We start from the raw sequence: 57671 nt of genomic DNA, 5'->3' as shown, positions 1-57671 counted from the left end.
TGTTTGTGACTTTAGAGCCTTGCGTTATGTGTGCAGGAGCTATAATACAAAGCAGAATATCAAAGCTCCATATAGGAACATTTGATCCAAATGGAGGGGCTTGTGGTTCTATTATAAATCTGACTCAAAATACAAATCTAAGTTTTTTTGTACAGGTTAATTGGTGCTATGATGAGAGATGTAGTTTAATAATTAGCGATTTTTTCAAGGAGAGAAGGAAAAAATGACCTAGATAAATAGAGGATTAGCATTTACTCTATTTATCTAGGACATTTAATGTTGATTATTTATATTTATCATTTCGAATTATATTATTAAGCTTATCTACAGTAATAATTATATCTTCTAATGTATTAAGATAGTTAAAGCTTAATCTAAGAAGACCATTTGGAAAAGTATTTACTAATTTATTATAAGAAGAGTTGGAAAATAGTCCTACTCCAGTATAAATCCCATCTTCTAAAAGTTTTTCGTGAACAGTAATAGGACTTAGAGAATTAAGTTTTAATGATACTATGCAGCTTCTATCGATGTTATTAGGTCTTCCTATAATTTGTAGATCCTGTATATTTAATAATTCATTTATAAGTAAGGAAGTTAATTCATCGGTTTTAAATTTAATATTATCTATACCTATATTGAGTAAAAATTTTAATGCAAGGTTTAATCCATATATACCAATATAGTTCAAAGTTCCCAGTTCAAGCTTTTCATTAATAGAACCAATACTATTAGGTGAAATTTGACTATTGATGTTACTAGCTGAAGACATATTATCAATAAGTTTATCGCTACCGACAAAGCCACCTATGCCTTCTGGACCAAGTAAATACTTATTTCCGCTAAAAATTATTGCATCTGCATGAATTTCTTCATTATCTATGCTAATGGTTCCAACACTTTGGGATGCATCAACTATAAAAAAAAGGTTGTATTTAGCGCAAATATCGCCAATTTGTTTTAATGGTAGGATTGTCCCAGATACATTGGAAACATGAGATAGGACAACTGCTTTTGTGTGTCTATTAATTAATCTAGGAATTATTGTGGTATCTAGTTCACCTGATTCGGTGCAAGGAATTTTTGAAATATCTAAACCGTTATATATCATAGAATTTATGGGTTTCATAATAACATCATTTTCAACAGATGGAACAATAACATGATCATTTTTATTGAGTATGCCCTTAAGGATCATATTAATTGCAAGTGTGGAATTTGAGGTAAATACTACATTGCCATCCTTCTTGAAGTTTACCAATCTACATAAAAGGCCTCTTGTCTCTTCTATCATGGACTTTATTTCTTCTACATATCCTATAAAGTTTCTATTTGATTCTAGCATTTCGAAGTATTTAAAGATATTTTCATATAGATTAGGTATTTTTGGGTAAGAAGCGAAGGCATTATTTAAATAAATCGTTCTCATTTCATACCTCCAAACTTTATAAAGCTACTTTCATATTAAATATATTATTGGTTGTGAAGTTTTATGAGATATATTGGTAAACAACTTTAAATTTTGAAGATTAAATTATTGATTAGGTGGCAAAATATGTAATATTAATTGAAATGAAATATAAAGTGTACAAACTATATGTATATAAGTGGTATAATATAAGCAGTACCAATTCAATCAGAAGACTATTTTTTATATAAATTGATACTTGTTCATTGAGGATATATGGAGGGAGAAGAGAAATGGAAAAGGTAGAAATGTTAGTAGGTTACGATATGAACCTATTTGCTCAAAGATTTGAAGAGAATTCAAATAAAGTTTCTGGATTTATGTACAATTATTTTAAATCTACGTTAGGTGATAAGATAGCTGGGATGAATTTAGAAGAAAATGTTCTTTTTGCATGGTCATATTATTTTGTTCAAATCGCCAACGAGAATTCTGAGGTTGGAGAAAAGGTAATGCAGGGGATGCTGGCTCATTTCGATTATTTAATTAATTCAAAAGATGAAGTTGAGATAAGAAGCGCAGATGGAAATAGACCAGATGAAAACAAGCCTAAATATCTTCTTTTGGATGAAAGCTTTTGTTCAATTTGGTTTAAGTCTAGTGTATGTTCAATGTTATCATATATATATGGACAAGATAACTTTGAAAAAGCACATAAGTTTTTGGAAGAGAATTATTACAGTAAAAATGAGAGATATAGAAGTATGATGCTAAAAACTGAAGACGAAGCATAATTTAATAAAATATTTAGTGATAAAAAGCTGCTATACTGAGTTCAAGTGTAGTAGCTTTAATTTTAGTCTCTAAGCGCAATAAGCAAAAATTGTATAACTAAACATTATTATAAGAAATAACAAAAAAGTAATCCGTGCAAATATAAAATGTTCATATTATAGTGATTTTAATAATATAAATGTAGAGTTGTGAGTTTAAGATGTGCTTATTTAATCTGAAAAACATTTTCTGAACGCATCAAGTTTATTAGTGAAATTGATAATATAAATTTAATTATGAAGTGGTTCATGTATATATAAATGACATTTCATTAAAAGTAATAAAATGTAAATTTATATTGAATAAATTAATAGTTCGGTGATATAATTTAAATTGGTTTGAAGTTGAATGTAAAATGTGAAGCTTTTGCTAGGATTGAAGCATAATAATAATTTTCAAAATTGGTAACAATATAAAATGTACGAGAGTATATTGTATATAGATAAAATATTGAAGGATAATAACAATTATCCTGGGACGAATGAGCCCGTTAAATTTGGGACGAAAGAGCCCGTGAAGAAAGGCACCTGCCAAGGTGCCTTTTGTTATTTAGTGTAAGGGAAAGTATAAAATTTTTATGTGCATTAAACCTAGATAGTTCAATGGCTTTAGAAGTTTTTATAGTAGTCTATATACCAAAATTTTTTCTCAAAGCATAATGAACTATAAATTTCTCTGAAAAATTAGGGTTTGATGAACCCCCATCTCCATAACACCATGTTATCTTGTACTTAGGTTTTTTGATATTTCTGCTTATATTCTTTGTATTACCTAGAACACCGAACTTATATAAAAAATTCAAACAATTGTCTATGCTGGTTATGTTTGGGTAATTGGTGATATTCTTATTATAGAAATTTTTTATGGTAGCATAGTCAAAGGTCTGATATTTAAGGTCTCTTATTATATTTAGAGATTCTTGGACTACTTTAGGATTATTATGAATAGATAGTTCATTCTCCAATTCATTTAAAAATTTACTTGAATAGGTTGCTTTACAACTAGTAAAAAGTTGAGAACCAAAGTATTTTGCATTGGGATAGGTATTCTTTATAATGTTTAAATAATTTATGATATCCCTTGGTCGTCCAAAGCTATAATCCATAAGATAATCAGATGCCTCTTGATGATTTATTTTTTCAGGAAAGAGCCTTCTATAAATACATTCCTTGCTCATGTTAGAAAAATCTTTTACAGAAACAGAAATCTTAGATAAAACCATATCCATTAATGGATTGTCCCAAGGTTCCTTATAGTTAGTCTTTGGCCAATTCAGATTCACTTCTGAGTCAACAATAAGTCTATTAAGATTAGCTGAATATAAATGAAGCATATTTAAAATATCATCTCGAAGTAATATGAGTATACGACTATTTGAAGAGTTAGTGTTTACAAGTTTTAAGTTTATGTCATTACTTACAGCAATCAATGAAAGTAATAGATCTATATATGAAAAATCATCTTGCATATTTCGTTGAAATTCATCTAAATCATCATATATCAATATTAGATTATAATTTGGTAAACACTTGTTTAGTAAACAATCTAGTTTATTAAGAAGATTATAATACTTATTTTTTTGAAAGTTTTTAGTTATGTTATAAGCTATTTCTGCTGAAGTGTTTATTTCATTTAGGGCAGTAGGGATTTTTACTATTCCACCAAGTTTATTATTGCTGCTTTTACTATAAGAGTTTACAGTAAAAATACTATCTGAATAAAGATTGCAATAAAATCGTTTTAACCTATTATGATAAAAAGCTGTTTTCATATTATGTGGATTTGGTTTACCTGATAATATTAACTTACATATCTCTAGAAGGATTGTCCATTTCCAAAATACTGAAAGTTCACTTTTGGGAAGTACTGTTTCATTTAGATCAATTAAGCTTTGCAGATTGAAATCACTTATTTTTCTAGTGGTGCATAGATATCCATTGTTTGAATAATTCTTTTCGATATATTTAGCTAGTATTGTTTTTCCAGTACCTTTGCGTCCTGAAATTATGAATTTATTTTTGTTTGAGATTATTTCGTCATAATTGCTATTTATATAAAATAAGTCCAAAAAATTTTTTTCAGTGGATTCACTTTCACCATTAGCGTAACCGATAAATATATCTTTAAGCTTAATATTATCATTAAAAAGATCAATATTCTTAGACAATAAAATCACCCACTAAGTTTTAATATAAACATTAATAATATTATAATACAATTTCAAAAAAATTCCAATGAATTGTTACTTATAGAAAAATATATTGTTACTATACTTTAATATATATATAAAACAAGAAAAACATTCTAATAAATACACAAATATTTAATGTAATTTCATTTATACATATATGAAAATATTACTATAAGAAAAAATGAATAAATAGCTTGACCAACTTGCATTTTGTAAATATAATATTATTATGTTAAGTAAACAATAATAATATATTATGAAGAACAATGGCGTTCTTTGAGGGGTATTCTATACCCTTTGAAGGGCGTCTTTTAAATTATGGAGGGGGAAATAATAATGTTAAAAAAAGCATTAGCACTGCTTACAGCAGTTACTATTTTAGGGGCTACTTTTGTTGGATGTTCAAAGAAAGATGAAGGAACAAGTAAGAAATATGTCATAGCGACAGATGCTACATTTGCACCATTTGAATATGAAAAGGACGGAAAATACATAGGGATAGATATGGAATTACTTGAGGCTATATCAAAAAGCGAAAACTTTCAATATGAATTAAAGCCGATGAACTTTAAGGGTATAATTCCTGGTATGACTTCAAATCAAATAGATGCTGCAATAGCTGCTATGAGTATAACTGATGAAAGAAAGAAATCATTAGATTTTTCAGATCCATATTTTGATGCAGGTATTTCAATAGTAGTAAAAGCTGATAATGATAAGATAAAATCAGCAGATGATTTAAAAGGAAAAATATTTGCTGTTAAAAAAGGCACAGCTGGTGCTAAATTTGCAGAAGATAATAAAGATAAATATGGTGCTACTATAAGATACTTTGATGATTCTCCATCAATGTTCCAAGAAGTTATAAACGGAAACTCAGACGTTACTTTTGAAGATTATCCAGTTATAGCATATAAGATTTCAACTGATTCTACACCTACTTTAAAAGTTGTTGGTGATAGATTAACTAAAGATCAATATGGATTTGCAGTAGTTAAGGGAAAGAACAAGGAATTACTTGATAAATTCAATGCTGGCTTAAAGAAGCTTAAAGAAAATGGCGAATATGATAAAATACTTGCAAAATATATCAAAAAGTAGTAGGAGGTTCTAAATGGATAGTTTTTCTATAATTAAAGATAGCCTCCCAAGTTTATTAAGTGGATTAACGGTAACTATTAAGCTTACCGTTATCTCATTATTTTTCGCATCTATACTTGGAATAGTATTTGGTCTTTTTAATATATCTAAGAATAAGGTGCTAAAGTCTATAGCAGTCATTTATATTTACATAATAAGAGGTACACCTCTTATTGTACAAGCTTTCTTTATTTACTTTGTTATTCCTAGTGTTTTGGATATAAAAATTGGAGCTGAGTTTGCTGGATGTTTGGCACTAAGCTTAAATGCCGGAGCTTATATGGCAGAAATCTTCAGAGCAGGTATACAGTCATTGGATAAAGGTCAGATGGAAGCTGCAAGAAGCTTAGGACTTCCATATTCTAAAGCTATGGCTAAGGTAATTTTACCTCAAGCTATAAAGAGAATGACTCCTGCGATAATAAATCAATTTATAATATCCCTAAAAGATACTTCAATATTATCAGTAATTGGAATAAGAGAGCTTACACAAAGTGGTGAAATAATAATTGCAGCTAACTTTAAGCCAACTGAGACATGGGGTACAGTAGCAGTGATGTATTTCGTAATTATAACATTGCTTTCTATCATCTCTAAGAGAATGGAAAGGAGCATGTAAAATGATAAAGGTTAATGGATTGAAGAAACATTTTGGAAAGTTAGAAGTATTGAAGGGTATTGATTTACATGTAAGTCAAGGCGAGGTGCTTTGTCTTATAGGTCCATCTGGATCAGGCAAAAGTACGCTACTTAGATGTTTAAACAGGCTAGAAGATATAGATGGCGGAAGTGTATTGATAGACGGAGAAGCTATTAGTGATTTAAAAATTGATATAAATAAGATAAGGGAAAAGATAGGAATGGTTTTTCAATCATTTAATTTATTTCCTCATTTAGATGTAATTGATAATATTACATTGGCACCAGTTGAACTAAAGAAGATGAATAAGGCAGAAGCAAAGAAGAAAGCTTTAGAGCTTTTAGAAAAGGTAGGGCTTGCTAGTAAAGCTAATGAGTATCCTGACAATTTATCTGGTGGGCAGAAGCAAAGAGTTGCTATAGCGAGAGCTTTAGCTATGAATCCAGAGATAATGCTTTTTGATGAGCCTACATCTGCTCTAGATCCAGAAATGGTTGGAGAAGTATTGCAGGTTATGAAAGAACTAGCTAATGAAGGAATGACTATGGTAGTAGTGACTCATGAGATGGGGTTTGCTAGAGAAGTTGCTGATAGGGTGATTTTCATGGATGGTGGATACATTGTTGAACAAGGTGATCCTAAAGATATTTTCTCTAATCCTAAAAATGCTAGAACTAAAGATTTCTTAAATAAAGTTTTATAGAATAAAGTTAAGATTTATAATCTTGGTTATGCTTAAGAATATTGTTGTAATTAGTTGGTTATACAGGAGACGCTATATGAGAGAGCTAATAGAATTAAATGATTTTTTCAGATGGAATGGCGTTAAGAAACTGTACTGTTCGACGTAGTGAGTTTACAGTTTTAGCCATGGAATATGATAAAATCATATTAATTCTTTGCGTAAGCTCATTAAAGCGTCGGATGATTAACCAATTAATTTCAACACGGTGCTTTAGTAGCACCTATATTAAAAGTGATTTAATACTGAAGTTAATTTCAGTGTTAAATCACTTTTTTTGTTTATATAAAAGATTTAGTTTTTATGATAGCTAAAAATAGTCATTTTAATTATTTTGATAGTTTTTTTAAGTATATAATAAAAAGTGTCGATTTGACAGTATCTTTTTATGTACCTTCATAAAAGGTAGATTCAGAAAAATATATGAGTAAAACATAGTAAAAAGTAAGTAAAAAAGTATTGAAGTTTTACTAAAAAAGATATACAATTTAAATATGATAACCTTTTCGGTTAGTATTTAGAAAACAAAACTGATGTGAATTTATATATTTTTAAATTATTATGGGAGGAATTTATAATGGTAGAAAGTTTAAGACATGACTTTAAAGCTATTTTTGAAACTGAGGAAGACGGAGTATACTTTGCGCCAGGAAGAGTGAATCTTATTGGAGAGCATACTGATTACAACGGAGGTAACGTATTTCCTTGTGCATTAACTTTTGGTACTTATGCTGTTGCAAAGAAAAGAGCCGATAAGAAAGTAAGAATGTACTCCAAAAACTTTGATGACCTAGGAATTATAGAATTTGAAATAGATGAATTAACTTATAAAAAAGAGCATGATTGGGTTAACTATCCAAAGGGTGTTTTATGGGCATTTAGGGATAATGGGTATAAGCTAGATAGTGGATTAGATGTGCTTTTTTATGGAAATATACCTAATGGTGCAGGTCTATCTTCATCAGCATCAATTGAACTTGCTACTGCTGTAATATTAAAAGATTTATTTGCTTTTAATTTAGACATGATAGAGATGGTAAAGCTCGGCAAACAGGCTGAGAATAGCTTCATAGGTGTAAATTGTGGTATAATGGACCAATTTGCTATAGGAATGGGTAAAGAGGGATGTGCTATTCTATTAGATACCAATACTTTAAAGTATGATTATGCTAAGTTAGATATAGAGGGTTCATCTATTGTAATTGCAAATACAAATAAGAGAAGAGGCTTAGCTGATTCAAAATACAACGAGAGAAGAAGCCAGTGTGAAGAAGCATTAAAAGACTTACAAGTGGAATTGAATATAAAATCCCTAGGTGAGCTTAAGGAAGAAGAGTTCGAAAAATATAAACACTTAATAAAAGATGAAGTTAATGTAAGAAGAGCTAAGCATGCAGTTTATGAAAATCAAAGGACTTTAAGAGCTGTAGAGGCTTTAAATAATAAAGACATAGAACTGTTTGGAAAGTTGATGAATGATTCACATATATCATTAAGAGATGATTATGAAGTTACTGGAATAGAGCTTGATACTTTAGTAGAGTTAGCATGGGAACAAGATGGAGTTATAGGATCAAGGATGACTGGAGCAGGCTTTGGTGGATGTACAGTAAGTATAGTAAATAATGAAGCAGTAGAAGAATTTATTAAAAATGTAGGTTCTAGTTATAAAGATAAGATAGGATATGAGGCAACCTTCTATGTAGCTCAAATAGGTGATGGAGCTAGAAAATTATAAAGACAACTGTTAAACTATTATAGAAGTAGTAAAAATTTAACTATAATATGTAGGAGATGATTGTTGTGAGTATTTTAGTATGTGGTGGAGCAGGTTATATAGGATCTCATTGTGTGTATGAGCTTATTGAAAGAGGAGAAGAAGTAGTTGTTGTTGATAATCTTCAAACTGGACATAAAGAAGCTTTACATCCGGAGGCTAAGTTCTATGAAGGGGATATAAGGGATTACGGTTTCCTTGATAAAGTTTTTAAGGATAACAAAATAGAGGGGGTAATTCACTTTGCAGCTAATTCACTTGTTGGTGAAAGCATGCAATTACCATTAAAATATTATAACAATAATGTTTATGGTACTGAGGTATTACTTGAAGCTATGATTGATAATAATGTTAAAAGAATAGTATTTTCATCTACTGCAGCAGTATATGGTGAGCCAGAAAGAGTTCCTATAACTGAGACTGATAAGACAGAACCTACTAACACTTATGGTGAAACAAAGCTTGCTATGGAAAAGATGATGAAGTGGGCTGATAAGGCACATGGCTTAAGATATATAGCTCTTAGATATTTTAATGTTGCAGGAGCTCATCCAAACGGATTAATAGGAGAAGCTCATAATCCTGAAACTCATTTAATTCCACTTATATTACAAGTTCCTTTAAATAAGAGAGAAAAGATAAGTATTTATGGAGAAGATTATGAGACTAAGGATGGAACATGTATAAGAGATTATATACATGTAAAAGATCTTATTGATGCACATATATTAGCTTTTAATAAGTTAAGAGATGGATGGCAAAGTGATGTTTTTAACTTAGGAAATGGCAGTGGTTTTACTGTTAAAGAAATGATAGATGCAGCTAGAAAGGTTACATCACATTCAATACCAGCAGAAGTATGTCCAAGAAGAGCTGGAGACCCAGCAGTTCTTATTGCATCAAGTGAAAAAGCTAAAAATATCTTAGGCTGGGAGCCTAAGTATAATAATGTTGAAGAGATAATAGCAGCTGCTTGGAAATTTCATGAGAGTCATGTAAATGGATTTGAGGAATAAAAAGCTACTTTAAATTATAGGGGATATGGAGAAATGGATATAAATATTTCAAAAGAGATAGAAAGACTATTAGAATATGCTATAAATAAAGAATTAATTAATCCACTAGATAGGATATATACCAGGAATAGATTGATGGAAGTGTTGCAGTTGCAAGAACTTGAGTGCATTGAAGCAGGCGAGGAATTTGAAGAATTAGAGCCTATATTAGATAGCATACTCACTTGGGCGTTGGACAATAATATTCTAAAGGATAGTGGGTTTGTTTCTAGAGATTTATTTGATACTAAAATTATGGGATGCCTGATAGGTAGACCTTCTGAAGTAATACAAAAATTCTACTCTTTATATGACTTAGATAAGAAAAGGTCTACTGAATTTTTTTATAAATTGAGTATAGATTCTAATTATGTAAGAATGGATAGAATCAAAAAGAATTTGAGTTGGAAGGTAAACACTGAATATGGAGATATAGATATAACCATAAATTTATCTAAGCCAGAGAAAGATCCCAAAGAAATAGCAAAAGCTAAAAGTATTCCATCAAGCTCATATCCCAAATGTCTTCTATGTAAGGAAAATGAAGGCTATGAAGGAACATTAAATCATCCAGCTAGACAAAATCATAGAATAATTCCCTTAGAGCTTAATAAAGAAACGTGGTATCTGCAATATTCACCTTATATTTATTATAATGAGCATTGTATTGTATTAAAAGATAAGCATGAAGAAATGAAGTTAACGAAAAGTACATTTTTAAGATTACTTCAATTTGTTGAAAAGTTTCCTCACTACTTTATAGGTTCTAATGCAGACTTACCAATAGTAGGGGGATCTATCTTAACTCATGATCATTTTCAGGGGGGAAACTATGAATTTGCAATGGCAGTAGCTCCTATTGAAAAAAGTTATACAGTTAAAGGCTTTGAGGAAATATCAATTGGAAGGGTAAAATGGCCTATGAGTGTTGTTAGGTTACAATCTAATAGCATAGAGAAATTAGTTGAGTTTTCTGATTATATCTTTACTAAGTGGAAAAGTTATTCTGATGAGTCGGTAGACATCAGTGCATTTACAGAAAATGCACCGCATAACACAATAACTCCTATAGCAAGAAGAAGAGGAGATTTATTTGAGATTGATTTAGTGCTTAGAAATAATAGGACTTCACAAGAGCATCCATTTGGAATCTTTCATCCACATGAAGAACTTCATCATATAAAGAAAGAAAATATAGGACTTATAGAAGTAATGGGTTTGGCAGTACTTCCACCTAGATTGAAAGATGAGTTGAAGGAATTAGAGGGATATTTAATAAATAAGGACAAAATACAAAGTATTAAAGAGGACTCTAATATATTTAAGCATAAAAAGTGGGCAGAAGATATAACTTGTAGATATAACAATATAGATGATGCTAATGTAGATAAAATAATTAAACAAGAAGTTGGACTAAAGTTTATAAAGGTTCTTGAGCATGCAGGTGTATTTAAGAGAGATGAAGCGGGTTTAAAAGCTTTTGATGACTTTATAATGAATTTATAGTTTTAATAAATAAGTTCAATTATAGGTGAATAAGTTTGGTTTTTTACTGTCCTAAAAGATAAATAGTAATTGAAATTGTTGGATTAGCTAGCACAAAAATTATATATTTTTGTATACAGCAAAAAAGAACTAGAGTAGCCCTCTAGTTCTTTTTTTGTTTATAATTTAAAATGTAGCCTTTAAATTATATTTAGTAGCAGTGCTATAAGCACTGTTATATCCAAATACTAACACATAGTAAGTTCCAGCTGCTGATGGAGTATAACTTATACTCTCAGAAGTTGTAGAACCATTAACTGATTTGGCAACTAAGGTACCGCTACTATTATATAGATATAAATCATAATCTTTTGGTAAGTTTGTTAAGCTTACACTTATAGCTTTTCCGGCAGTAGCACTTAACTTATAGTAATCTTTATCAGTTGATGTAGATATATATGAACTATAGGTTGTACCAGAAGTTATAGCATAAGCTTGGCTTGTAGAGTCATTTGGTTCATATGGATCGCTTACTGATGTAGCACCTATTCCAACGGTAGTAAATGCATTATTTACAGCTGTTACTTCTGCACTAGAAGCACCATATAAGTCTGTTGCAGCTTTCACTAGAGCATTTCTAGCACCAAGGAAGTCTGTTGATGCAGTCATATAGGTTGTTAATCCTCTGTAGTATATCTTAGAAGTTTTTTCACATCCAAGAGCTTGGGCTACAAGATATGCAGCTTTGTTGGTTATACCACTGTTAGTATGAACTCCGCCGTAATCGCTAGTAGTATGAACGTAATCGCTATAATTAGCTGGTTGTCCATACAATGTAGGGTTAGCTAGACTTCTTAATGCATCACCAGCGGTTCCAGGAGTGTAAACATCATCTCCAACTACCCAATCTGATGAATTAAACTGCCATGTTCCTCCGCCTTTAACATTATATCTATCATAGGTTTCTATTAATACACCCATTACATCAGACATTGACTCATTTAAAGCACCTGGTTCATCTTGATAGTCAAGATTAGCAGTATATTGAGTTACTCCATGAGTTAATTCATGTCCTATTACATCTAAATCACCACTAAGGTAGGTAAAGGTAGTACCATCACCATCGCCATAAACCATTTGGTTACCATCCCAATAAGCATTGTTAAAGGCAGTGTCATAGTGGGTTGTAGAAATTATTGACATGCCATTATTATCTATACTATTTCGTCCGAGAAGGTTTTTATAAAAGTCATAAACCACTCCTGCAAAATAGTGAGCGCTTACAGATGCCTTAAAAGCTGTTGTATTAAATGTTGAAGAACTATTGGCTACTAGAGTACCAGGTTCTACTTGTTTGTTATTTGCAGTATAAGTCTTTATTTGACCTGTCATTGGTTTAGTTGTATCTATCATTTGATATGATGATCCAGAAAGATATAAATTTAATGGTTTAGAGCTTCCATCTACTGCTGTTCCTGTTCCTGTAGCAGCTCCATCAAATCTTATCTTACTCTGTTTATCAATTACACTTCCTGAATTTGTATCGATAAATACATCCCAGTTAGCTATTTCTGGGTCTAAATAATAGATATTAACTTTGTAAGTTTCATAAGCTTTACCGTCTAATACAATTACTTGCTTTTCAACAGTAGGATCTTTACTCAAAGAATTAAATTTAAATTGCTTTTTCGCTATATCAATAGCTTGTTTATCTGTAATAGTGGAATTTACTAATGATTTTGGAGAATCTATATCATTAGCTACTGAACCAGAGACATTAGAAACAATACCATCTTTGTTAAATTGAACTAAGATTTCTGCACCTCTTACTGGTATACCATTCATCAATTGAGTAGCTTTTACATTAGTAAATCCTAAATCATCCTTATTGATTGATAAAACCTTAAAGTTATTAGAATCACCTTTTACACCAAACAAAGCTCTGTTGTCTTCAAGGAATGTTAAAGCGGACTTTTCATCAATGTTTTGCTTTTCTGAAAGTTTTCCTGAAACAAAAACGTGTAACTTTCCATCCTTTTCATTACTTTTATGAAGATCAGTTTTTAACTTTCCTCCACTTAATTTAGAAAGCTTGTCCACTATTTCTGCTTTTTTATCATTAGTATTGATACTTGGTTCTAATGCTTTAGCTTGTACCGCATATGTGGTAACTACTGATAAAGCTATTAGAGATGAAATAATTTTTTTCTTCATTTTAGTTCCCCCTTTTTATAGATTTGTTTATTACTCTAAATAAATGCCCCTTAAACCAGAATTATTGCCCCAAAATTCTTGGCCAGAGAATATTTAAACCACAGTAATACGATGGCTTAAGTTAACACATTAAAGAGTTTAATTTATATTATATCTTTCAAACAAATATATAAAGTTCCATTTTAATGAGAATTTGGTTAAAAAATCAAAATATCTTTGTGGATTTAATAAAAGCTTTAATTATCTTATATTTACAAAAATAAAATGAATATGTTAATAATTGAATGTGCGAATTTATAAAACAAAAACTGAATGATTATATTTAGGTTACATAATGTTGTTGTAAAAACTTTAGATTTAATAATATATGTAATTTAAAATCCATTAGATTAGTATAAATAATTATATAAGATGAATATAATTATTAAGGCAATAAAATGGGCATTTATAGATAAATGTAGGTTTTAAACTCAATTTGTATTTAAGCCTTCTATTTCCTAAGAAATATATAAGGGGGACATTATAAATGAAGATTGACATAATTTCAGGCTTCTTAGGGTCAGGTAAGACTACCTTGATAAAAAAACTTATTAGTGAACAGTTATATAAGGAAAGAGTAGTAGTTATAGAAAATGAATATGGGGAAGTTGGTATAGATGGATCTTTACTCCGCGAAAATGATGTAAAAGTAAAAGAGCTTGTATCTGGTTGTATATGCTGCAGTATAGCTAATGATTTTGTTAAAAGTATTGATGACATATTAAAAGATTACAACCCAGATAGATTAATCATAGAACCATCAGGTGTAGCAAAGTTATCAAAAGTAGTTTCACTTATTAGGACATGTGATACCATAGCTAATAAAAAAATAAACATCCAGGCTGTGGTAGTTGATATAAAAAACTTTGATATGTATATAACTAATTTCGGAGAGTTTTATACAAATCAAATAGTAAATGCGAGGACTGTAATACTTAGTAGAACTCAGAATACCAGTGATCAAGAATTTACTCATGTAGTAATGGCAATAAGAAAGATAAATCCAAGATGCTCTATAATAACAACGCCATGGGAAAGATTATCTTCTCAAAGAATATTAACTGTTTGCGAGCAAAGATTAGAAGATTTAATGAGAGACTCTAATCAGGCTAGAAAAACTTTAAATATTACTCATGTAATAAGGAATTCTAGAATATCTACGAATAGTGCTGCAAATGATGTATTTGAAGTTTGGTCTAAAGAAATTACCAATAGATTTACTGTAGAAGAGATTAAAAGCATACTAGAAAAATTGAAGGATGAGAGATCTGTTGGACTTGTTATAAGGGCTAAAGGAATTATTGAATTGATTGATGATAAGTGGATTCAATTTGATTACATTAATGATTATATAAATATAAATTATATAAAAGCTGAAGGTTCAAGACGAATTTCTGTAATAGGAATAGATTTAAATAGGGCAATGATAGAAGAACTATTTTCTTATCATCTATAAAATTGATTGTTCTAGGAGGTAATAATGCTAAAAAAAATTGAAGTAGAACTTATTACTGGCTTTTTGAGTGCTGGAAAAACATCGTTTCTCCAGTCCTTTATTGATATATCAAAAAAGGAAGGTACTGAAACACTCATAATACAATGTGAAAATGGCAAAGCTCAGCTATCAGAAGAATTTTTAAAAAAGAAAAAGCTTGTATTAAGGAAATATAAAAATAATCAAAATTTAGATTATAAAAGCTTTTTAAATAACATAAACTTCAATGATCCTAAAAGGATTGTAATTGAATGCAATGGAGTTTGTAATCTAGATGAATTTTTAAATTTCTTAAATTCAGATAGTTTAAGAAAAAGGATAAAGGTCATGGGAATAATTACAGTAGTTGATTGTGTGACAATGAATATGTTTTTAAAGAACATGTCATCTCTAATCCTTCCCAATCTAAGAGCTGCTGATTTAATAGTATTAAATAATTGTGATTCTGTAGGGGTAAAGAAAGCAGAAGAAATGGAACAAATATTAAAAGATATTAACCTTCATGCACATATATTAAGATGTCATAGTTCTATCAATCTTGATGAGGATGTAAAAAATTGTGATATAATTAAAAAATTTGTTTAAAGAGGATTAAAAATGAATAATGTTATTGGAATAGTTCAATATTTTTCACTTATTTTTGCTAGCATTTTTTTAGAGGCGTTGCCATTCATAATAATTGGTGCACTAGTATCAGCCTTTATACAAACATTCTTAGATGAGCAACTTATAAAAAAAATTATACCTAAGAATAAAATATTGGGTGGAATAATAGCTGCTTTGGTAGGAATGATTTTTCCGGTATGTGAATGTGCCACAGTACCAATAGGAAGAGGATTAATAAAGAAGGGAGTGCCACTAAATGTTGCTGTAACATACATGCTTGCAACTCCTATAATAAATCCTGTTGTTTTGATGTCTACTTATTATGCCTTTAATGGTAGTATAAAAGTATTGTTTTATAGAGCTGGCTTTGGGCTTATAATCGCAATTACAGTAGGATATATAATAGATATATTAAATGGAAGTTCAAATGTCTTATCTGAAAGAGGTTTTTTTATAGAGGATAAATGTAATTGCGGATGTAGTGGATATCAAAGCAATAAATCAAAATTGCTAACTATTTTGAACCATTCATCCAAAGAACTATACGATATAGGAAAGTATTTCATAATTGGTGCAGCATTAGCTGCATTATGCCAGGTACTCGTTCCAAGGGACAAGCTAACTTTGGTAGGTCAAAATATACCTATATCAATAATAGTGATGATGCTTTTCGCGTTTTTGTCATCATTATGCTCAGAAGCTGATGCTTTTGTTGCAAGTACATTTTTAGGCAGTTTTAGCCTAGGTGCAGTAATGTCGTTTTTGATTCTTGGTCCAATGATAGATTTAAAAAATACAGTGATGCTATTTTCGACATTCAAGAAAGGTTTTGTATTTAAGCTGCTATTCTGCATATTTTCACTTTGTTTTATAGCTGCCTGTTTAATATATTAGGGGGTGAGGCTATGAAGAAATTTAATATCAACGAACTTATATGGTTTTTAATTTTGGTACTTAGCTCTATGCTGTTAATATATCTTTTAAAAACATCAGGTATAGCTAATTTTGTGCATCCTAAGATGAATAAATATTTGATTTTCGCAATAGGAGTACTTTTAGTTATATCATTCATACAATTCTTCAAGATATTTACTGTACCTGATAGAGGGGGAATAAGAAAGGATTACTTTATATTTATAGCTGCCATTATCACAATAGGATTAGCTACTAATAAAGATATGGGAACTGAGGGGATAAATTTAAAGGGAATAAGGCTTTCAACCAGGAGTTATTGGGATGTAACTGGAGATAATCACCATCATTTTGACAAGATTCCTGATGGAGTAATAGAGTTAATTGGTGAGAATTATTATTGTTATTTAGAAGATATAGAAAAGAATATGGGTAAGTTTAAAGGTCGTAAGGTCATAACAGAAGGGCTTGTATATAAGAATAGTAGCATGAGCAAGAATGAGTTTATAATAGCTAGAAGTGTAATGAGTTGTTGTGCAGCAGATTCTCAAATAATTGGCATAAAAGTTATATCTCAATTCGATAAAACATATGATGGACAATGGGTTAAAATCAAAGGTACATTAAGTAGTACTACAATTTATGAAGGCAATAAACTTATAGAAGTACCTATTATTAAAGCTGAGAGTGTTGAAGTGACTAAAAAGCCTTCTAATCAATATATATATCAAAATTAAAAGTAAATGTATAAATAGATGTTAATCTCGGTGACTTAATTACGATATTAAAGTAATAAGAATAAATTAATTATTATCAACGGAAATATGATGAGGTTAAGATGAGAAGAATAAAGTTTGTATGGATAGTTTTTTTTCTATTTATTATATCTTTAATATCTATAAGCCTTTATCCTGCTATCCCTAAACCAGATGAAATAGTAATTCATAAAATGCAAAAATCAATAACTATATCTAAGCAGGATAAGCTATATAATGAGATATTAACATTAACAAATAAGAGGTTTACCATAAGAAATGCTCAATCTGATATAAGTAATGGTGAAAAAGATAATTTTATAAAAAATAGTTCAGAATCTTTAGAGTTTATATATAATCGACCACAATCGTATAGATCTAAAAAAGGTTTTATACATTCTATAACTTATGAAAGATTGCTTTTTCCTATTGAGTCTTCAGATAAAATCGAATCAACATATGTATTTTTTGGTTCAGCAGATGGATACTATAATATTACAGTTAAGGATTTATTAAAAGCGGATAAGCTTGTAAATACCCTAAAAGATATAAATTAGTTCGCAAAATAATAGTTAACAGTTTTATTGCTTTTATGATAAAATTAATATAAACTTTGGCTATGTATTTTAAAGAGGAGGGGTTAGAATGAATCCAGTTGCATTTAATATATTTGGACTTGATATCAGATGGTATGGCCTTTTAATTTCATTTGGAGTACTTTCGGCTTTATCATTAGGTTATTTCACATGCAGATTAAAAGGAACAGATTTCGATAAACTTATGGATATTTTTATCATAGCTTTCCCAATGGCTATTATAGGAGCAAGATTGTATTATGTAGTATTTGAATTTGATTATTATAAAAATAATTTAAATCAGATAATAAACATTAGGCAGGGTGGCCTTGCAATTCACGGAGGGGTAATTTTTGCACTAGTTACTGCACTTATATATACCAAGGTAAAAAAACTTGATTTTTTTGAATTCGCAGATATAGCTGCACCTTCCATAATATTAGCTCAAGCAATAGGAAGATGGGGAAACTTCTTTAATGGTGAGGCACATGGCGGAGCTGTTACTAAGGAATTTATAAGCAAATTCCCTGCATTTATACAAAAAGGTATGCTTATAGATGGAACTTATTATCATCCTACTTTCTTATATGAATCTTTATGGAATGTGTTAGTTTGCTTGATTTTATTATTTATACTTTATAAGAGAAATAACAATCATAAAGGTATAGTACTTGGTAGTTATATGATTTTATACTCTATAGGAAGATTTTTTATAGAGGGATTAAGAACAGATAGTCTTTATATGGCTTTTGGACTAAGAACTGCTCAAGTAGTAAGTGGGTTATGTATAGTTTTCGGTATAATTATGATAACTGCAATATTGAGAAGAAAAAAGGGAATATTTTATTAGTACATAATGGGGCATTATCTATATGCCTCATTTTTAAGAAACCTATACTAACAGAGGATAAAATTTGTATGTTGACGAATTATATATAAACAGATATAATAAAAATCGTGACAACTAAATAATATATATTCAGATTACATCAATAGTATGGAGAGATGTCCGAGTGGCTGAAGGAGCACGCCTGGAAAGCGTGTGTAGGGGAAACTCTACCGGGGGTTCGAATCCCCCTCTGTCCGCCATAGTCGTGCTAGACGGGGAGTTAGCGGTGCCCTGTACCTGCAATCCGCTACAGCAGGGTTTAATTCCTCATCGAGGCCTTAATCTGTGAGGCCTGCCCCATGTAAGTGGTGTTGATGGCTGGGTCCCACGCAACGGCAGCCCGTGAACCTCGTCAGGTCCGGAAGGAAGCAGCGATAAGCGGTTCCTGTCGTGTGCCGTGGAGCAGCCTGGCCTGAGCTAACTGCATGGGTAACGCTCATAGATTATTGTCGACATGAGGTGCACGACTTTTAATCTGAATGTAAAAGCCTTTCAGTATTTATATACTGGAAGGCTTTTTTTACTGTAAAGGAAAATATAAAACTTTTATGCCGATTAAATCTATATATTTCAATACTTTCAGAAATAATCTAATCTAATTTTTTTCTAAATCTTACTATACTAAGTGTTAAAAGAACTAAACCAAGTATAAATAATAAGGTCACATCTTGAACTAAATAGTTTATGGTTAATCCTTTCAATACAATTCCTCTTATTATATTTAAGAAATAAGTTAATGGAATTACATTTCCTATATATTGTATTACTTTAGGCATAGCCTCCCTTGGAAAAACGAATCCAGATAGTAGAACGCTTGGAAGAAGTGCAAGGAAGGCCATTTGCATAGCTTGAAGCTGTGTTTTAGCTATAGTGGATATTAATATTCCTATTGCTAGAGCACAGATAACAAAGCCTGAACCTAAGAATATTAACAGAGGAATGCTTCCTGCGACAGGTACATTAAACCAGTATATACCTAGCACTAAAGCATAAATAAAGTCTGCAAATCCAATAACGATATAAGGAACAAGCTTACCTAAGATTATTTCAGGAGACTTCAAAGGAGAAACTATAAGTTGCTCTATGGTGCCTCTTTCTTTTTCTCTAACTAAAGCAAAAGCAGTTAGTATTATAGTTATATTCTGCATTATAAGTCCTATAAGTCCAGGAATGGTATAGTTTTGGTTCCTCAAGGTTGGATTAAAAAGGACTTTAGTACTTATGTTTATACCGGATGCATTGTTAGCAATAATTGTTTTAGAGGTTACCTTTTCTATCAACTTAGAATTTTGACTTTGAGCTGCCATAACACCACTGCTAAAAGCTGTTCTTGCTGTGGTTGGATCAGATCCGTCTACAATGAATTGAACTGTAGGCTTCTCATGCTTAGCAATTTTATCTGCATAGTCAGGAGGTATTATTAGAGCTGAATGTGCGGTACCATTATTAATAGAATCATCAATAATGTCCAGGTTTTGAACTTTTCCTACAACTTTAAAGTAAGAAGTATTCTCAAAACTTTTTATTAGTTCTCTGCTTTCTGTAGTATTACTTTGGTCAAGTACAAGCATAGAAATATCCTCTAATTGAGTAACTACAGCATAACCGAATAATAATATCATCATAAGAGGCATCATTATTGCTATAGCAAAGCTTGCTTTATCTCTTTTTATTTGTATGAACTCTTTTTTTACTATGGATAAAAATCTCTGCATATTCATAGCTAAGACCTCTCTTCACCGATTAAAAATTTTAAATCCTCAAAAGATGATTGAACTTTTTGATTAGTTGATTTCTCTACATATTTGATAAAAACATCTTCTAGATTAGAGGCATTCTCTTGCTTTATAAGTTCTTCAGGAGTACCTAAAGCTATTAGCTTACTATTAAATATAAAAGCTATATTATCGCAGCTTTGAGCTTCATCCATATAATGAGTGGTAACTAGTATTGTTATACCTTGTTTAGCTAGGGTAAATATCATTTGCCAGAATATTCGTCTAGATACTGGATCAACCCCAGCAGTAGGTTCATCTAAGATTAGTATTTTAGGTTTGTGAATTAAAGCACATCCTAAAGCAAGCCTTTGTTTCCAACCACCTGATAAATTTCTAGTTAGGACATGTTCTCTTCCAGTCAAACCGGCCATAGAAATTATGCCTTTTTTTCGCTCGTTTCTCTGTTTACTTGTAAGCCCGTAGATACCTGCATAAAAATCTAGATTTTCATTAACTGTTAGATCTTCATATAAGCTGAATTTTTGAGACATATAGCCTATATTTTGTTTTACTTTAGAAACATTTTTGGTAACATCATAATTTAGTATTTGGGCAGATCCATCAGTAGGAGTAAGTACTCCACAAAGCATTCTTATTGTAGTAGATTTTCCAGAACCATTTGGCCCTAAAAATCCAAATATCTTTCCTTCTGGAACGTTAAAGCTTATATTGTCAACGGCAGTGTAGTTTCCAAACTTTTTAGTTAAACCATTAACTTCAATAGCATTCATATATATCACCTCTATTCTAGAATAACATCTGCCATAAGTCCTGGGGTAGCTGTGCTGTTATCATCGAGTTTTAGTTTTACTTCGAATAATGTTTTTTCTTTATCATCTTTAGTCTCAACATTTTTTGGAGTGAATTCAGATTGATCTGATATATAAGTTATTTTACCTTTTTCTGTTTTATCATTGAATTTTATTGTTAAGGAGTTGTTTAGTTTTACCTTACTTCTCTTAGATTCTTCTATATATATTTTTATATATTTATTTTTTAAATCCGTAACTTTTGCCACATTCATTCCAGGAGTAACTAGGTCACCTTTATGAACTAATACTTCAGTTATAGTACCATCAATATAAGATGTTATAGTTGTTTTTTCAATTTGAAGTTTTGCTAAATCAACAGATGCTTGAGCTTGATCTATTGCGCCTTGTGCTTCTTCTTTGATAGAAGTTTTTGCAGAGTCAGGTATATCTGATTGCTTAGCTTTAGCAATCTTTAGCGTTGCTTCAGCTTGTTGTTTTTGAAGTTCATAAGATTTTGAATCTACTTGAACGATTTTATCACCAGATTTTATTAGTGAACCCTCTGTTATGTTGATCTCATTTATCTTTCCGGTTACTTCTGAAGAGATATTAAAGTTTTCCGATTCTACAGTGCCTGTATAAATATTGTTGTTGGAGTTTTTATTTGTGCTACAACCTGCTAGACTTAATGTTGTTAATAATAGAATAAAAGAAATAACTTTCTTAATCATTTTACAATCCTCCTATTTTTTGTTTAAGCCGTTTAAAAACAGATCTATAATCATATCAATTTGTTCATCATCATTAATATTTACGATGCTCGGAATCAGTTGTCTTTGAACTATGTAAATGCCAAGAGTACCTACTAATGCTCGTGCTACTATTGTAGGATTAATATCTCTAAATACTCCTCTATCTATACCGGATTTTATAAAGTCTTCTAATAACAGTTTTCCTTTTGAAGCCATGTTTACTAAAAATGAATTTCTTAAATCCTCATGAAACTGTAATTCCGTAATAACTACCTTAATTAAGTCCCAATGTTTGTCTATTATATCTAGTCTATCTTTAGCAATAGCTTTTAATGTGATTTTTGGATCCATTCCTTCATGATCTTTTAGTATTTTATTGATTCTAGAGGTTATAAACATTTCACTAAAAACTTCAACAAGCTTTACCATAGCACCAGTTAATAAATCTTTTTTTGTTTTAAAGTATCTAAATATAGTGCCTTCAGCAACTCCTGCACTTTTAGCTATTTCACTAGTTGTTGTTGCACTAAAACCTTTTTCTGAAAAAATTTTTATGGCGGCTTCTAAAATTATTTGCTCTTTATTTTCACGGACCATAATACCCTCCTTTTAAAATGAGTGATTACTCACTTTTATATTATTCCTTTTTATCAATTCTGTAAACAATAATTATAAGATTTCTCTAAGAGTAATCAAGTTATACTTGTTTAAAAATCTAAGAATTTAAGAATTTTATCTCATATATAGGTAAATAATTGGAGATAGGGATATTTAATAATAAATTTTACACATAATCATCCCATATTCTTTGATTAAAGCCAAAGTTTGTGGCATAATATTTCTAGAATATTTGTTAAATTTCAGTATAAGGAGATAGTAAATGATAGAATTCATAGTAAATTGGGCTATATATGTTTTGGGCAAGCTTGGATACTTCGGAGTTTTTTCACTTATGGCATTAGAAAGTGCATGTATTCCTATACCAAGTGAAGCTATATTGCCTTTTGGAGGATACCTAGCCTCAAGTGCCTATACTGGCAATAAGCTAAATCTTATCTTAGTTATAATAATTGGAACTTTAGGTGGAACTTTTGGATCAGTATTTATTTATTATATTGGCGCTAAAGGTGGAAGACCTTTAGTTGAAAAGTATGCAGAAAAGCTAAGGTTATCAAAATCTCATCTAGAAATGAGTGATAACTATTTTAATAAATATGGAGAAAAGATAGCGTTTTTTTCGAGGCTCTTGCCTATAATAAGAACTTTTATATCTCTGCCAGCAGGAATAAGTAAAATGAATTTTAAGAAATTCGTATTTTATACTTTTGTTGGATCCTTAATATGGAGCATAATTTTAGGTTATGCTGGATATATTATGGGAGAAAATTGGACTAAGATTCGTTCATGGTTACATATTGCAGATTATATTGTTGTAGCTGCAGTTATAGGTTTAATTGGCTATTGGATTATAAATAGAAGAAGAAAAACTGTTACAGAAGAATAGTAAATATAATTATTTATTAACATATACGAGGTGATTAATTTGAATTTCTACGATCCTGGTGCAAAGATAAGGCTTATGAGAAAGAGATTTCATATGAATCAATCTGAACTAGAAGATAGTAATATGACTAGAGCGTTCATAAGTATGATGGAAAGCGGTAAAAGAAGAGTAAGTAAATCGAGTTCAAAGATACTAGCTGAAAAGTTTAATGAAAAGGGGAGAGAAGTAGGGTTAGAGTTAAAATTAGATGATGACTATTTTTCTAGAGAACCCTATGAAGATGCTAGAGTCTATTGTAGTAACGAATTAATAAAAGATAATAATAGGCATGGGCAATTTGAAGAATTATTGCTTATATCCACCGAATTTAATCTAGATGATATAACTGCAGAAATCTATAAAAAAGATGCAGATAAATATTTAGAAGAAGTGAATTATTCAAAGGCATTTATAAATTATTCAAATTCATTAGGAAAACTTAAAGAGCTAAAGTTAAAAGAGCTACAAACATATGTCTATAAGCAAATGGGTGTTTGTAAATTAAAAAGAAATGAATATGATGATGCTATATTTTATTTTAATCAAGCTATGCATTATGCTAAAGAGCTAGGTGATGTAGACTGCTTTGTTAACACTAGCTATAATCTTGCTCTCACATATTTCGATATGCAGAAATATAATGAAAGTATAGAGATTTTGGACAAGTATATTGTGTTTAATGATAATGTTGAACGTAGTGTGAAGATAGATTCAAGAGTTTTGAAAGCAAATTCATACTATAAACTAGGTAAAAGAAAAGAAGCTGTGGATGATTACTTTTTAATAATACAAGAACTTTCAGAAGAAGAGCACTACTTGCTAGCTATGTTGTATAGTAATCTAGGTGAATATTATTACGAGAGTGATGAATTACAGGAGAGTATAAAATATATAAATCTAGCTCAAAAGATAAAAAATAGAACAGATAAGGGCACTCTTCCTTATGTATTAAATATAAAAGGTAAGGTGTTTTTTAAGCAAGGGCTTGTAGATGAAAGCATGATGATAATGGAATTAGCTATGAATATGGCTGAAGAATATAGTAATTATTCAATTCTCTTTGAGACATATAAGGATTTGATTAATATATATGAATCTATAGAAGATATTGAAAAAATAAAGGATACTTCTCTAAACTTCTTAAGTGTACTAGATAAAAATAGTATTGATGATGGTAGAAAGTATGCATTAACAAAATTAGTTGAGGTTGAATTAAGAAGAGGTAATACTGAAGAGGCTGTAAAACTCTTGTCTCAGTTAGGTAATGCTATTGAAAACCATTAAACATTAAAATAAAAGGTGATTGCCTGCCAAGTTTTCTTCACATATGCTTGGAAAGGCAGTTGCGTAAAAATATAATAAATTAGAATAATAAAACACCTCTTGTAAGAGAATACTATTCTCATAAACAGGAGGTGTTTTTGTGAGAAAATTTATATCTATAACTTTATTAATTGTAATGATTTTTTCTATTAATGTTAGTGCATTTGAACAAAATATGAAAAAATTTGAGGTACCACCATTAAAATATGATTATAAATCACTTGAACCATATATAGATGAGCAGACAATGAGAATACATCATGATAAGCATCATCAGGCTTATGTAGATAATCTTAATAAAGCACTAGATAAGCATCCAGAATTATATGGGAAATCTTTAGAAGAATTATTATCTTCTATTGATACATTACCAAGTGATATTAGAGAAAGTGTAAAAAATAATGGTGGGGGACATTATAACCACACATTTTTTTGGGATATAATGGCTCCTAGTAAAGGCGGCAATCCAAAAGGAAATGTAATGAAAGCAATAGACAGAGATTTTGGTTCCTTTATTAACTTTAAAAAGCAATTTAAGCAAGCTTCATTGGATAGATTTGGTTCAGGATGGGCTTGGTTATTGAAAGATAATAATGGAAAATTATCTATAGTTTCTACTCCAAATCAAGATACTCCTATACCTTTAGGACTTAAGCCAATTATAGCCTTAGATGTATGGGAACATGCTTATTATTTAAAGTATCAGAATAAGAGGGCAGATTACATAGATGCTTGGTGGAATGTAGTTAACTGGGATAAAGCTGAAGAATTATATAATCAAAGCTAAGGATTAAACTATCTGTTGGTAAAATAAGAGTAGCTGTATCGATATAAATAAGCATATATTGATACAGCTACTTTTTTACTGTATAGGGTACCCTATTATATTTTTCTAATTAAAGAAATAAATTCGTAAGGTATTGTATTTCGTTCATCCTCAACTCCGATTTCCTGTTCTATAATATTCCAGTCCGAGTAATCTATATCTGGAAAAAAAGTATCTCCATCGAAGTGTTTTTTTACTCTAGTTATATAAAGTTTATTTGTATAAGGAAGAAGCTGTGAATATATTTCTCCTCCACCAATTATGAAAACTTCATCCTCAGTGTTAGAGAATCTAGTAATAATTTCGTCAAGTGAATTAATCACTTCTACATTTTCGTCGTCAACAAAGAAATTATTATCTTTTGTTATAATAACATGATATCTATTTGGAAGAACACCTGGAAGTGATTGAAAGGTTTTTCGTCCCAAAATAACTGTATGTCCAGAGGTTATTTTTTTAAATCTTTTAAGATCAGCAGGAAGATGCCAGATTAGGTCGTTGTTATTTCCTATTACTCCATTTTCTGATATAGCTGCTATTATAGAAAGCATTAAATTGCCACCTCCATATTTATTTTTGAATGATGTTTATAATCTATTAATTTAATGTCATCTGCTGTAAAATCGTGAAAGTCATTAATTTCAGGATTTATCCAAAGTCTAGGTGCATCATAAGAACAATCTTTTCTTAAAAGCTGCTCTTTTAACCCATTAATGTGATTTTCATATATGTGAGCATTGTTTATAACATGTGTTAATAAACCAGGTTTTAGATTTGTAGCTTGAGCAATAAGGTGTACTAATACAGCATATTGACTAGAATTAAAAGGAACTCCAAGTCCCATATCTCCACTTCTTTGCACTAGCATACAGTTAAGTTTTCCATCAGTGACATCCCACATGGTTAAAAAGCAGCATGGATGAAGTGGTCCTCCATTTAGGTACGGAATTTGCCATAAATTTATCATCATTCTTCTATCCTGAGGATTTGTTTTTAAGGTTTCAATAAGATTATCTATTTGGTCAAATTTCTTTACAATCCAACCATATGAAGTACCTATGGTTCCGTCATCCATCATCCATTCATCCCATATATGAACGTTCTCGTCCTGAAGCTTTCTTACATCATTAGAACCGTCCTTGAATATCCACAATAATTCTTTAACTGCAGTTTTGAAAGCTACAAATTTTGTTGTTAGGATAGGAAATTCTTTTTGTAAATCAAATTGCATTATTTGGTGAGGAAGTTTATATGTTCTTACACCAGTTCTATTGTTATCAAAATAACCATTTTCCAAGATATCTTCTACAATGGAAAGATACTTTTTATCATAAATGCTCATATTCTCCTCCTGTGATTTAGACATAACTTATATTAAAATATAAGTTGTATAGTTATATAATTATATTTATAGGATATTTAAAGGTATAAATACAAGTTTCTTATAGATAAACTACTTCATATTTCAATTTATCAAAATAAAGATTTGTAGAACCATCGAAATCTTTATTTTGAGTTTAATGATTAAAGTGTTTCATCTTTATATATATTTTACTCTTTTAGCAGGTGCTTTAAAAATCATAAATGATGCTATAATATGGAACTATTGAAAAATGTATAGGTTTTTAATTTAAACTCTTTCGGTATACATACCTATTGCTAAATATATAAAATTTAAATTTCTAAATTAATAAAGGGGATAAAGATTTGAAGATTGAGAGATTAATTACAATAATTATGATGCTTATAAATAAAAAGAGAGTTACAGCAAAGGAATTAGCAGAATTTTTTGAGGTATCAGTGAGGACTGTTCAAAGAGATATAGATGCAATAAATATAGCAGGTATACCTATAGTTTCATATAAAGGGTATGAAGGCGGCTATGAAATACTAGAAGGTTATAAGATAGATAATAATTTTGTAACTGAAAAAGAATATGACTTACTATTGAAATTGCTTAAGGGTTTAGAGGGTGTATATGATGATCCTGTGGTGAAAGGTATGGCTGAAAAATTAAAAGCAGTTAAGGCTAATGACAATGTTAATATAGATAAGAATTTTATAATGGATTTTTCTCATTGGGGAAATTCAAAAAGAATTAAAAGCAAGGTATCAATAATAAGAGATGCAATAGATATGAGCTGTACCATAAAATTTTACTATGTAGATCTAAATGGAAAAGGTACAGATAGAGAGATTGAACCTCATACCCTGATACTAAAAGTTAATACATGGTATGTTTATGGATTTTGTAAGTTGAGGGAAGAGTTTAGGCTATTTAAGCTTACGAGAATAGGCGAGCTGAAAAAAACTGAAAATACCTTTATACCGAAGAATATTGAAAATCATAATCTGCTTACTGAGAAGGGAAGTAATTATATTCACTTGAGACTAAAATTTCATCCTTCATGTATGAATAGATTGGATGATTATTTTGAGATGGAAGAAATGAGTTTTCAAGAAGATGGAGATATACTGGTTGAGGTTAGCTATCCAGAAGATGAGTGGGTTTATAGTATGCTATTAAGCTTTGGAGATAAGGTTGAAATACTAGAGCCAAGTCATGTTAAAGAAATAATTGTAGAGAGAGTGAAAAATATTTTAAATAAGTATAAGTAATACGACAAACATATGTCTTATTAATATCTATATAATTTAAATATAAGTTTTTAGGAGGTATTTAAATTATGGAAATGAATATTTGTCAAAGCTGTGCTATGCCACTAGAGGATGAAAAATTATTAGCTACTAATGAAGATGGGAGTAAAAATAAAGATTATTGTGTATATTGCTATGAGAATGGTAAGTTTAAACAGGATATAACCATAAATGAGATGGAAGATATTTGTGTTGGATTTATGAAACAAGAAGGAATGGAAGAAACTAAAGCTAGGAATATAATGAAGGAAGCATTACCTGCATTAAAGAGATGGAAATAGGTATATGACAACATTTGAGTACTGTGCTGAAATTAAGGTGGCATTAATTTGGGACCTTAATAATGCCTATATACAGCATGTATTTAATAATATGTACATTAAAGAAGTTGATAGATAAAGATCAGCTTCTTTTTCTTTTGCTGATTGAGATTATTTTCATAGTGATTAAGCGTTAAAAATTTTTAAAAGCATAATTTATATATTATTAAATAGCAAATAAACAATGGTTGGTTTAATTTCTATCATTGATGTATAATATTAAGTAGGATTTAGGAATGATAGTGAGGTGGTTAACCTTGGCATATACAGCTTTATATAGAGAATGGAGACCTAAGAAATTTGAAGATGTTGTAGGTCAGGAACATATAACAACAACTTTAAGAAATCAAATAATAAATAATAGAATAGCACATGCATACCTATTTTGTGGAACTAGAGGTACTGGAAAGACCTCTAGTGCAAAGGTGTTTGCTAAGGCTTTAAATTGCTTAGATTTACATGATGGCGAACCTTGTAATAAATGTGAGATGTGTAATAAGATCAATAATGGTCTTGCTATAGATATAACAGAATTAGATGCAGCGTCCAATAATGGTGTAGATAAAATCAGAGATATAATAGATGATGTTCAGTATCCTCCGCAGGAGGCTAGATTCAAAGTTTATATAATGGATGAGGTTCATATGCTTTCTCAAGGTGCAGTAAATGCATTTCTTAAAACGCTTGAGGAACCTCCTAAAAATGTTATATTTATTTTGGCTACTACAGACCCTCAGAAATTACCTATAACTATTTTATCAAGATGTCAAAGATTTGACTTTAAAAGAATAGGTAAAGATGATATAGCAGGGCATTTAAGAAGAATAGTAAAGGACCAAGGAGTTTATGCTGATGATAAGAGTTTAGATTTAATATCAAGAGTTTCAGATGGAGCACTTAGAGATTCACTTAGTATATTAGATCAGGCTATTTCAATGGGAAATGGCAAAATTAGATATGAAGGTCTTGTATCAATGTTAGGGCTTGTAACTAATGAATACTTATTTAATATAACTGATGCTATAGTTGAGCGAAATATTGAAAAAACTATGAATATAATAGAGGAGATAGTTTTCTCTGGTAAAGATGTACACTTATTTATAAAAGATTTAATAGCTCATTATAGAAATCTGCTTATGGTAAAAGTAACAAACACACCAGAAGAAGTATTGGATATGTCTGTGGAGAATATTAGTTTCCTTAAGCAGCAGGCTTCAAGGATGAGAGTAGAAGAGGTAATGAGGGCAATAAGGATACTTCAAGAAGCTGAAGATAGCTCGAAACAAAGTAAGCAGGCTAGAATATACTTGGAGTTAGCTTCAATTAAATTATGTAAAATAGAATATGATACTTCAAAAGAAGTCTTGTTATCAAGAATAAATAAGCTTGAAGAAGTTATAAAGAGTGGAAAGATAAGAGTTGCAGCACCTGCTTCTAGTAGTGTAGCAAATAATGAAAAGAGCCAAGGAGCTTCCTCAGAAAAAAGCAAATTAAGTCCGTCTAAAGTGCAACAAGAAGTACATCATAGTGAAGGTTCTTCTAACCATAATGAACATTCATCAGTTACAATAGATGATGTAAAGCGAGCATGGAAGGATATTATGGAAGGTTTTAAATCAAGAAGAGCTATGGTAATGTATGCGTCATTACTAACAGGAAAACCAGTTGATGTAAGTAATGGTATTATAACTATAGAATATGAAGAACAGTATTCATTTAATAAGGTTAGATTAGAAAAGATGGAAGTAAGCAGTACTGTTGATGAAGTATTCTCTGAGATATTAAAGGATAAAGTAAAGGTTAAATATAAGGTTAACAAAGGTGAAGAAGACACTAAAGATACAGAGGAGATATTGGTAGATATATTAGGAGAAGGTATTCTAGAGATATTAGATGAATAATATAATTGATAATATCTGAGTATGCAGAAAATTATAAATAAAAATTAATTTATATACCTATAAACAATTAGTGATTTTACACATAATATTAACTATGAGGATATAGTATTGATTAAAAAAATACTATATAATATATACAGACTAAATGTAAGGAGGAATATCAAATGGCAAAAGGTGGATTTCCAGGAGGCTTCGGCGGAGGAAATATGAATAATCTTATGAAGCAAGCACAAAAGCTTCAAAAAGATATGGAAGATATGCAAAAAGACCTTGAAAACAAAGAATTCGAAGCTTCAGTAGGCGGCGGAGCAGTTGTTGTAAAAGTTAACGGAAAGAAAGAAGTAAAGAGCATAAATATAAAACCAGAAGTTGTTGATCCAGATGATGTTGAAATGCTTGAAGATTTAGTATTATCAGCAGTAAATGAAGCTTTAAGAAAGGCAGAAGATGAAACTGCTAACAAAATGGGTAAACTAACTGGTGGATTAAATATGCCAGGATTATTTTAGTAGATAAGTTTACGAAAGATATAATAAAGCTTATTTAGGCATACAAGGGATACGGTCCCCTGTATGCCTAAAATATTAGAGGAGGAAAGAAAATGGATTTTTACCCAGTTGCCATAGAGAAACTCATTGAAGAATTTGCAAAATTACCAAGTATAGGACATAAAACTGCGCAAAGATTAACATTACATATACTTAACTTACCTAAAGATGAGGTAGAAGAATTTGCAAAGGCACTTGTGAAGGCCAGAGGAACTATAAAATACTGCTCTGTCTGTGGAAATTATACAGACAAGGATCCTTGTGCTATATGCTCTAACCCAAATAGAGAAAAAAATATGATTTGTGTTGTAGAACAACCTAAAGATATTATGACTATGGAAAAAGTCAAAGAATTTAATGGAGTATACCATGTACTTCATGGTAATATATCACCAATGCAAGGAAGAGGTCCTCAGGATATAAGAATAAGAGAATTAGTATCTAGAATGACCGGAGACATAAAAGAAGTAATAGTTGCCACTAATCCTACTATAGAGGGAGAAGCGACAGCAATGTATATTTCTAAAATATTAAAGCCTCTAGATATTAAAGTTACAAGAATAGCAGCAGGCATTCCAGTAGGTGGCGATCTAGAGTATGCTGATGAAGTTACTCTTTCAAAGGCGTTGGAAGGAAGAAAAGAAATATAATCTACGTTATATTCTTGAAACGAAATATTTTTTACCAATAAATATTATAAAGAAAATAAAGTTTTATTAAAAATCATGGCTCTCAAGGTTATCTAAAGTTTGAACCATGATTTTTTACTGTATAACAATATAAATTTACAGATATAAGATTTAGCTTTAATTTGAATACGTAATTATTTATCTGGATTTAAACTGTTTTAATGATGAAAATTAATAAAAATACAAATATGTTAAAGTGAAGAGTAGTATTTCAGATATGCTTAAAGTGAATGATAATTAATGAGAATAAAGGGATAAGAGAAGCTATAAAAATATATAAAATAAAGTAGAAAAATTGAGAAGGAGAGATAAATTATGAATGATAAGAATAAATTATATTATAGTAAAGAAGATTTGGTAAGACAAATATTAGAAAATGATAAGGATTTAAAGGGAAGTAATATTAATGAAGAATTGCTACATGAACTTATTAGTGGAAAAATATCAAAAAATATAAATGAAGCAAATGATGAAAATTCAACATTAGGTCAAATAGTTGCAGATAAGGTAGCAGCATTTGGTGGTAGCTGGACATTTATAATAAGTTTTGGCGTGGTTATATTAATTTGGATTATAGGAAATGTAGTTATTCTAAGTAATAAAGCATTTGATCCATATCCATTTGTATTTTTAAATCTTGTGTTATCATGTCTTGCCGCAATACAAGCGCCTATAATAATGATGTCACAAAATCGTCAATCAGAAAAAGATAGACTAACGGCTGCTAACGATTATCTTATTAATTTAAAATCTGAAATTATAGTAGAAGATTTGCACTATAAGATGGATATGTTAATGAGGCAACAAGCGGAGAATGCTAAAAATATAGAAATGCTATTAAAGGCAATAGAAGTATTAAAAAATGAATCTTAAGATAAAATTAAGTTGTGTAAATTTATGTAAAGTTGTAAAATATGGAATAACATTATTATGCTAAAACTATAATAATCTCAAATAGGTTTAAGAGAATATAAAGGTAAATAGAAATATTCTAATAAAAGTTTCAGTAAACGAATAAATACATGAATATACCATCCATAATATGTAAATAATTTAGATAAAATACAAGCATATTTGGAGGAGTATATGAATAAAAATTTTATATTAGAGTATGTTAAAAGTAAGGTTGACTCTTCAAAGGAAAAAAATGATTTATTACGTCAGATTGAAGATGCTAGATTAGAATTGGAATGGGCTTGGGAAGTATTTAATTATGTCAATGACCCTAAGCTTATAGAAGTAGCTATATTCTCTGAACAAGCAGCTAGAACACGATATGAATTTCTTATAAGTGAAGCTAAAAGGTTTGGCATAAAGGCAGATACAACATTAAATTTAAGAGTATGTAAATAAGTATGCTTATAAGAATTCGTACTAATTTAAGATTATGTATATAGATTAAGGGGTTGGGAGCATGGATGCATTAATATTTGGTGCTGTAGGTTTAATTTTATTGGTTATTTTAGTTAAGTTTTTTTCATGGCCATTAAAAATACTGATGAAGCTACTGATAAATGGAGTATTAGGAGTTATTTTGCTTCTAATAACTAACTACGTTGGACAACAATTTTTTCATTTCACCATAGGTATAAATGTCATAACTGCATTGATTGCAGGTTTTTTTGGAATACCAGGAGTTATATTTTTGATAGTATTTAAGTTATTTCTTTAAATGAAAAACAGGTGATATTAAATACACCTGTTTTTTTTACCATATAGTAATTTATAAAACTTTCAAAATGGAATATACGCAAAAAAACCGCCAATGAAAGCACATTAGCGATTTTTTATTAATAGATGGGAGCGGTAATTTCAATATAATAATTATAGGGATGTATTAAAACTTACTCAGATTCATAAAATGTTATATATAGAATCTGAAGAATCTTCTTTATAGGATTATTATATGTGCTAACTATAAAAGTGTTACAGATTAAAAAAATATATTTAAAAAGTTTTTTAGTCATTGCTAAAAGTTTTCACAGTAAAGGTTTTAAAATCATAATAGTGTGGAATATAAATAAAAGAATAATTTTAAGGAGGGAGTTATAACGGTTAGTATAAAGAAGTTATTTAAGGAAGAATGGAAAGGAATAAGTGTAGTAGCAGGTATTATATTTTTGAGCTTATTCTTTTTAACTAATACACATCAGATGATATCTTATGTTAGAAAACCTCCAGAACCTGTGGATTGGCTCACTGGTGAAGAGCTAATAAATAGCTTTTTATCACTGGGTATATTAAAATCAATTATTATGTATTTGATTTGTGGAATATTAATAGCGGTTTATCTTAAAGACAAAAAAGAGTACTTTTCTTTTAAAGAAGGAGAAGAAAAAACTCAAAAGTATTTTGAAAAGAATGTGTTTTTTACTACAGCTAGTTTTATAGCCATATTTACTTTGGTTTTAGTAAAATTAATATTGTTTGTTGCTGGAAGTAGAATGTTTTCGTTATATGGAAAGTTAACATTAGGACAAGTTGTCATGTTTTTCTTCATATACTTTTCAATGTTACTATTGATTAATAGTGTAATATTACTTACAAATATGTTTTTTGAAGAGAAAGTATTGGCTATGTTAAGTCCACTTTTTTTTATTGAAACAGTAATAGTTGTTTTTGGTATAACTAGCATGTTTGTAAGTGAGAAGTTAAGCTGGCTTACAGGGTTTTTAAACTTTATAAATTATAGCACTATAGACAAATTAATTTATAGTTATGTATATGGTTATAGGATTGAGAATTTAGATATGGGAGCTCAAGTTCTTTATATAGTAGTTACTTTAGTTTTTACAGCTGTATTCACTATTTTGTCCTATATAGCATATAAAAACATAAGTATAAAGGGTAGCAAAGATTTATACTATTATGAAGGTGCTAGAGTATTTTGGTATGTAATTTTTGGAACTATAGTTTGCTATCTTATAGCATTTTCCGTATCAGCAGTATTAGCTCTTTTTCAAAAGGATACTTCTATTGAAAAGGGTAAGTATATATTTAATATAGCTTTTATGGTATCTACACCGATATTTATAATATTGGAGTATATTGTATATAAAATAATAAGTAAAAAAGCAGCAATTACAGTAGAGGAAAATGAAGAGATTACAGTATAAACCTTTAAACTATATTTTAATGAGAAATTGATAAGATTGTAGGACAATTTTATTGATTTCTTATTTTTTTACTCTTTAGGAAGCATAAAGTTTTAAATAGTTTTAATTTTATAGGTTTAGCTTTACCATATAGAATCTCCTGTATAATAATTTAATTTTAACAATAATCTTGAATACAGCTTAAGGGCTGAATTTAGATATATGTAAATTAAGAAAAACTTAAGATAATATTAATTTTATTGTTAGAAACTTTTGGTATTATTAAGAGGTTAAAAGGAGGCTGTACTATGAATGTATTAGAAGTAAGAGCTGTAAAAAAAAGATTAGGGAAGAGACAAATAATAAAAGGTATTTCTCTTGATGTTGAAGAAGGAGAGATATTTGGATTTTTAGGGCCAAATGGAGCGGGAAAAACTACAACTATAAGAATGCTTGTTGGACTTATAAAACCTGATGAAGGAAGTATAAGGATAGCAGGACATGATATACAAAAGGATAGAGAAAATGCATTGGCTAATTTGGGTGCAGTAGTAGAAAACCCAGAACTTTATGGGTATCTTTCTGGCAGAGAGAATTTAATGCAGATAGCTAGAATAAGAGGGCTATCAAAGGCTGATGTTGATGAAATAATAGAACTAATAGGTCTTCATGACAGAATAGATGACAAAGTTAAAAAATATTCCTTAGGTATGAAACAAAGATTAGGACTTGGGGCTGCTCTTTTAGGAAATCCAAAGCTTATGATATTAGATGAGCCAACCAATGGCCTTGATCCATCAGGAATTTTAGACTTTAGGGAGATTGTAAAGAAAGCTGCAAAGGAAAGAGGTATGTCAGTTTTCGTATCATCTCATATACTTAGTGAAGTTCAGCATTTATGCGATAGAGTTGCATTTATTAATGGGGGAGAAATTAAATCTGTAGAAAGTGTAAATGAACAAGGAATGCCTACAGAGAAAGAGACAATGATAGTTTCTACAACAGAAGATGATAAGGCTTTAGAAGTAATAAGATTTTTTGATTTTGTTCACAATGCAAATTTATCTGATGGACAGATGATAGTTTCTATAAAGAGTGGATATACTCCAAAGCTTGTAGAGGAACTTGTAAAAAACAATGTAGGAATATTAGAAATATACAAGCGGCATAAAGGTCTTGAACAAAGATATATGGAACTTGTTGAAGGAGGAGTAAGATAAGATGTTATTTACTTTAACTAAAAATGAACTGAGAAAGACCTTTAAAAGACCGAAAACATATGTTGTTTCACTTCTATTTATAGCACTTATAGCTTTACTTTATGTTGGCTTTTATGTTGAAGAAAGAAGAATGGTTAAAATGAATTCTCCTCAAGGAAGACTTGAACAGTATCAACAACAGTTGACATCTATGGATCAAGATATAAAAGAGATGGAATCAAATAAAAATAAGGATGAATCTTTAGAATTTACAATTAAACAAAGAAAAGAGCAAAGAGACGAGCTTCAGAAAAATACTGATAAGCTTCAAGAACAGATAAAATCCGGAAAAATAGCGGATGATTGGAAGGCTCAAATAGATAGTGAAATTGAAGGTTTGAATAAGCAGAAAAATGATGCAACTATTCCTGATAGGTACAAAACAGGCATTGATAGTAGGATAACTGAATTAAATTATTATAAGGATAATAATCTCAAACCAATAGATTCCTGGACAATTACTGGATTTTCCTACTTACAGAAAGCACTTCAAATCTTAGGAACCTTATTCTTGGGGGTTGGAATTGCTGTGTTTATGAGTGATATAGTTTCAGGAGAATGTACTCCACCTACATTAAAGTTTCTATTAATTCAACCAGTTTCAAGAGGAAAAGTATTATTATCAAAGTTTTTGGCTGTTGTTATTAGTACGTCAGCACTGATTCTATCAATTGAAGCTATAGCATTTATTCTAATTGGATTATTTAAAGGGTTTGGATATGCATCTGTTCCTACTGTAATAGGCACAAGATATCAGTTTGATATGAGTAAGCTTCAAGATGGGGTGCATCCTCTTATACAAGTTTCAGGTACTGGTTCAACTATACCTCTTTGGAATTTCACGTTAAGGACCATTGTCTTACAAGTGCTTTTTATATTAGTGTGTTGCAGCTTTATATTCTTTATATCTTCTATAGTAAAAAGCAGTATGATATCTATGGCTATAAGTGCTATATTGACCATACTTATACCAATACTTACGCAAGTACTTAATCCTATTAAGAAAATAGCTCACTTTTTATTTTTAACTTATGGTGACACTAGTAGTGTTTTAAATGGTTCTCTTGCAATGCAATATAACAATCCTAATTTAAATATTACCTGGGCAATTGCCGTTATGGTTGTATCATCAATAGTGTTTTATGTTATTTCTCACTTTGTGTTTACTAAGAGGGATATATTAATTTAATTAAATGTTGCTATGAAGCGGTACAAATATAAAATAAGTGTAAGTTTGTAAGCGTAATAAATAAAATTGTATTGAAATGATCATATAATTGAGCTTCTCCATTAAACATTGGAGAAGCTTTTTTACTGTATAGAAAAATATAACATTTTAAAGCTAGCCAAGCCTGGATGTTCCAATGGCTTTAGAAGTTTTTTATATACGTATGACTATTAAATATTAAAGTGGTATAATGTGTTATATAAAATTAGTATGGAGGTTTATTATGCCCATAGGAACAAAATTTAATTGCAGTTATTGTCCAGATTTTAAGAATAGTAATTGTGATGGTGAAGATAAAAACTGTTTGTGTAGAGAATGCCCAAGAAATTTAGGACAATGTATTTGTGTTAAATACTGCAGAGAGACTGAATCCATATTGACTTTTGATGAGGAAGTAAGTGAGATTAGAGCAGAAGATCCAAGAAAAATGTATGAAGACTAAGGTTTGTTACATAAATATATATAAATATATATAAATTTAAAGGGGGCGCGTATTGTGAATTTAAATGAGAGGCTTAAAGAGGTAAGGGAGTATATTAAAACAAAGGAACTTCTGGAACAAGCAACTGGTTTAGTATACTGGGATATGAGAGTTGGTATGCCTAAAAAAGCTGTAGAGCAAAGAGCTGAAGTTGTAGGATATCTTTCTAGTGAAGGTTATAAGTTTACTACATCAGAGAAAGTCAAAGGGTTTATTGAATTCTTTGAACCACATCTAAATGAGCTAAACGTTATAGATAGAGCTATGATAGAAGAACTTAAGAGACAATATGATGAAATAAAAAAGATACCAGAAAACAAATACAAAGAGTATGTTATACTATGCTCTAAGTCAGAAGCTGCGTGGGAAGAAGCCAAAGAAAAGAATGATTTTAGCATATTTAAACCATACTTAGGAAAAGTTATTGAGTTTCAAAAGGAGTTCCTAGAGTATACTGGATATACAGGAACTAAATATGATAGCTTACTAGATAAGTATGAAAGAGGTATTACCGTAGAGAAGCTTGATGAAGTATTTGGAGAACTAAGAGATGCCATAGTAGACTTATTGAATAGAATAAAGAATAGCGGAACAAACATAGATGATTCATTCTTTAAAAATAAATTTACTAAAGAGGAGCAAGAAGAGTTTGGTTTATTTGTTTTAAAGAAAATGGGATATGATTTTGATGCAGGAAGACTAGATGAAAGTGTTCATCCTTTTACTATTAATTTTGGAAATAAAGATGTAAGAATAACTACAAATTATCACGAAAATGAATTTAGAAGTGCATTATTTAGTAGTATCCATGAAGGTGGGCATGCTTTATATGAACAAGATATTCCTGATGAATTAATGGGAACAGGGCTAGGAACTGGTGTATCCATGGGAATACATGAATCTCAATCAAGATTTTATGAGAATATTTTAGGAAGAAGCAAACCATTTTGGAAGTATTTCTTTCCAGAAGCAAAGAGGAGATTTAATCAGTTAAAGGACGTAAGCTTCGAAGAGTTTTATAAAGCTATCAATATAGTTGAACCTTCACTTATAAGGACAGAGGCAGATGAATTAACTTATAGTCTACATGTGATTATAAGATATGAAATAGAAAAATTAATATTCAATGGTGAAGTTAACTTGGAGGATTTACCTAAGATTTGGAATGAAAAATATAAGGAATATCTAGGGGTTGAACCATCAAATGATGCAGAAGGAATACTTCAAGATATGCACTGGTCTGACGGCTCCTTTGGATATTTTCCTAGTTACGCGTTAGGAAATCTCTATGGAGCTCAAATGCTTAAAAAAATGCTTAGTGATAGTCCAGCAATTTTTGATGAGGTTGAAAATGGAAATTTAAATACAATACATCAATGGCTTAAGGAAAATGTTCATAAGCATGGAGCAGTGTATAAACCTGCTGATCTTATTAAATTAATTTCTGGTGAGGAATTAAATGCAAAGTACTTTATAGAATATCTAAATGATAAATATAAAGAAGTTTATAATTTAAAATAGATAATTGTAGCTGGTATAAGGTAACTCATTGTAATAAGTGAGTTACCTTTTTATTTTATGAAAGTGCACAATTAGTGGATTAATATGAGAGTTCTAATTGAAATATGTATATTAATACCATACATATATATGAATACGAATCAGCAAATTACATTAATTTTACTGTATTTACAAAATAATAGAATTAGAGGCAAATAAAAGCAGAAAAAATTTAAAATACAGTCACATATTTTCGACAAGATTAGTATTATATATTAAGTTCATACTCAAATGGAGGTATTAATATGGCAGAGAATAATAAAAATAATTGTGGATGTGCAAAGTCAGAAACTTTGGTTCAAGCACATGGTTCTAATAGTTGTGTAAAAGGAATAAAACCACCATTCTTTAGCAGACTTCCTGTAGTTATAGCTGCAAAAGAAGTAGAAATAGGTATTGAATCTTGTATAAACCTACCTTATGCTGAAAAATACTATGAAATTAAGAGAACAAAAAAGCACTTATTTGTAACTCAAGCTAGAGTAGTAAGCTTAAACGACAAATGCGGAAAGCTATTCTTACAAGGTTATATTGAAAAAAATATAGAGTATGCTACTGCAGATTGCGTAAGCAAAGATAAAGGTGTAATAAATGGTGATATAAGACATCATACTGTAAAGGTTCCTTTCCATGTTATAACTGATATCGACTTTTTATTAAAGCCAATAAATAAAGATAGAACAGGTTTAACTGAATCTGAGCTTTATTGTGATGCATCTGAACACGATAGCTGTGATTGCTCTTGTGATGCAGTAAAAGGAAAAGCTTATTGCGAAGCAGATTTTAAAGAAGCAACAGTATATAATAGCAGACCTTTCATAAAACTTGATGGATTCAAGATCATAGAATTAGATATGTACAAAGATCCATCTCCATTAAGCGAATATGATGGTTGGGACTGTCATAAAGATGACAAGAAGCCAGTGCCTGAACATGAAGAAAGATGTAACTGCACTCCTGAATATGATGGTAAATTATATTCGAAGATAGTTGAAAAAATGGTACTTTTCTTAGATATAAAAGTTCTTCAAGAACAATATGTATTAGTAGAATGCTAATAACTTAATGCTTTGAGTGCAAAACTGTATCAGTTTTGCACTCTTAGCTTATAATAATATATAACAATTTTTGGGATATGTTCTTATGAGTGAATCTATAAATGAGGATCTATTATTAAAAATATTTTCATCCTTCTTATTAGTGCATTATTATAACGAAGAGGATGGGCTAGAGAATTTTGATGAAATACATAATGATGAAAGAACAGCATATTTACATAAGAAGTTTATTAATTCAACAGAAGGTGGACTATTTAATAAGAGAAATAGTAATTTATATAAAAGTTATAGCTATAATAATTTTAGAAACATTAAAAAGCCTCAAATAAGTAGTGAAGTTCTTAAGACAAAAACAATTGAAAATAATATATATAAATTATACAAATCTAATGCTGTTGAAAATGATAAATCAATTAACGGTAATAATAAAAAAGTATTTAAAGTAGCTGATATTGATGTATTAATAGCGATACTAAAGATACCTATCTCGATAAATAAAGTCGTGAATCTAAAAAATGATAAGATTTATAAAGTAGAAAGTATAAACTGTAATGTAAAAAAAATATCTGGGAATCTTTTGTTGCTTAATAAGATCGAAGAACAAGCTAAGGTAAAGTTGTTTTATGAAGGTGTGATCAGAATACAAGCAAAAGTGCTATGTGTTGATTATATAAGCAAGGATGTTCTTTTTTGTAATACAAAAGATTTAGTTTTTTATTTTGACTTTAATGGAACAATTAATACTCATATAGAGCAGAGATTTGTACGAGATATAGACAGTGTGAATATGCCTATAAAGATTGATTTAGTGAGCAATGAGTTTAGCGTAAGAACTATATTAGAAGAACCTGTAGCTATCTTTGATTTGGAAGAAGAATATTATAAGTCACTTGCGGTTATAGGTAACATAGATTCAGAGATCACACTTTTAGGTAAGAGATATGCAGACATTTAAATAAATACCATTGCAGTAAGTTGAATATAATAACAGTCTTAAACAAATAATAGAAATATTATTGTTTAGGAGTAATAAATATGGAATATAATGAGTTAAAAGGTATTATAGGATCAAACTGTAAGGAGTATACAGCTAAGGATGATATATTAATGATGAGCATGAGATTATCAGCTGTAAGCTGCGACAACTGTTCCCATTATGTTGGAGGTTCATGTGATAAAGCTTCATTTGAGAAACTTAAACAAATAGCACAAAATAATTAATATGTATATGTTTTAACTACTTAAAACTTCTGTTTCTATAACAGGAGTTTTTATTTATTCTTTAGCAAATTTTTTAGGCCATGTTTAATACTATTATTAAAATTAGAGTATCGGAGGAGTGATGTCTTAATTTCAACACAGTGTTCAAACATAGCCTAAATTTAATATATGATTAATTGGTTAAGTGGTTCATCTTTATAAGTGGATTTTTAACAAATGATAAAAATATTTAAATTTGTAGACATTTTCATTAACATTAAGCGAATTTTTTAATAGATTATTATATAAATAGTTGTTTTTTTAAAAGATTATTGTATAAATATTTTGAAAATGATAGAATTTATAATAACACATGGGAGTATATAATTTATTTTGGGGGTGTCTTTATGCACAAAAAATTATTTATTCCCGGGCCAGTAGAGGTAAGACAGGAAGTTTTAGAACAAATGGCAAAGCCTTTAATAGGGCATAGAGGAAAGGAAGCTTCAGAGCTTCAAAAAAGGATAAGCAATAACCTTAAAAAACTTTTTTATACAGAAAGTGAGATATTACTTTCTACTAGTTCAGGCAGCGGACTTATGGAGGGCGCCATAAGATCATGCACATTAAAGAAAGCAGCTGTTTTCTCCTGTGGGGCTTTTGGAGATAGATGGTATGAAATGGCTTTACACAATAATGTGCCTGCAGATAAATTTCAGGTTGAGTGGGGCAAAGCTATAAAGGCAGAAGTTGTAGAAGAAGTGCTTTCTACAGGTAACTATGACTTAATAGCTATTACTCATAATGAAACATCAACTGGACTAATGAACAATTTAGAAGAAATCTCAAAGATAGTGAAGAAGTACCCAGAAGTAGTTTTCTGTGTAGATACAGTAAGCTCAGCTGGTGGTACAAAAATAGAAGTTGATAAATTAGGTATAGATATTTGCATAACTTCAAGTCAAAAGGCATTGGGCTTGCCTCCGGGACTTGCAGTATGTACATTCTCAAACAAGGCAAAAGAAAGAGCTGAAAAAGTTCCTTTTAGAGGTACGTACCTAGATTTATTAGCAATTTATAAGTATATACAAAAAAAGGATTATCAATATCCATCAACACCATCATTATCTCACATGTTTGCTTTAGATTATGAACTAAACTATATAGTAAATGAAGAAGGTATTGAAAATAGGTTTAGTAGACATTTAGAAATGGCAAATATAGTTAGAGCGTGGGCTAAAAGATATTTTGACATTTTCCCTGAGGAAGGCTATTGGTCTGATACCGTAACTAATATAACTAACACAAGGGGTATTGATATTGGAGCACTTAACAAAGAGCTAGGAAATAGAGGTTTTCAATTATCTAATGGATATGGAAAGCTTAAAGATAAGACTTTTAGAATAGCTCATATGGCAGATTGCAGTGTAGATGATATCAAAGAACTTTTATTTAATATTAATGAAATCTTAGGACTTGAGTAATTAGTGTTTTTATATGAGGGGGAAAGTGAAATGTATAGAGTATTGGTGACAGATGGATTGGAAAAAGAAGCTGTTTTAAAACTTAAAGATTTAGGCTTTGAAGTAGTGGAAGAGCACTATGTGCCAGAGGAACTAGGTGTAATACTAAGAGAGTTTGATGTAGTGGTTGTTAGATCGGCTACTAAGATAAATAAAAGGATAATAGATAAGGCCAGTAAGACTGGAAGGTTGAAAGCCATAATTAGAGGCGGAGTAGGAGTAGATAATATAGATGTTTCCTACGCTTTAGAAAATGGAATTCAGGTAATGAATACACCCAATGCAAGTTCAGCTTCAGTAGCAGAGCTTACTATAGCTCATATGTTTGCACTTGCAAGGTTCATAAATATATCAAATGTTACAATGAGAAACCTAGAATGGAATAAAAAGAAATATGAAGGTATAGAGCTAAGTGGAAAAACTTTAGGGATAGTAGGTATGGGTAGAATCGGAAGAGAAGTTGCTAAGAGAGCCTGCTGTCTAGGTATGAACATTTTATATTTTGACGGACTAGGTGAATTAAGTGATCTTGAAAAATATGAATATGGATATAGGGATTTTGATGAACTTTTAAAACAGTCAGATTTCATAACTCTTCATGTTCCTTTTGATATCTCAAAGGGACCTCTAATAGCTAAAAAAGAATTTGAATTAATGAAAGATGGAACTTATATAATCAATTGTGCAAGAGGTAAAGTTGTTGATGAGGCCGCTTTACTTGATGCTCTAAATAGTGGGAAGATAGCAGGTGCAGGTATAGATGTATTTGAAGAAGAACCTACAAGAAATAAAGAGTTAGTAAACCATCCTAGAGTTAGTGCTACACCGCATATAGGGGCAGCCACTAGAGAAGCTCAGACAAGAATAGGTAACGAAATTGTTGAAATTATAGGAGACTTCTTTCATTAGTAATATTTATTAAGATGAATACCCAATTTCAAAGCTTAGACTATGCCAATGTTTATTCGGTTATATTTTAAATTGGCTTTATGAAATTGGGTGTTTTTCTAGCTTAATGGATAAAACTTTGAACTAGAACAAATAAAAACTTTATAGCTAATATACTAGGAATCTGTTTACAATGAGGAGGATAAAAATGGCTATAGTAAGACCTTTTAAGGCAGTTAGACCGATACAAGAACTGGCTGCAAAAGTTGCTGCGCTTCCATATGATGTTATGAACTCTGATGAAGCTAGAGAAATGGTACAGGAAAATAAATATTCCTTTCTTCATGTGGATAAAGCTGAGATAAACTTAGACCCATCTGTGGATATATATGATGAAGCTGTGTATAAAAAAGCTAAAGATGTCTTGGATAGAATGGAAGAAAACAAAGTTCTTGTTCAAGATAACGAAGCTTGTTTATATATCTATAAACAAACAATGAATGGGAGAAGTCAAGTTGGTTTAGTTTCTTGCGTTTCTATAGATGATTACATTAATAATGTTATAAAAAAACATGAGTTTACAAGGCCTGACAAAGAGCAAGATAGAATAAATCATGTAGATTACTGTGATGCAAATACAGGACCTATTTTTTTAACTTATAGGGATAATGAAAACATCTCATTTATAATAAACAATTGGATTAATAAAAATCCAGAGTATGATTTTACATCTGAAGATGGCGTAGGACATGTTATATGGAAAATAGACGATAAAAGAACTATAGATTCTCTAAGTGAATACTTTTATAGAGTTGACTATCTATATATAGCGGATGGACATCACAGAGCAGCTTCTGCTGTAAAAGTAGGATTAATGAGAAGAGAAGAATGTACGGATTTTAGTGGAAAAGAGGAGTTTAACTTTTTTCTTGCAGTATTATTTCCAGAAACTAATCTGAAAATTATGGACTATAATAGAGTAGTAAAAGATTTGAATGGATTAACAAGTTCTGAATTTTTATATAAGGTAAGCGATAAGTTTTATATAACGCCTCAAGAAAAAGACGAAAAATATAAGCCTGAACAAAAGCATACTTTTGGAATGTTTCTTGATGGACAGTGGTTTAAGTTAGAGGCTAAGGAAGATAGTTTTTATAATGGAGATCCAGTAAAAAGTTTAGATGTCTCTATACTTCAAGACAATCTATTATCTCCTATACTGGGCATAATAGATCCTAGGAGTGATAAGAGAATAGATTTTGTTGGCGGCATAAGAGGGATGGATGAATTAGAAAAAAGAGCTTCATCTGACATGAAAGTAGCCTTTTCCATGTATCCAACTTCAATTGATGAAGTTATGAATATAGCAGACAAAGGAGAAGTTATGCCTCCTAAATCTACATGGTTTGAACCAAAGCTAAGAAGTGGACTATTTATTCATAAACTGAAATAGGTTCTATCTGTGAAAATAAATTTTATTAAAAAGATCTTTATTATAAATAGATATTAAGTGTAAATAAGAAAGACTTGTAGAGTATTAATTCTCACAAGTCTTTTTTTACTGACAAATGGCTATCGCCTTCAAATACCTTTTATGTTAGTATAATATTGGAATATTTGTAACTTACATCTTTTTTGGTGGTGATAACGGTTGGAAGATAAAGATATAGTAGAAAAGGTTTTACAAGGCGAAGCATTATATTTTGAATATATTATTGATAAGTATGAAATCCCTATTTTAAAGTACATATATAGCTTTATAGGGGATAGAACTATGGCTGAGGATTTATGCCAGGAGACCTTTATATCAGTGTATAATAAGTTGTACACCTATAATAATATTAATAAGTTTTCTACTTGGATATATTCTATAGCACATAATAAGTCTATTGATTATTTGAGAAAGATAACTAAAAGTCGTGAAATAGCAATTGATAACATTAAAGATTCACTTTCTAGAGAGAAATCGCCTCAGGAGATAGTAGAATATAAGGAGACATTAGACTCAATAGAAGGTTTTATAAAAAACCTAGACATTATAGATAAACAAATATTATATTTACGATATGCTCATCCAGATGTAAGCTTTAGGGATATATCAAGTATGATGGCGATGAATGAATCTACAGTGAAGAAACGGTACTATAGATTATATGATAAATACGAAGTTTATCTAGATAAGAATCTTAAAGGAGGTGGTAGCCTTGGATTGTCAAAAATTCAGAAATAGCATTATAGATATGTTAGAAGATCAAGTGAGTGATTCTGAAAAGTCGAGCTTAGAAAATCATATGAGTAATTGTACAAACTGTAAGGAATATTATGATAAGATGGCTCGTATAAAAATTGGATTGTTTAGAGAGATTGAGAATGATCAAATCCAATATTCTAGCAGAAAAGAATTTATAATGGGTGCTATAGATTTGAATAAATACAATAGAAAATCCGCAAAGACTATTAACTTTATAAGAAGTAATAAGAATAAATTTTTGGTTTCAGCTTTATCTATTGCAGCAATAATAGCTTTAATTATATTAATTCCAAGCTTTCCAATATATAAATTTGACAACAAGTCTACTAGAGCTAATAAGAGTATGGCTATAGATGAGAAAAATGAAGTTATTTCAAAAAACTATGATATCAGGTCTAAGTCAGATGCTTTAACAGGTTTAATAATTGAGGACGAAGACAAGACTGCTAATTATATAGTAAAACCAATAGATGCTAAAGCTGAAATGAGCAGACATCAAGAGCGTGATACTACTCTTATTGGTGTAGATAACGATAAATTAGTTCTGTATAACGGAGATATAATATATTCTTCATTAGAGAACGATGTACAATTTTATATGAAAGCAAATGAGTTTGATATACATAATAAAGATAAATATCTACTAAGTTCAACTAAAAACTTTATGTTATTGCCTGATTCGAAGCATTCTAATTTGTATCTAGTTAATATTATAAAAAATAGAATACTAAAAATTAATATTGATATAAGAGGGGCTTCTACAAATGCAGTTTGGTCAAGCAATGATGTTTATTTATGCCTACAGATTAATAAAGATATCTACTTATTTAATAGCGAAAATGAGAAAATTAGTTATGTAGGAAATGAAAATAATTATTCAATAAGTTATGTTACTGATGAGGGTGTAATAATAACATCAAACAATAGATTGTTACCTTCTGACAGAACTGTTGAAAATATAAAACCATATAAGTTGTTTGCATATAATAGTTATATATATGCACTGTGCTATGATAATGAAAAGAATACAGAGCTTTATAAGTATGATTATAGTAACGATAACCTTGTATATATAATGAACCTAGGTAAAAGAGAATATACTTATGATAAATCAGATAGCCCATTTTTAATAACTATAAAAGATAAAAGTAATAGTGGAGTGATAGTTAATATAAATACTTTGCAAAGTTATAGTTATAATGGGAATATAAATATTCCAGATAATTTTAAAAATTTCATATCACCAAGTGGAAATAGATATATTAGTAAGACTAGTACTGATAATGGTGGTCAGACTTTCAGTGTAAATACTGCCGGATCAAGGGTGATAAAGGATGTTCGTGCCAATAATTCCATAGGAGCCTTTATTGATAACGATACTTTGGTGTACTCCATTAAAGGTGATGAAGATAATAAGGTTCAATTTAAGATTATTAAGGAAAATTTAAAGAGTTATGAAAAGAAGACTATATTTACAAATTAGAGATATAAATGATTAATAACATGCTAGGATGTCGTTATTAATAAAAATACCCACCTGATAAAAAACAGGTGGGTATTAAATCATCATATGTAAGATATTTTAGTATTAAAGTCTTTCTATCATAGCTTTTAATATAGATGTTGAGTTCTTTACTCCAATAGGAATAAATTTTTCGTAGTCCATATGAGCTCCATTGTTGGCGTTATCTGATATAGATCTTATAACTACAAATGGAACATGATTTAAATAAGCTACGTGAGCTATACTTCCGCCTTCCATTTCACATGCAGATGCATCAAATTCCTTTGCAAGCCATTGTATTTTTTCTAAACTTGCTATAAATTGATCGCCAGATACTATTCTTCCTATAAAGGTATTTATTTCTGGAAGTGACTTACAAGCTTCTTGAGCTATGGCTACAAGCTTTTCATCACATTTAAAATCAAAAGTATCCATTCTTGGTATTTGACCAGGTTTATCACCAAATACAGTAGTATCCATATCATGTTGAACTAGGGAGTTACCTATAACTACATCTCCAGGGTATATATCTTTACCTATGCCGCCTGCAACACCAACATTTATAACCATATTCACTTTATATTCACTAATTAATATTTGAGTACAAACAGCAGCATTAACTTTGCCTATGCCACAAACTACAGCAACTACGTTCTTACCCCATAATTGTCCACGGTGGAAAGTCATATTTGCCTTCTTTTCAGTATTCTCTAAATTCATATCCTTTAGAAGAATCTCAAGTTCTTCAGTCATTGCACCAATAATTCCTATAGTCATTGCGAAAGCCTCCATATAAATTGATAATTTTAATTATACTCAATTTGATGAAATTTCTCAATTAAAGTTATATATAGCTCCTAATTCAAGTTTTAGACAATGCTATATATATTAAGAATATGAAGGTAATTGAATTACCTACATATTAATGTTTAATTCATCATCATAAGCATTATGTTTTCTTAAAAGGTCAAAATAAATTTGTTTATTCTTTAAATCTAATCTTTTTAATCCAATTTTAAATAGCACTGCGCCAAGTATTATAACTACTATTGATATAGATACTAATAAATACATATTTGATAGACTGTCTATGTCAGGCATGAAAGCGAGCATGTTATTTATGGAATGACACATCATAGATAAAAATATGGATTTTGTTTTTAGATAAATATAACCAAGTATCAGACCAAGAAGGAAAGCGTTGATACCTTGAGGTATGTTCATATGCATAGCAGCAAATATTAATGAAGATACAATTAAAGCTACCTTTGAAGAGTATTTTTTTGCGAGACCATTTAATATTATGCCTCTATTCACGAATTCTTCTTGAATTGGAGCTATTATAATAGCAGTGATAAGTCCTATTATAGGATTTTGAAATATGTTATTAAAGGCATCCTCTATAGATTTAGGAAGAGGTATTAAGTTTACTATATGATTTAAAGACCCGCAGAATAGTAATCTGAATCCTAATATCAAACATATAATTCCTAGTATGTCAGATTTGTTGAATTTTTTTTCTGGAAAAGCTAAATTTGTTTTTATAGTAAAGAATTTGCACATCACAAAAATTGTTGCCATTAAAGTAAATATAGATGATATTAAATAAAGATATTCTGATTTAGAGGCATAAGTAATGCTAGTAATACCATCGTAAGAGGATAAGCTCGATCCTGCTATAGCACAGGCAATTAATAATACAAATTGTACTACTACAGGTATAATGAGAGAGAATAGGAGTGCAATCCATATGCTGCCTAAAATCCCTATCTTTTTTGAATCCAGCACTTCTTCTTCTAAATCAATTAATGGATTAAATATAATTAAACTTCTAAGTTTCATATTGCACCTCAATTATTACAAAGTATAATCAATATACTAGCATAAAATGAAATTTATGTAAAATTACTAATGATTTAATGGACAATATATTTGGTGATAATCATTATTTACCTATTGAAGCGATAAGTTTTATGGTATATTATTATATGAGTTGTTTTAAGAATAAAAAAGATGAGCAATGTGTTTAATACAATGTTTACTAAATCAATATAGATTTGTTGAAAAGGAGAGTAATATTAATGCTACAGCATTCATTATCAAGAACAGAACTCCTTATAGGAAAAGAAGCATTACAAAAATTAAGAAATAGTAAGGTAGTTGTATTTGGTATAGGTGGAGTAGGTAGTTTTACTGCAGAAGCATTAGCGAGAGCGGGAGTAGGAACCTTAGTGCTTATTGATGATGATACAGTATGTTTAACCAATCTTAATAGACAAGTACACGCTACATATAAAACAATAAGTAAAAACAAAGTTGATGTGATGAAGGAAAGAATCGGAGAAATAAATAGGCAATGTGAGATCATAACACATCAAGTATTTGTGACAGAAGAAAATATATCAGATATAATTACACAAGATGTTGATTATGTAGTTGATGCAATTGATACTGTATCAGCAAAGATAGCTTTAGCAATATATTGTGAAAATAATAATATAAAAATTATGAGTTGTATGGGTACAGGTAATAAGCTTGATCCAACTCAATTTAAGGTAACTGACATATACAAAACAAAAGTCTGCCCTTTAGCTAAGGTAATGAGATATGAGCTTAGAAAAAGAGGAGTAAAGAAACTAAAGGTTGTTTACTCGGAAGAAATTCCTAGAAAGCCAAAGATGGATGAAGTAGTGACTTGTAAAGAAGGTTGTGTGTGTACAGGTGGAAGTAAAAAATGCGCAGTGAAGAGACAGATACCTGGAAGTGTATCTTTCGTTCCTCCAGTTGCTGGTATGATTATAGCTTCTCAAGTTGTTAATGATTTAATTGAAGAGTATATATAAATAAACTGGCAGGATAACCTATCCTGCCAGTTTATTTATTTTCGTATAGTAAAACATAAAGTATTTATACATGCTAAACCTGATTTATTCAAAAATAACATTTATCTTCACATTATCATCTACAATTGGTTTAATTAAGTTTTGTACTGTATCTTGACCATTTTTTGTAGCTACATCATAGATTGTTGCTTCTTTTAATTTGTTATCCATTCGTGCTATCACTTCTTTATCAATTACAGCGCTTTCGTCTTTAGTTAATTTTATATCGCCAAAACGAAGTAACCCTTTTTCCGTTGATTCAAAAGTTGTTTTATCATAATCTATTGATGGAGTATTAGCTGTTGGTTTAGGCAGATATATTGTTACCACTTTATTAAGCTTGTCTATCTTAACTTTTGAATTATCTATAGACGATAAATCTATTGAATAAGAACCTTTTCCATAGTAATCAACTCTTTGGAGTTTCTTGAAGACATCCCAGTCACCCCAACTATTATCAATAACCATCTTTTCGTTAAGATCAACTTCAACTACTACTAGTTTTGAAACTTTCTGTATCTTATCTACTATACTTTCCTCGGTGATAAAAGATAACTTGGTGTTTGAACTTGATGGTAAAATTTTTGTTATCTTTGGCTTGTCTTTATCTTCTATAACCTTATAACTTATGTAGCATCCCAAAGAGGTGAATACTAAGAAGGCTAATATAATATTAAATGTCTTTTTTCTAAGTTTTTTGAACATCTTGCACCTCCTAAAATATTATAGTGATGGTACTATCATGTGTTTTAGTTAATATATCTGTAATTTACATGATGGTTTTAATGTTAGAATTTAAGTTGACTCCCTAAATGATTATTATAATTTTCCTAATAATATTACTTTTTGTCAAGTATTAAAAGTACAAGGTTTTATGTAGAATATAATTCACAATGTTGTAAATAGATGTAAAGCATATATAGATAAACCAGTTCCAAATCAAGATTTCCATGATTTTACGAATATTTATTTGGATAGATTCAAATATGAAGTAGTTTATCTATATTTTAGATAGGAATAAAATATAAGCTACCTATAAATATTAATCTAATATATTTATAAGTAGCTTTATTTAATACATTTAGTTTACAATTGAGTAACTTAAGCTTCCCATCCTTCATTTAAGAATTGATAAAGAGCAGGGTAAGCATTAAGGGCTGCCATTAGAGATATATATTCATCCATGAGTTCAGGTTTTTCTTTTCCTGTTCTAATTGCTCTTATCATTAAGTTTTTAGGTGTCTCTAATGGAGATATATATTCAACAATGGAAACATTATATCCTTTGCTTTCTAACATAATGCTTCTCATACCGTCTGTTAAGGCATCAGCCATTCTAGCTTTTAATATTCCATGTTTAAATATGCTTTTCAAAGGTTCATAATCATATTGGTTTAGTAGTTCTCTATGGCAGCAAGGAACTGCTATAATTGAATCACTATTTACCTTGATACCTAGTGCAATAGCCATATCAGTGGCAGTATCACAGGCATGAAGAGATATAACCATGTGAATCTTTCTACTTGGATTGAATTTCTTTATGTCTATAGCATGAAATTCCATATTCCTATAACCTAGATTTTGCGCCATTTTCTTAGAACTATTAATAACTCCTTCAGATATGTCTAGTCCTATGAAGTGGCATTTTCTCTTTTTTACTTCCGTTAGATAATAATTAAGAACAAAAGTAAGATATGACTTTCCACATCCGCAATCCAATATGGTTAACACTTCATTTTTAGGAAGTGAATCTAAGGTTGCTTCCAAAATTTCAACATAATGATCTATTTGATTATATTTTCTTATTTTATCATTTTTTATTTTACCTGATTGAGACATTATACCTATCTCTTTAAGTAAGGAATCTGCCTTGCCTACCTTAATTAAGTAATTTCTATTTAATAAGGTAGATGTCTCGTTGATATTATGATCTGAAGCTTCTTGTTTTTTTACAGCAAGAGGAGAACTTTCCTTTACTTCAGTATTATTCATTTTTACGTTTTTATTGTCTCCAGTTATAACTATGTCAGTACCACGTTCTCTATAAAGAATTGTAACTGTCTCATAATTCTCGCATTCTGAGCTTATTCTTTCAAAAAGATCTAAAACACCCAAAAGTTCAGTTTTACCATTGAAATTATACTTTATTTTACCATCTTCAAAGCCGCCATTACCTTTGAACTCTTTTAGCCCTGCAGTATAAGTTACATATATATTTTTAAATGTGCTTGAGTCTTCTAAGAATCTATTGCTTATTCCCATTAAAAATAACTTTATTTTAGTAATACTTTGTTTATTCATTACATCACCATAAGCCTTCCTTAAAACTACCGAAATACATAAAATAGTATAAACACAATGTAAAAGAAATATCAATAGTAGTATTGCCATTTTTTATTTCTTAGTAATTTTTTTACAGTTAATTTACTTAAAGTTTCCTATAAACAACCAGCATATTTATGTTATAATTAATAAGATTGTTTAGGTATAGACTTACTTTTTAAAACTCTCCTAAGATAAAGAAAAAAGAGAGTTTAAAAATATGTATTTAATTATGGAATAATACATATATGTTGAACATATGGGTATAGTTTAAGAGGCTATATCTATGAAACTTAATACTTGATAAAATTAATTAATCAGGGGATGGACTTTATGGCTGAGAGGAAAAATATATGTATAGAACTAATAAGAGGCACTGATAAAGACTATATAATAAAGGATTATAACGGTATAACTGTTGGTAGGTTTAATACTATTGAATGGGATACTGAAAATAAGAGAGCAACTATAAGATTTAAGTTTTACAGAAATGATAATTATCAGATGATGAAACGAGCATTAGAACAATCTTTAGAAGGTATCTTTAAAGGTAAAAAAATATATAAAATTAATATTTTAGTAAGCGAAAGTTCTAATATATCTCCATTTTTTAATTTAGGATTTATTCTTGAAGGGGTATTATCTAATAATTTATTGCAAAATGATTATTATAAGGATGAATTGCTATTTGGTATAACACTAAATGATTTTAGAAACTATCAAAATATAACTTTGTTAAAACTTAAAAGTAGAAGAATAGAATTAAGAAATCTTACACCAGAGCATACATCGGAGCTTTTAGAGTACTATATAAGAAATGAAAAACATCTTGAGACTTTTGAACCTGCTAGAGATAGAAGTTTTTACACGTATGAAACACAATTATCTATTTTGCTTGAGAGTTATAAACAATTCATGAGTGGTACTAGTATTGATTTTGGTATATTTCTAAATGATAATCTTATAGGGAAAATAAAACTTTCTAATATTGTATTAGGAGTATTTAAAAGTGGTATATTAGGATATTCTATGGATGAGAAACATTGTGGGATGGGTTATATGCAAGAAGCTGTAAAGTTAGTTATAGATTATTGCTTTAATGATATGGGGCTTCATAGGTTAGAAGCTTCTACTTTAGTTGATAACATAAAATCTCAAAGTGTTTTACTTAAATGTGGATTTAATAAGCTTGGTTTAAATGAAAAATATCTTTTTATAAATGGTGAATGGAGAGATCATGTAACCTTTTATAAAGTGAATAATATATAGGTTTCCATTTTAGTTCATTGGATTTGCCTTAAGGAGGATTTTGGCTTGCCTTACCAGAGTGATAATTTATATAAAGAGGTTCTTAAAAGAATAGATAGAAAAGGAGTTTGGGACATGATAGTTGTTGATGGAGTAGTAGGAGTTGGAAAGAGTACATTGATGGGGCTTATAGCAAAAAGAGGGTATGTATCTTTTGAAGAACCTGTTGTGGACAACCCTATTTTAGAAAAGTTTTATTACGATAGAGAGAGATACTCTTTTCCTTTGCAAGTTTTCTTTTTAAATAAAAGATTTAAGCATATAAAAGAGGCTTCATCGATAGCTAATTCTGTTATGGATAGAAGTATTTATGGTGATGTTATATTTGCAAAGATGCTTTGTGATAAAGGAGAAATGTCAGTAGAGGAATTTGATTTATATAAGGAACTGCTAGAAAATATGCTTGAGCATGTTCAAGCTCCTAAGTTAATGGTGTATTTAGAAGTTTCGGTAGATGAAGCTATGTCGAGAATAAAGAAAAGAGGAAGAGACTACGAGCAAGTGGTTGAAAGAGCATACTGGGAGAAGCTTAATGAGGAATATAGAAAGTATTTCTATAGTTATGATGTTTCGCCTATACTTAAGATAAATGTTGACGGATTAGATTTCGAGAACAATGAAAAAGATAGAGAGTATGTTTTAGGGCTTATAGAACAACAGTTAAGAGAGATAGAAGAAAAGTAGAACTAAAATACATATAGTTAAATATATATTAAAGAAGGGATTTAGCTTTTATTAAGGCTAAATCCTCTTTTTTTTATAAAAGCTTTATCTATAATTAAATATATCTTAATAAAGGATATGAACATATAAAATATTTTTTATTATTTAATATTGATTATTGTTATCAATAGTGATAACATAAAATCATAGAAATAAAGATTTTGGAGGTAGAATAAAATGAAACATGAATTACCAAATTTAGAGTATGAATATAATGCGTTAGAGCCATATATAGATGAAATGACAATGACAATACATCATTCAAAGCATCATGCAACATATGTAAATAATTTAAACTCTGCGCTTGAAGCATATCCAGAACTTCAAGAGAAGACAGTTGAGGAGTTAGTGAAGAATTTAGAGAACGTACCTACTGATATAAGGATAGCAGTTAGAAATAATGGAGGTGGACATTATAACCACTCACTATTTTGGAAATTACTTTCTCCTAAAGGAGGAGAAGTCAAAGGTTCTTTAGCTGAAGCTATAACTGCTAAGTTTGGAAGCTTTGATTCCTTCAAGGAGTTATTTGCAAAGGCAGCTGCAACAAGATTTGGTAGTGGTTGGGCTTGGCTAGTAGTTAACAATAACAATGAGTTGGAGATTTTGTCTACTGCGAATCAAGATACTCCAGTAAGTGATGGCTTTAAACCAGTTTTGGCTTTAGACGTTTGGGAGCATGCATATTATCTAAAGTATCAAAATAGAAGACCAGATTATGTTGGATCATGGTGGAGTATAGTTAATTGGGAGTACGCTAATCAACTATATGAAGAAGCATTAAAATAAAAAAATATAAGTTTTCATATAAAATGCTACTTAACTATTATTGTTAGGTAGTTTTTTTGTAGTGAATCTAAATATTGAGTTGTAATTCAGGAATCGGTGGTAAGTAATTATAATAGAGATAATATATTATTGTTTATCAATAAATGTTTATTGATAGGTAAATACTAATATGTTAGTATTTATAATGAAGTAATATTGTATGGAGGTTTTTTATATGAAATATTATGGAGAGAAGTCAATGTCAAGTGTCCTTACAAGAATTTTGGATATAGTTTTAATATTAGGTATCATAGCAACTATTTTTATATTTAAGAATACTTTTATAGATAACATTGTAGAAATAGATTTTTCTAAAAAGATTGTTGTTTTTATTCTTCTTGCTATAGGGATAGGTTGTGTATTTCTTATAGTTATGAGTTTAAGGAAGGTTTTATTTTCATTGGTAAAAGCTAATCCATTTATAAGTGAAAATGTAAAAGCTCTCAAAAGGGTGTCTTATGAATGCTTTACTATTGCAGGATGTTATATAGTAAATATTTTGGCTAACTCTAACTTTAAAGAATTCAAATTTATCTATATAGACAATAAAGGGGTTCATACTGATATGGAGTTTATAATATTTCTCTTTGCTGGATGTTTTATATTGATACTATCAAAAGTATTCCAACAAGCTATTGATTATAAAGAAGAGAATGATTTTACTATTTAGATGAATTTATTTCACTGATGAAGGAGAAGTTTTATGCCTATAATTATAAATTTGGATGTCATGATGGCTAAAAGAAAGATTTCTTTGCAAGATCTTGCTGACAAGGTGGGTATAACAAATGCAAACCTATCTATACTAAAAAACAATAAAGCAAAAGCGGTTAGGTTTTCTACCTTAGAAGCAATATGTAAAGAACTGAAGTGCCAGCCAGGCGATATCTTAGAATATACAGAGGATTAGATAAACCTATTATAGAGACAGATAAATGGTTTGAATATAATTATTTTGTAGCTAAATTACAATAGAAATAAATTATTATAATATGAAATTAAATATTAGTTGGGTAGTTTATCTTTAAGAAGGCATATGTTTTTAGAAAAAATGTATGCCTTAGTTAGTATTTATACATAATAAGCTAGTAATCGCTACCGGGTGTGTCTTGTACAGATATAAGTTGAATTTTGTAGTATTTTGTAGGAGAATATAGTTATAGTTGCAAATTGGATGTTTTCTTATGAACTTACTATTTTGTATATGTTAGTATAGTCCTTGTCGCTAATGCAACTGCGGCAAAGAGATTTAAAAAATCTCAAGAAATATCTTGACAAGTAGTCAACAAAATGATAAACTTGTAAGAGTCGTCACGGTGGTTGAAAAAAACTTTTGAAAAAAAGTATTGACAACAAGCTTGGATGATGATAAGATATAAAAGCTGTCAGAAAAACAGCGAAATAAAACTTGGTCTTTGAAAATTAAACAGAGAAGATAAAAAAAGTCTAAAACTAGACTTAAACTAAACCAGCAATTCTTTTGAAAAAAGACTTACTAAGTAAGTAAGCTATGATTAAACTTTAAATTGAGAGTTTGATCCTGGCTCAGGACGAACGCTGGCGGCGTGCCTAACACATGCAAGTCGAGCGGAGAAAGTTCTTCGGAACTTTCTTAGCGGCGGACGGGTGAGTAACACGTGGGTAACCTGCCTTATAGAGGGGGATAGCCTTCCGAAAGGAAGATTAATACCGCATAACATTTTCGTTTCGCATG

57 protein-coding genes, 1 tRNA gene, 1 rRNA gene and 1 other RNA gene (1 of these 60 running past the window's edge) are annotated in these 57671 nt (G+C 29.9%); 47 read left to right on the top strand and 13 right to left on the bottom strand.

The window, feature by feature from the left end; genetic code table 11:
• On the top strand, positions 1-227 hold the 3' portion of the coding sequence (locus J3477_RS23890) for a nucleoside deaminase (RefSeq protein WP_206872749.1). The gene continues 214 nt to the left of window position 1, outside the view; only the last 227 of its 441 coding nucleotides appear in the window; its start codon lies off the left edge, out of view; its stop codon occupies positions 225-227.
• 56 nt (positions 228-283) lie between these two features.
• On the opposite strand, the gene J3477_RS23885 is transcribed toward J3477_RS23890, so the two are convergent.
• The gene (locus J3477_RS23885) at positions 284-1429 is read right to left on the bottom strand and encodes an aminotransferase class V-fold PLP-dependent enzyme (protein WP_206872748.1); all 1146 of its coding nucleotides are present in this window, start codon (positions 1427-1429) and stop codon (positions 284-286) included.
• A 272-nt stretch (positions 1430-1701) separates the two neighbouring features.
• On the opposite strand from J3477_RS23885, the gene J3477_RS23880 reads away from it, so the two are divergent.
• Positions 1702-2202: a hypothetical protein gene (locus tag J3477_RS23880; RefSeq protein ID WP_206872747.1), complete on the top strand. Its 501-nt coding sequence runs from the start codon at positions 1702-1704 to the stop codon at positions 2200-2202.
• A gap of 668 nt (positions 2203-2870) precedes the next feature.
• On the opposite strand, the gene J3477_RS23875 is transcribed toward J3477_RS23880, so the two are convergent.
• The gene (locus J3477_RS23875) at positions 2871-4409 is read right to left on the bottom strand and encodes a P-loop ATPase, Sll1717 family (RefSeq protein ID WP_206872746.1); all 1539 of its coding nucleotides are present in this window, start codon (positions 4407-4409) and stop codon (positions 2871-2873) included.
• A 360-nt stretch (positions 4410-4769) separates the two neighbouring features.
• On the opposite strand from J3477_RS23875, the gene J3477_RS23870 reads away from it, so the two are divergent.
• The 6 genes from J3477_RS23870 to galT all read left to right on the top strand — a co-directional run bounded on the left by J3477_RS23870 (position 4770) and on the right by galT (position 11293).
• Entirely contained in the window at positions 4770-5534 is a 765-nt protein-coding gene (locus J3477_RS23870; protein WP_206872745.1) for a transporter substrate-binding domain-containing protein, read from the top strand.
• A gap of 13 nt (positions 5535-5547) precedes the next feature.
• Entirely contained in the window at positions 5548-6192 is a 645-nt protein-coding gene (locus J3477_RS23865; RefSeq protein WP_206872744.1) for an amino acid ABC transporter permease, read from the top strand.
• Position 6193: 1 nt separating this feature from the next.
• Positions 6194-6916 (top strand): amino acid ABC transporter ATP-binding protein, encoded by a 723-nt coding sequence (locus tag J3477_RS23860; RefSeq protein ID WP_206872743.1) that lies wholly within the window; start codon positions 6194-6196, stop codon positions 6914-6916.
• A gap of 616 nt (positions 6917-7532) precedes the next feature.
• A complete protein-coding gene (locus J3477_RS23855; protein ID WP_206872742.1) occupies positions 7533-8693 on the top strand; it encodes a galactokinase in 1161 nt (386 codons plus the stop codon).
• A gap of 65 nt (positions 8694-8758) precedes the next feature.
• Entirely contained in the window at positions 8759-9748 is a 990-nt protein-coding gene (gene galE / locus J3477_RS23850) for a UDP-glucose 4-epimerase GalE (protein ID WP_206872741.1), read from the top strand.
• Positions 9749-9781: 33 nt separating this feature from the next.
• Positions 9782-11293: a UDP-glucose--hexose-1-phosphate uridylyltransferase gene (gene galT, locus J3477_RS23845; RefSeq protein WP_206872740.1), complete on the top strand. Its 1512-nt coding sequence runs from the start codon at positions 9782-9784 to the stop codon at positions 11291-11293.
• A gap of 165 nt (positions 11294-11458) precedes the next feature.
• Here galT and J3477_RS23840 read toward each other — a convergent pair whose 3' ends face one another.
• Positions 11459-13486, bottom strand: coding sequence for a M4 family metallopeptidase (locus J3477_RS23840; RefSeq protein WP_206872739.1), 2028 nt, complete (start codon positions 13484-13486; stop codon positions 11459-11461).
• Between the two features lie 526 nt (positions 13487-14012).
• Between J3477_RS23840 and J3477_RS23835 the strand changes: the two genes are divergently transcribed.
• From J3477_RS23835 to ffs, 8 genes are all read left to right on the top strand, one after another.
• Entirely contained in the window at positions 14013-14981 is a 969-nt protein-coding gene (locus tag J3477_RS23835) for a CobW family GTP-binding protein (RefSeq protein ID WP_206872738.1), read from the top strand.
• 24 nt (positions 14982-15005) lie between these two features.
• Positions 15006-15605: a GTP-binding protein gene (locus J3477_RS23830; RefSeq protein WP_206872737.1), complete on the top strand. Its 600-nt coding sequence runs from the start codon at positions 15006-15008 to the stop codon at positions 15603-15605.
• A gap of 12 nt (positions 15606-15617) precedes the next feature.
• A complete protein-coding gene (locus J3477_RS23825; protein WP_228731354.1) occupies positions 15618-16520 on the top strand; it encodes a permease in 903 nt (300 codons plus the stop codon).
• 11 nt (positions 16521-16531) lie between these two features.
• Positions 16532-17275 carry a TIGR03943 family putative permease subunit gene (locus tag J3477_RS23820; RefSeq protein WP_206872736.1) on the top strand — a complete coding sequence of 248 codons (744 nt, stop codon included), beginning with the start codon at positions 16532-16534 and terminating at the stop codon, positions 17273-17275.
• Between the two features lie 101 nt (positions 17276-17376).
• The gene (locus J3477_RS23815) at positions 17377-17850 is read left to right on the top strand and encodes a hypothetical protein (RefSeq protein WP_206872735.1); all 474 of its coding nucleotides are present in this window, start codon (positions 17377-17379) and stop codon (positions 17848-17850) included.
• Positions 17851-17938: 88 nt separating this feature from the next.
• Positions 17939-18718 (top strand): prolipoprotein diacylglyceryl transferase, encoded by a 780-nt coding sequence (gene lgt / locus J3477_RS23810; protein WP_206872734.1) that lies wholly within the window; start codon positions 17939-17941, stop codon positions 18716-18718.
• 149 nt (positions 18719-18867) lie between these two features.
• Positions 18868-18957 (top strand) — tRNA-Ser (locus J3477_RS23805).
• Positions 18958-18960: 3 nt separating this feature from the next.
• Positions 18961-19224, top strand: an RNA gene (gene ffs / locus J3477_RS23800) — signal recognition particle sRNA large type.
• A 123-nt stretch (positions 19225-19347) separates the two neighbouring features.
• Here the strand turns inward: ffs and J3477_RS23795 are convergent.
• From J3477_RS23795 to J3477_RS23780, 4 genes are read right to left on the bottom strand one after another with little or no spacing between them, the layout of a single operon-like run.
• Positions 19348-20478, bottom strand: a complete 1131-nt coding sequence (locus J3477_RS23795) for an ABC transporter permease (protein ID WP_206872733.1) — start codon at positions 20476-20478, stop codon at positions 19348-19350.
• 2 nt (positions 20479-20480) lie between these two features.
• On the bottom strand, positions 20481-21266 hold the full coding sequence (locus J3477_RS23790; protein ID WP_206872732.1) for an ABC transporter ATP-binding protein: 786 nt from the start codon (positions 21264-21266) through the stop codon (positions 20481-20483).
• A gap of 11 nt (positions 21267-21277) precedes the next feature.
• A complete protein-coding gene (locus J3477_RS23785) occupies positions 21278-22018 on the bottom strand; it encodes an HlyD family secretion protein (protein ID WP_206872731.1) in 741 nt (246 codons plus the stop codon).
• 12 nt (positions 22019-22030) lie between these two features.
• Complete coding sequence (locus J3477_RS23780; protein WP_206872730.1) at positions 22031-22636, bottom strand: TetR/AcrR family transcriptional regulator; 606 nt, start codon at positions 22634-22636, stop codon at positions 22031-22033.
• Between the two features lie 283 nt (positions 22637-22919).
• Here J3477_RS23780 and J3477_RS23775 point away from each other — a divergent pair, with 283 nt between their 5' ends.
• The 3 genes from J3477_RS23775 (at position 22920) to J3477_RS23765 (ending at position 25692) form a co-directional block, all read left to right on the top strand.
• Positions 22920-23543 carry a DedA family protein gene (locus tag J3477_RS23775; protein ID WP_206872729.1) on the top strand — a complete coding sequence of 208 codons (624 nt, stop codon included), beginning with the start codon at positions 22920-22922 and terminating at the stop codon, positions 23541-23543.
• Between the two features lie 39 nt (positions 23544-23582).
• Positions 23583-24866 (top strand): helix-turn-helix domain-containing protein, encoded by a 1284-nt coding sequence (locus J3477_RS23770; RefSeq protein WP_206872728.1) that lies wholly within the window; start codon positions 23583-23585, stop codon positions 24864-24866.
• A gap of 175 nt (positions 24867-25041) precedes the next feature.
• A complete protein-coding gene (locus J3477_RS23765; RefSeq protein WP_371876617.1) occupies positions 25042-25692 on the top strand; it encodes a superoxide dismutase in 651 nt (216 codons plus the stop codon).
• Positions 25693-25787: 95 nt separating this feature from the next.
• Here the strand turns inward: J3477_RS23765 and J3477_RS23760 are convergent, their stop codons facing one another.
• Positions 25788-26282 (bottom strand): dihydrofolate reductase, encoded by a 495-nt coding sequence (locus tag J3477_RS23760; protein ID WP_206872727.1) that lies wholly within the window; start codon positions 26280-26282, stop codon positions 25788-25790.
• On the bottom strand, positions 26282-27073 hold the full coding sequence (locus J3477_RS23755; protein ID WP_206872726.1) for a thymidylate synthase: 792 nt from the start codon (positions 27071-27073) through the stop codon (positions 26282-26284). Before J3477_RS23755 ends, J3477_RS23760 begins: the two co-directional genes overlap by 1 nt.
• Before the next feature lie 365 nt (positions 27074-27438).
• Here J3477_RS23755 and J3477_RS23750 point away from each other — a divergent pair, with 365 nt between their 5' ends.
• From J3477_RS23750 to J3477_RS23650, 21 genes are all read left to right on the top strand, one after another.
• A complete protein-coding gene (locus tag J3477_RS23750) occupies positions 27439-28350 on the top strand; it encodes a helix-turn-helix transcriptional regulator (RefSeq protein WP_206872725.1) in 912 nt (303 codons plus the stop codon).
• A gap of 68 nt (positions 28351-28418) precedes the next feature.
• A complete protein-coding gene (locus tag J3477_RS23745; protein WP_206872724.1) occupies positions 28419-28670 on the top strand; it encodes a zinc ribbon domain-containing protein in 252 nt (83 codons plus the stop codon).
• A 296-nt stretch (positions 28671-28966) separates the two neighbouring features.
• Positions 28967-30610, top strand: a complete 1644-nt coding sequence (gene dnaX / locus J3477_RS23740; protein WP_206872723.1) for a DNA polymerase III subunit gamma/tau — start codon at positions 28967-28969, stop codon at positions 30608-30610.
• A gap of 164 nt (positions 30611-30774) precedes the next feature.
• A complete protein-coding gene (locus J3477_RS23735; RefSeq protein ID WP_206872722.1) occupies positions 30775-31119 on the top strand; it encodes a YbaB/EbfC family nucleoid-associated protein in 345 nt (114 codons plus the stop codon).
• Between the two features lie 92 nt (positions 31120-31211).
• The gene (gene recR / locus J3477_RS23730; protein WP_183279661.1) at positions 31212-31808 is read left to right on the top strand and encodes a recombination mediator RecR; all 597 of its coding nucleotides are present in this window, start codon (positions 31212-31214) and stop codon (positions 31806-31808) included.
• A gap of 354 nt (positions 31809-32162) precedes the next feature.
• Complete coding sequence (locus J3477_RS23725) at positions 32163-32720, top strand: DUF1003 domain-containing protein (protein ID WP_206872721.1); 558 nt, start codon at positions 32163-32165, stop codon at positions 32718-32720.
• Positions 32721-32933: 213 nt separating this feature from the next.
• Complete coding sequence (locus tag J3477_RS23720; RefSeq protein ID WP_206872720.1) at positions 32934-33200, top strand: DUF2508 family protein; 267 nt, start codon at positions 32934-32936, stop codon at positions 33198-33200.
• Positions 33201-33261: 61 nt separating this feature from the next.
• The gene (locus tag J3477_RS23715; RefSeq protein WP_206872719.1) at positions 33262-33519 is read left to right on the top strand and encodes a pro-sigmaK processing inhibitor BofA family protein; all 258 of its coding nucleotides are present in this window, start codon (positions 33262-33264) and stop codon (positions 33517-33519) included.
• Positions 33520-33967: 448 nt separating this feature from the next.
• Entirely contained in the window at positions 33968-34963 is a 996-nt protein-coding gene (locus J3477_RS23710) for a hypothetical protein (RefSeq protein ID WP_206872718.1), read from the top strand.
• Positions 34964-35250: 287 nt separating this feature from the next.
• Positions 35251-36162 carry an ABC transporter ATP-binding protein gene (locus tag J3477_RS23705; protein WP_206872717.1) on the top strand — a complete coding sequence of 304 codons (912 nt, stop codon included), beginning with the start codon at positions 35251-35253 and terminating at the stop codon, positions 36160-36162.
• Between the two features lies 1 nt (position 36163).
• Positions 36164-37390 carry a DUF2705 family protein gene (locus J3477_RS23700; protein WP_206872716.1) on the top strand — a complete coding sequence of 409 codons (1227 nt, stop codon included), beginning with the start codon at positions 36164-36166 and terminating at the stop codon, positions 37388-37390.
• A 262-nt stretch (positions 37391-37652) separates the two neighbouring features.
• Positions 37653-37871, top strand: a complete 219-nt coding sequence (locus tag J3477_RS23695) for a hypothetical protein (protein ID WP_206872715.1) — start codon at positions 37653-37655, stop codon at positions 37869-37871.
• A 54-nt stretch (positions 37872-37925) separates the two neighbouring features.
• On the top strand, positions 37926-39431 hold the full coding sequence (locus J3477_RS23690) for a carboxypeptidase M32 (RefSeq protein ID WP_206872714.1): 1506 nt from the start codon (positions 37926-37928) through the stop codon (positions 39429-39431).
• A gap of 284 nt (positions 39432-39715) precedes the next feature.
• Positions 39716-40528 (top strand): CsxC family protein, encoded by an 813-nt coding sequence (locus J3477_RS23685; RefSeq protein ID WP_206872713.1) that lies wholly within the window; start codon positions 39716-39718, stop codon positions 40526-40528.
• Between the two features lie 85 nt (positions 40529-40613).
• Entirely contained in the window at positions 40614-41483 is an 870-nt protein-coding gene (locus J3477_RS23680) for a hypothetical protein (protein ID WP_206872712.1), read from the top strand.
• Positions 41484-41563: 80 nt separating this feature from the next.
• Positions 41564-41749 (top strand): hypothetical protein, encoded by a 186-nt coding sequence (locus tag J3477_RS23675; protein WP_206872711.1) that lies wholly within the window; start codon positions 41564-41566, stop codon positions 41747-41749.
• Positions 41750-42135: 386 nt separating this feature from the next.
• Positions 42136-43212, top strand: a complete 1077-nt coding sequence (locus J3477_RS23670; RefSeq protein ID WP_206872710.1) for a pyridoxal-phosphate-dependent aminotransferase family protein — start codon at positions 42136-42138, stop codon at positions 43210-43212.
• A 30-nt stretch (positions 43213-43242) separates the two neighbouring features.
• Complete coding sequence (locus J3477_RS23665) at positions 43243-44160, top strand: D-2-hydroxyacid dehydrogenase (RefSeq protein WP_206872709.1); 918 nt, start codon at positions 43243-43245, stop codon at positions 44158-44160.
• Between the two features lie 187 nt (positions 44161-44347).
• Positions 44348-45592, top strand: coding sequence for a DUF1015 domain-containing protein (locus tag J3477_RS23660; RefSeq protein WP_206872708.1), 1245 nt, complete (start codon positions 44348-44350; stop codon positions 45590-45592).
• A 198-nt stretch (positions 45593-45790) separates the two neighbouring features.
• Positions 45791-46369 (top strand): RNA polymerase sigma factor, encoded by a 579-nt coding sequence (locus J3477_RS23655; protein WP_206872707.1) that lies wholly within the window; start codon positions 45791-45793, stop codon positions 46367-46369.
• On the top strand, positions 46344-47873 hold the full coding sequence (locus tag J3477_RS23650; protein WP_206872706.1) for an anti-sigma factor: 1530 nt from the start codon (positions 46344-46346) through the stop codon (positions 47871-47873). Before J3477_RS23655 ends, J3477_RS23650 begins: the two co-directional genes overlap by 26 nt.
• Positions 47874-47978: 105 nt before the next feature.
• Here the strand turns inward: J3477_RS23650 and J3477_RS23645 are convergent, their stop codons facing one another.
• On the bottom strand, positions 47979-48671 hold the full coding sequence (locus J3477_RS23645; RefSeq protein WP_206872705.1) for a 5'-methylthioadenosine/adenosylhomocysteine nucleosidase: 693 nt from the start codon (positions 48669-48671) through the stop codon (positions 47979-47981).
• Positions 48672-48809: 138 nt separating this feature from the next.
• Positions 48810-49736: a CPBP family intramembrane glutamic endopeptidase gene (locus tag J3477_RS23640; RefSeq protein WP_206872704.1), complete on the bottom strand. Its 927-nt coding sequence runs from the start codon at positions 49734-49736 to the stop codon at positions 48810-48812.
• 239 nt (positions 49737-49975) lie between these two features.
• Between J3477_RS23640 and J3477_RS23635 the strand changes: the two genes are divergently transcribed.
• The gene (locus J3477_RS23635) at positions 49976-50737 is read left to right on the top strand and encodes a tRNA threonylcarbamoyladenosine dehydratase (protein WP_206872703.1); all 762 of its coding nucleotides are present in this window, start codon (positions 49976-49978) and stop codon (positions 50735-50737) included.
• 84 nt (positions 50738-50821) lie between these two features.
• Here J3477_RS23635 and J3477_RS23630 read toward each other — a convergent pair whose 3' ends face one another.
• Both J3477_RS23630 and J3477_RS23625 read right to left on the bottom strand, forming a co-directional pair.
• Positions 50822-51481 carry a DUF4230 domain-containing protein gene (locus tag J3477_RS23630; RefSeq protein ID WP_206872702.1) on the bottom strand — a complete coding sequence of 220 codons (660 nt, stop codon included), beginning with the start codon at positions 51479-51481 and terminating at the stop codon, positions 50822-50824.
• A 396-nt stretch (positions 51482-51877) separates the two neighbouring features.
• Positions 51878-53077 (bottom strand): class I SAM-dependent methyltransferase, encoded by a 1200-nt coding sequence (locus J3477_RS23625; protein WP_206872701.1) that lies wholly within the window; start codon positions 53075-53077, stop codon positions 51878-51880.
• Positions 53078-53431: 354 nt separating this feature from the next.
• On the opposite strand from J3477_RS23625, the gene J3477_RS23620 reads away from it, so the two are divergent.
• From J3477_RS23620 to J3477_RS23595, 6 genes are all read left to right on the top strand, one after another.
• Positions 53432-54367 (top strand): GNAT family N-acetyltransferase, encoded by a 936-nt coding sequence (locus J3477_RS23620; protein ID WP_206872700.1) that lies wholly within the window; start codon positions 53432-53434, stop codon positions 54365-54367.
• 114 nt (positions 54368-54481) lie between these two features.
• Complete coding sequence (locus J3477_RS23615) at positions 54482-55090, top strand: deoxynucleoside kinase (protein ID WP_206872815.1); 609 nt, start codon at positions 54482-54484, stop codon at positions 55088-55090.
• A gap of 216 nt (positions 55091-55306) precedes the next feature.
• The gene (locus tag J3477_RS23610) at positions 55307-55918 is read left to right on the top strand and encodes a superoxide dismutase (RefSeq protein WP_206872699.1); all 612 of its coding nucleotides are present in this window, start codon (positions 55307-55309) and stop codon (positions 55916-55918) included.
• Positions 55919-56132: 214 nt separating this feature from the next.
• Positions 56133-56627, top strand: a complete 495-nt coding sequence (locus J3477_RS23605) for a DUF2975 domain-containing protein (protein ID WP_206872698.1) — start codon at positions 56133-56135, stop codon at positions 56625-56627.
• 33 nt (positions 56628-56660) lie between these two features.
• On the top strand, positions 56661-56867 hold the full coding sequence (locus J3477_RS23600; protein WP_206872697.1) for a helix-turn-helix domain-containing protein: 207 nt from the start codon (positions 56661-56663) through the stop codon (positions 56865-56867).
• A 612-nt stretch (positions 56868-57479) separates the two neighbouring features.
• Positions 57480-57671 (top strand): 16S ribosomal RNA (locus tag J3477_RS23595); the annotation flags it as partial.

Origin of the sequence: Clostridium zeae (genome assembly GCF_017312485.1) — a bacterium.
In the GTDB taxonomy this organism is placed as follows: domain Bacteria; phylum Bacillota; class Clostridia; order Clostridiales; family Clostridiaceae; genus Clostridium_AR; species Clostridium_AR zeae.
Note: the sequence above shows the minus strand (reverse complement) of the source record. Positions and strands in the feature narration are given on the sequence as shown.

Excerpts from the sequence above, each read along its gene's own strand:
- J3477_RS23675 (WP_206872711.1), top strand. The coding sequence starts at position 41,564 with ATGGAATATAATGAGTTAAAAGGTATTATAGGATCAAACTGTAAGGAG.
- J3477_RS23820 (WP_206872736.1), top strand. The coding sequence starts at position 16,532 with ATGAAGAAATTTAATATCAACGAACTTATATGGTTTTTAATTTTGGTA.
- J3477_RS23640 (WP_206872704.1), bottom strand. The coding sequence starts at position 49,736 with ATGAAACTTAGAAGTTTAATTATATTTAATCCATTAATTGATTTAGAA.
- J3477_RS23855 (WP_206872742.1), top strand. The coding sequence starts at position 7,533 with ATGGTAGAAAGTTTAAGACATGACTTTAAAGCTATTTTTGAAACTGAG.
- J3477_RS23635 (WP_206872703.1), top strand. The coding sequence starts at position 49,976 with ATGCTACAGCATTCATTATCAAGAACAGAACTCCTTATAGGAAAAGAA.
- J3477_RS23695 (WP_206872715.1), top strand. The coding sequence starts at position 37,653 with ATGCCCATAGGAACAAAATTTAATTGCAGTTATTGTCCAGATTTTAAG.
- J3477_RS23865 (WP_206872744.1), top strand. The coding sequence starts at position 5,548 with ATGGATAGTTTTTCTATAATTAAAGATAGCCTCCCAAGTTTATTAAGT.
- J3477_RS23840 (WP_206872739.1), bottom strand. The coding sequence starts at position 13,486 with ATGAAGAAAAAAATTATTTCATCTCTAATAGCTTTATCAGTAGTTACC.
- J3477_RS23835 (WP_206872738.1), top strand. The coding sequence starts at position 14,013 with ATGAAGATTGACATAATTTCAGGCTTCTTAGGGTCAGGTAAGACTACC.
- J3477_RS23880 (WP_206872747.1), top strand. The coding sequence starts at position 1,702 with ATGGAAAAGGTAGAAATGTTAGTAGGTTACGATATGAACCTATTTGCT.
- J3477_RS23870 (WP_206872745.1), top strand. The coding sequence starts at position 4,770 with ATGTTAAAAAAAGCATTAGCACTGCTTACAGCAGTTACTATTTTAGGG.
- J3477_RS23630 (WP_206872702.1), bottom strand. The coding sequence starts at position 51,481 with ATGTTCAAAAAACTTAGAAAAAAGACATTTAATATTATATTAGCCTTC.
- J3477_RS23625 (WP_206872701.1), bottom strand. The coding sequence starts at position 53,077 with ATGAATAAACAAAGTATTACTAAAATAAAGTTATTTTTAATGGGAATA.
- J3477_RS23610 (WP_206872699.1), top strand. The coding sequence starts at position 55,307 with ATGAAACATGAATTACCAAATTTAGAGTATGAATATAATGCGTTAGAG.
- J3477_RS23790 (WP_206872732.1), bottom strand. The coding sequence starts at position 21,266 with ATGAATGCTATTGAAGTTAATGGTTTAACTAAAAAGTTTGGAAACTAC.
- J3477_RS23825 (WP_228731354.1), top strand. The coding sequence starts at position 15,618 with ATGAATAATGTTATTGGAATAGTTCAATATTTTTCACTTATTTTTGCT.
- J3477_RS23720 (WP_206872720.1), top strand. The coding sequence starts at position 32,934 with ATGAATAAAAATTTTATATTAGAGTATGTTAAAAGTAAGGTTGACTCT.
- J3477_RS23760 (WP_206872727.1), bottom strand. The coding sequence starts at position 26,282 with ATGCTTTCTATAATAGCAGCTATATCAGAAAATGGAGTAATAGGAAAT.
- J3477_RS23605 (WP_206872698.1), top strand. The coding sequence starts at position 56,133 with ATGAAATATTATGGAGAGAAGTCAATGTCAAGTGTCCTTACAAGAATT.
- J3477_RS23735 (WP_206872722.1), top strand. The coding sequence starts at position 30,775 with ATGGCAAAAGGTGGATTTCCAGGAGGCTTCGGCGGAGGAAATATGAAT.
- J3477_RS23615 (WP_206872815.1), top strand. The coding sequence starts at position 54,482 with ATGATAGTTGTTGATGGAGTAGTAGGAGTTGGAAAGAGTACATTGATG.
- J3477_RS23600 (WP_206872697.1), top strand. The coding sequence starts at position 56,661 with ATGCCTATAATTATAAATTTGGATGTCATGATGGCTAAAAGAAAGATT.
- J3477_RS23680 (WP_206872712.1), top strand. The coding sequence starts at position 40,614 with ATGAGTGAATCTATAAATGAGGATCTATTATTAAAAATATTTTCATCC.
- J3477_RS23785 (WP_206872731.1), bottom strand. The coding sequence starts at position 22,018 with ATGATTAAGAAAGTTATTTCTTTTATTCTATTATTAACAACATTAAGT.
- J3477_RS23765 (WP_371876617.1), top strand. The coding sequence starts at position 25,042 with ATGATTTTTTCTATTAATGTTAGTGCATTTGAACAAAATATGAAAAAA.
- J3477_RS23815 (WP_206872735.1), top strand. The coding sequence starts at position 17,377 with ATGAGAAGAATAAAGTTTGTATGGATAGTTTTTTTTCTATTTATTATA.
- J3477_RS23660 (WP_206872708.1), top strand. The coding sequence starts at position 44,348 with ATGGCTATAGTAAGACCTTTTAAGGCAGTTAGACCGATACAAGAACTG.
- J3477_RS23755 (WP_206872726.1), bottom strand. The coding sequence starts at position 27,073 with ATGAGCATTTATGATAAAAAGTATCTTTCCATTGTAGAAGATATCTTG.
- J3477_RS23775 (WP_206872729.1), top strand. The coding sequence starts at position 22,920 with ATGATAGAATTCATAGTAAATTGGGCTATATATGTTTTGGGCAAGCTT.
- J3477_RS23685 (WP_206872713.1), top strand. The coding sequence starts at position 39,716 with ATGGCAGAGAATAATAAAAATAATTGTGGATGTGCAAAGTCAGAAACT.
- recR (WP_183279661.1), top strand. The coding sequence starts at position 31,212 with ATGGATTTTTACCCAGTTGCCATAGAGAAACTCATTGAAGAATTTGCA.
- J3477_RS23670 (WP_206872710.1), top strand. The coding sequence starts at position 42,136 with ATGCACAAAAAATTATTTATTCCCGGGCCAGTAGAGGTAAGACAGGAA.
- J3477_RS23665 (WP_206872709.1), top strand. The coding sequence starts at position 43,243 with ATGTATAGAGTATTGGTGACAGATGGATTGGAAAAAGAAGCTGTTTTA.
- lgt (WP_206872734.1), top strand. The coding sequence starts at position 17,939 with ATGAATCCAGTTGCATTTAATATATTTGGACTTGATATCAGATGGTAT.
- J3477_RS23795 (WP_206872733.1), bottom strand. The coding sequence starts at position 20,478 with ATGAATATGCAGAGATTTTTATCCATAGTAAAAAAAGAGTTCATACAA.
- J3477_RS23700 (WP_206872716.1), top strand. The coding sequence starts at position 36,164 with ATGTTATTTACTTTAACTAAAAATGAACTGAGAAAGACCTTTAAAAGA.
- J3477_RS23725 (WP_206872721.1), top strand. The coding sequence starts at position 32,163 with ATGAATGATAAGAATAAATTATATTATAGTAAAGAAGATTTGGTAAGA.
- J3477_RS23705 (WP_206872717.1), top strand. The coding sequence starts at position 35,251 with ATGAATGTATTAGAAGTAAGAGCTGTAAAAAAAAGATTAGGGAAGAGA.
- J3477_RS23860 (WP_206872743.1), top strand. The coding sequence starts at position 6,194 with ATGATAAAGGTTAATGGATTGAAGAAACATTTTGGAAAGTTAGAAGTA.
- J3477_RS23620 (WP_206872700.1), top strand. The coding sequence starts at position 53,432 with ATGGCTGAGAGGAAAAATATATGTATAGAACTAATAAGAGGCACTGAT.
- J3477_RS23885 (WP_206872748.1), bottom strand. The coding sequence starts at position 1,429 with ATGAGAACGATTTATTTAAATAATGCCTTCGCTTCTTACCCAAAAATA.
- J3477_RS23745 (WP_206872724.1), top strand. The coding sequence starts at position 28,419 with ATGGAAATGAATATTTGTCAAAGCTGTGCTATGCCACTAGAGGATGAA.
- J3477_RS23780 (WP_206872730.1), bottom strand. The coding sequence starts at position 22,636 with ATGGTCCGTGAAAATAAAGAGCAAATAATTTTAGAAGCCGCCATAAAA.
- J3477_RS23830 (WP_206872737.1), top strand. The coding sequence starts at position 15,006 with ATGCTAAAAAAAATTGAAGTAGAACTTATTACTGGCTTTTTGAGTGCT.
- J3477_RS23645 (WP_206872705.1), bottom strand. The coding sequence starts at position 48,671 with ATGACTATAGGAATTATTGGTGCAATGACTGAAGAACTTGAGATTCTT.
- galT (WP_206872740.1), top strand. The coding sequence starts at position 9,782 with ATGGATATAAATATTTCAAAAGAGATAGAAAGACTATTAGAATATGCT.
- J3477_RS23715 (WP_206872719.1), top strand. The coding sequence starts at position 33,262 with ATGGATGCATTAATATTTGGTGCTGTAGGTTTAATTTTATTGGTTATT.